Genomic DNA, 57,671 nt, shown 5'->3' on the forward strand with positions numbered 1-57,671 from the left:
GGAGCGGCCGCATCTGTCCTTGAAATACAAAACGCCCGATGCGGTGCATCGGGCGCTTTGAGACTGAAATAGGTGTAAACCTATTTCAGGACTAGACAGTGTCGATTTGTCGCGCCAATGCAGCCTCGGAACAGCGTCGCGCCGCACACCAGACCGTCTGACATCAGGAAGCCCTAAGCCGTTCAGCCGTGAACCTAGTGAGGGTCTCCAATGCTGTGCGCTTTCATGATGCCTTTTTGGGGAGGTTCAAAAAACAGTCGCCACGCACCGCGACCCTTGCTGCCTCCGATGCCCGGCAGATCCAGCGACCAAAGCCCAGCGAATGATTTATGAAGCGCTCCCTTGCCGTCCAGTACGTACCGCTCGACGGCCTTGTTGACAGCCACTCTCAAATCGCCATTCACGCTCCCCTCGGCTTTTTTGAACGCAGAACTCTGAAAAAACCCCTGCATATCCAACGTGGGGCGTTTACTGGCTGTACTGCGTGTTTCGCCAGAGCTGCCATCACCATTGGCCTTTGAAGCTTTTCCGGGCTTTGGACGTTTTCCTCCGCGCAAACCGACAGAGGCGTATTCCCAGACGCCCTGATCACTGAGATGAATGGGCATCTGGTAATAAGCGTCTGGCCTTCGAGCGTCTACAACTCGCCACGTTGCCATGTCCGTGTCGTATCGGATGGCGTAGGCCTTTTCAGCCTGCACTGCATAGAAGCGGGTCTCCGAGCCTTCATGAGCGCTTTCATGCACACCCCGGTAAACGCCATCATTACGCAGCTTTAGTTCAGCAGGCATCCTGCCCAGGGCTTTTTTTGGACTCAGGCCAGAGAGCCTTGCAGCTTTGACGGTTGCCGGTTTCACTCGCAGGCCATTGGCAGAAGTCAACCCGTCAGCCAATAGCAGCGACGCCTGTACAAAATAAAGCGGCGCATCGACGCCCTGCGCGATTGTCTCTTCGACGCCTTGCCACACGGCATACGCGCTACGAACCGCCGCGACGGGCATGTTCACTTTGAAGGGTGCGAATGTCAGAACGATTTCGCCAACCGCTTTGGTAATCTCCCAGGCGCTCTCCCAGTTGGCTTCCAACGTAGAAGTGGTCTGCTCATCGACAGCGTCCAGCAATCGATCTACCTCAGCTTCGTAAACGGCGTCGAAAAAGTTGCCTGTATAGGGCCTCAAGTCCATGTGCAGCGTGTTCTGAGCCACTGTCAGCACACGTCTGAGATCAGACTGTGCAGCGACCGGTGCCAGTTTCAGGAAGTAATCCAGCAAAGCAGGTTCAAGGAGAAAGCGCTGCCGCACGTCATCCAGCCCACTCAACTCACGGAAACACTGACCGTCCGGAGCCTGCGGTGTGAATATAACCAGCGAAGCAACACTTGAGAGGGATGTCCCGATGACCAGCAGGGTGTTCAAGGGAGTGTCATTGATAAACAGCTGGCTGATCCGAACGGAGTGGCCCTCAACCCTTGCTCGACTGTCACCATCGACAGGCTGATCAAGGACTGCACTGACCCACTTGTATCCTCGGTCCGCCAGGTGATCCGGCAACACTCCTGCCTCGACAAAATCCCCTGCCATCTTCGCTTCAATAGCGTCCAGTCGCATCTGCGACTGCATGACCCTTGCATAACGCTCCTGATGCCATTGGCCAGCAGAGGAGGTCAACAAAGTGGCTTTCAAGAAGGCCGAATAATGCTCGCCAACATTCAGTTCCCTGACCAGAGCGCGCATATAGCCTGCCGAGAGGAAACCAAGCAGCCGGCCCTGGCTATCGAAGGCCCGGCTGGTCAGCCAGAAGTTGATGTCGGTGAGGGCAACATTTGCCAGACTCAGCTCGGTAAGGCTGCGTCGTTCATCCGTGTAGTAATGCTCCGCCTCGGTCGGGCCCGCATAGACGTAGTCGATGTCGACGAAGCCCTCCACAACAATTTCGCTGTGGATGGTTTCGACGATCACTTCATCAGGGTTCACCAAAACCCCGAAGTCCGTTTCAATACGTTCTGCAAGCTTGTCACGCGCGTAACTGCGCAACTGCTCAGGCTCGTCAAACCCTGTGGGGCCGATCAAATCGGGGGCCTGGGCTTCCAGCAATGCCTGGCTGTAATCCAGAACGGCGGTTTTCCAATCGGCCTTGTCCGACAACGTCGCGTCCTTGAACCAGTCAGGTAAAAACGCACTGTCGACTTCGGTAGGGCTCTCAGGGTTGAACCAGCCGCCGTTATTGTGGATGGCCAAATGGGTCAGCGTCTCGCGGAAACCGCTGACATCGTCCTGCGCCTGCATACCCATGAGCGAGCGCTCGTGCGGCTGCAACAACCAACTGATCGCGAGGTAAAAACTGTCAGTACCCGAACCAACGTTTATCTCGCCGTTGCGCAGATCCAGTGCAGAGTAATTGCCGTCACCGTCATGTAGCAGAACCACATGGGTACCGTCATCTCCTGAGGGCTCGTAAGGGTCCATGCCAGGATCAATGATGACCAGTTCTCTGTTCAACGCAGACTCCAGCAGATCGCGAGCGCACTGCCCTGCCAAACGGTCCGTGCGCGGATTGTAAGCCCGGGTGCGCGCCAGGCCATCTATCGCAACATTGTCATTCCACTCATCCAGCGAGAGCATCAGAGCTTCATTGAATGACTCGGGAAAAGTGAGCGTTTCCAGCGCCTCGCTTTCCTGTTCCCCCGACAGTGGCATTCGTTCCAGCAGCTCTTCAAACCGGCCGACTGGCACTTCAGGGCACAGCGCCTGCAATACGCTCAATACCGGTGACGACGCTGAGTGGACGCGACGCCATAACGGCAGGAAAGGATTGGGCAAGCGATTTGGCGATTGCTGCTTGAACGTACAGTCATCAGCCATCAGTGCATCGAAGAGCATCGTGCGGTTGGATCGCGCAAGATCCGCTACTTGCTCGCGTAACGTCACGATTCGCCCGGCAATGCTGTTGCTCCCCGGGAAGTCACCCCCCAGGCCCAGCCTCGACCCAACGCCGAGCTGCTGGAAGAGGAGCACCATAAGCGCTTCTTCGTCAGCAACCGGAATGTTGCCTGGCGCGGTGTATTCCTTGTCACTGCTTTCGGTCAGCACAACGCTGTGCTGAATGACGCTTTCATCGCTGCCCTTGAGGTAGGTGGCGATGGCTTCGCCAGCGTCATCCAGAATCCTGATGGACAGGTCGGCAGGCCACTGCGCCAATTGAACGAGTAATGCAAACAAGGCGCTGTCGCTGTCGTCAGGAAAGAAGTCTTTCTCTGTGAAACGCTGAACGAGCTGATCGATGATTCGATCTGCCCGCTCACGCTTGCGGTGTTCGCGTATCGCCACTGAGCTGGGGGTGAAAAGGTTTCGCTGAAGTGATTTTTGTTGGTAGGTGCTGGCAAGCCTGCCAGCGGGTGCAGCTTTCAACATGGCTATTTCCTTATAGCGACATGAATGATGAGGGTATCTGCCGACGGAAGCCCTTCCGAAGGCGACGAGAAACCCTAGCGCGTTTCAGGCGCAAAAAGCGGGATCGGACACAGCCGGAAACCATCAACCAGAGGCTGACCGATATTGGCTAGTAGAGGCGACAACATGAGAGAGGATGAAACGTCGAGCTGCCGCCCCGGAACAGGGCGGCAGGACTCGAGTGAAAAGTCATGGCTGTTTCGAAACAAATCTATTTCAAGATTCGAAACGAGGACGAGTGATGAGACTCAGACGCCCAGATAATCCAGAATCCCTTCAGCCGCATTGCGGCCTTCAAAGATCGCGGTGACCACCAGATCAGAACCGCGCACCATATCGCCACCCGCGAAGATCTTCGGGTTGCTGGTCTGGTGCTTGTACTGCGCCTGTTCTGGAGCAACGACACGGCCCTGGCTATCGGTAGTGATCGTGGACGCTTCGAACCAGGCCGCCGGGCTTGGACGGAAACCGAACGCAATGACCACGGCATCTGCCGGGATGATTTCTTCGGAGCCCGGGATCGGCTCAGGGCTGCGGCGACCGCGTGCATCCGGCTCGCCCAGACGGGTTTCGACGACTTTTACGCCTTCGACCTTGTCTTCGCCAACGATGGCAATCGGCTGACGGTTGTAGAGGAACTTCACGCCCTCTTCCTTGGCGTTCTTCACTTCCTTGCGTGAGCCCGGCATGTTCTCTTCGTCACGACGGTACGCGCAGGTCACCGACTTGGCGCCTTGACGGATCGAGGTGCGGTTGCAGTCCATCGCGGTGTCGCCACCGCCGAGTACTACGACCCGCTTGCCTTTCATGTCGACAAAATCTTCAGGCGACTTTTCGAAGCCCAGATTGCGATTGACGTTGGCAATCAGGAAGTCGAGCGCATCATGCACGCCCGGCAGGTCCTCACCGGCAAAACCACCTTTCATGTAGGTGTAGGTGCCCATGCCCATGAACACCGCATCGTACTCTTCGAGCAGTTGATCGATGGTGATGTCCTTGCCGATTTCGGTATTGAGGCGGAACTCGATACCCATGCCGGTGAACACTTCACGGCGATGGCTCAGCACGGATTTTTCAAGTTTGAACTCCGGGATACCAAAGGTCAGCAGACCACCGATTTCCGGGTTCTTGTCGAATACCACTGGCGCCACACCACCACGTACCAGTACGTCGGCACAGCCAAGGCCTGCAGGGCCTGCGCCAATGATCGCGACACGCTTGCCGGTCGGCACGACCTTGGACATGTCCGGGCGCCAGCCCATAGCAAATGCGGTGTCGGTGATGTACTTCTCGACCGAACCGATGGTCACGGCACCAAAACCGTCGTTAAGGGTGCACGCACCCTCGCACAGACGGTCTTGCGGGCACACGCGGCCACAGACTTCCGGCAACGTATTGGTCTGGTGAGACAATTCGGCGGCCGCCAGAATGTTGCCCTCGGCGACCAGCTTGAGCCAGTTGGGAATGAAGTTGTGCACAGGGCACTTCCATTCGCAATACGGGTTGCCGCAACCCAGGCAGCGGTGCGCCTGATCGGCGGACTGCTGTGGCTTGAAAGGCTCGTAGATTTCCACGAACTCTTTCTTGCGCTGGCGCAGCAGCTTCTTCTTCGGGTCTTTACGCCCGACATCGATGAATTGAAAGTCGTTACTTAGACGCTCGGCCATTCTCTAGAACCTCTACACGACAGCTTCAGGCGATGTGCCTGAAGCTGCAGGAAATCATGTTCGCAGGCAAATCACGCGCTGCTGTTCACATGCGGCGCGCCAGCGCGCCGCTTAAAGCTGCAGTTACTGCGGATTTGCTCGGGTGCTGGAGAGCAGCGACTTCAGGTTGGCAGCCTTGGGCTTGACCAGCCAGAAGCGGCGCAGATAGTCGTCCAGGTTTTCAGCCAGGTTGCGACCCCATTCACTGTCGGTTTCCTCGACATACTCGTTCAGCACGGTTTGCAGATGGGTGCGATAGGCCTCCATCGACTCGCCGCTGATGCGCTGGATTTCAACCAGTTCGTGGTTGACCCGGTCAACGAAGGTGTTGTCCTGGTCGAGCACATAGGCGAAACCACCGGTCATGCCCGAGCCGAAGTTGTAGCCGGTCTTGCCGAGCACGCAGACAAAACCACCGGTCATGTATTCGCAGCAATGGTCGCCAGTGCCTTCTACAACGGTGTGGGCACCGGAGTTACGAACGGCGAAACGCTCACCTGCAGTGCCCGCCGCAAACAGCTTGCCGCCGGTTGCGCCGTACAGGCAGGTGTTACCGATGATGGCACTTTCGTTGGTCTTGAACGGGCTACCCTTGGGCGGCACGATGACCAGCTTGCCAGCCGTCATGCCTTTGCCGACATAGTCGTTGGCATCGCCTTCCAGGTACATGTTCAAACCACCTGCGTTCCACACCCCGAAGCTCTGACCTGCAGTGCCCTTGAAGCGGAACGTGACCGGTGCCTTGTTCATGCCCTGGTTGCCGTGCAGACGGGCAATCTCGCCAGAGATCCGCGCGCCGATGGATCGGTCGCAGTTGCAGATGTCCAGTTCGTAATCGCCGCCGCTGAGCGCTTCGATAGCCGGCTTGGCCAGTTCCACCATTTTTTCGGCCAGCAGCCCCTTGTCGAATGGCGGGTTGCGGTCCACCAGACTGAACTGAGGTTTGTCAGCCGGAATGTGGTCGCTGCCCAGCAAAGGCGTCAGGTCCAGGTGCTGTTGTTTCTCGGTTTCGCCCGGCAGGATTTCCAGCAGATCGGTACGACCGATCAACTCTTCGAGCGAGCGAACACCCAGCTTGGCCAGCCATTCACGGGTTTCTTCAGCCACGTAGGTGAAGAAGTTGATCACCATGTCGACGGTGCCGATGTAGTGGTCCTTGCGCAGCTTGTCGTTCTGGGTTGCAACGCCGGTCGCGCAGTTGTTCAGGTGACAGATACGCAGGTATTTGCAGCCCAGCGCGATCATTGGTGCGGTACCGAAGCCAAAGCTTTCGGCACCCAGAATCGCCGCCTTGATCACATCGAGGCCGGTTTTCAGGCCACCGTCGGTCTGCACACGAACCTTGCCGCGCAGATCGTTGCCACGCAGGGTCTGGTGAGTTTCAGCCAGGCCCAGTTCCCATGGCGCACCGGCGTACTTGATCGAGGTCAGCGGCGAAGCACCTGTGCCGCCGTCGTAACCGGAAATAGTGATCAGGTCAGCATAGGCCTTGGCCACACCAGCGGCGATCGTACCAACGCCCGCTTCTGCCACCAGCTTGACCGATACCAGCGCTGCCGGGTTGACCTGTTTAAGGTCGAAAATCAGCTGCGACAAGTCTTCGATCGAATAGATGTCATGGTGCGGAGGTGGCGAAATCAGGGTCACGCCAGGCACGGCATAACGCAGCTTGGCGATCAGGCCATTGACCTTGCCGCCTGGCAGTTGTCCGCCTTCGCCCGGTTTTGCACCTTGAGCCACCTTGATCTGCAACACGTCAGCGTTGACGAGGTACTCAGGCGTCACACCGAAACGGCCTGTTGCGATCTGCTTGATCTTCGAGCTGCGGATGGTGCCGTAGCGCGCCGGGTCTTCACCACCCTCACCGGAGTTGGAGCGTGCGCCCAGACGGTTCATCGCCTCGGCCAGCGCCTCATGTGCCTCGGGCGACAAGGCACCCAGAGAGATACCGGCTGAGTCGAAACGCTTGAGGATCTCGGTCAGAGGCTCGACTTCGTCGATGTTCAGCGGCTGGTCGAGGGTCTTGACCTGGAACAGGTCGCGAATCATCGACACAGGGCGCTTGTCCACCAGCGAGGTGTATTCCTTGAACTTGCTGTAGTCGCCCTGCTGCACGGCGGCTTGCAGGGTGCTGACCACGTCCGGGTTATAGGCGTGGTATTCGCCACCGAACACAAACTTGAGCAGACCGCCTTGCTGGATCGGCTTGCGCGGGCTCCAGGCTTCACCGGCCAGGGCTTTCTGTTCGGCTTCGATATCAACGAAGCGTGCGCCTTTCAGACGACTCGGCACACCACGGAAGCAGGTGTAGCAAACGTCTTCAGACAGGCCAATGGCTTCGAACAGCTGCGCGCCACGGTAGGACGCAACGGTCGAGATACCCATCTTGGACAGGATCTTGAGCAAGCCCTTGGTGATGCCTTTGCGGTAGTTCTTGAAGACCTCATAAAGGTCGCCCAGCACTTCACCGGTACGGATCAGGTCACCCAGCACTTCGTACGCCAGGAACGGATAGACCGCCGAAGCACCGAAGCCGATCAGCACAGCGAAATGGTGCGGGTCACGTGCGGTGGCGGTTTCTACCAGAATGTTGCTGTCGCAACGCAGACCTTGTTCGGTCAGACGGTGGTGAACCGCGCCAACTGCCAACGAGGCGTGCGCAGGCAGCTTGCCTGGTGCGATATGACGGTCGCTCAATACGATCAGGGTATGGCCGGAGCGCACGGCTTCTTCGGCCTGATCGGCAATGTTGCGTATAGCGGCGTCAAGACCAACGCTTTCATCGTAGTTCAGGTCGATGATGTAGCGTTCGAAGCCCGGACGGTCCAGGTTCATCAGCGAGCGCCACTTGGCCGGCGAGATGACCGGCGAGCTGAGGATCACGCGCGAAGCGTGCTCAGGTGACTCCTGGAAAATGTTGCGCTCGGCACCGAGGCAGATTTCCAGTGACATGACGATGGCTTCACGCAGCGGGTCGATCGGCGGGTTGGTCACCTGCGCGAACTGCTGACGGAAATAGTCATACGGCGAACGCACACGGCGCGACAACACTGCCATTGGCGTATCGTCACCCATGGAGCCTACGGCTTCCTGACCCTGCTCGCCCAGCGGACGCAGCACCTGATCGCGCTCTTCGAACGTGACCTGATACATTTTCATGTATTGCTTGAGCTGATCACTGTTATAGAAAGCCGAGCCGTGGTCGTTGTCTTCCATGGTGGCCTGAATGCGCAAGGCATTCTTGCGCAACCACTGTTTGTACGGATGACGGGACTTCAGACGGTTGTCGATGGCATCGGTGTCGAGGATCTGACCGGTTTCGGTGTCCACGGCAAAGATCTGGCCAGGACCTACACGGCCCTTGGCGATGACATCTTCCGGTTTGTAATCCCACACGCCGATTTCCGACGCGAGGGTGATATAGCCGTTCTTGGTGGTCACCCAGCGCGCCGGGCGCAGGCCGTTGCGGTCGAGCAGGCAGACCGCATGACGACCCTCGGTCATTACGATACCGGCCGGACCATCCCAAGGCTCCATGTGCATGGAGTTGTATTCATAGAACGCCCGGAGATCCGGGTCCATGGTTTCAACGTTCTGCCACGCAGGCGGAATGATCATGCGCACGCCGCGGAACAGGTCGATGCCACCAGTGACCATCAGTTCCAGCATGTTGTCCATGCTGGAGGAGTCGGAACCGACACGGTTGACCAGCGGGCCCAGTTCTTCCAGATCCATCAGATCGTTGGTGAACTTGGTGCGACGCGCCTGTGCCCAGTTACGGTTACCGGTAATGGTGTTGATCTCGCCGTTGTGGGCGAGAAAGCGGAACGGCTGTGCAAGCGGCCATTTCGGCAGGGTATTGGTCGAGAAACGCTGGTGGAACACGCAGATCGCGGTTTGCAGACGCTCGTCGCTCAGGTCCGGAAAGAAGGCCGTGAGGTCGGCCGGCATCATCAGACCTTTGTAAATGATGGTCTTGTGCGAAAAGCTGCAGATGTAGTGGTCCACGTCCGCAGCGTTGGCCACCGAGGAACGGCGACGCGCGCTGAACAGCTTGATCGCGAATTCCTGATCGCTCAGACCTTCACCGCCGATGTAAACCTGTTCGATCTTCGGCAGACGTTCCAGGGCCAGGCGGCCCAGCACGCTGGTATCGATCGGCACTTCACGCCAGCCCACCAGTTCCAGACCCTCGGCCAGGATCTCGCGGTTCATGTTTTCGCGGGCGGCATCGGCCTTGGCGTCGTCCTGATTGAGGAACACCATGCCCACTGCGTACTGGCGGGGCAGTTCGACGCCGAAATGTTGCTTGGCCATTGCGCGCAGGAAGCCATCAGGCTTCTGAATCAACAGACCACAACCGTCACCGGTCTTGCCGTCGGCGTTGATACCGCCACGGTGGGTCATGCAGGTCAGGGCTTGGATAGCCGTCTGCAACAGGTGATGACTGGGCTCGCCTTGCATATGAGCGATCAGGCCGAAACCACAGTTATCCTTGAATTCATCTGGTTGGTACAGACCTGCTTTCATAGACACTTTCTCACCAGGCTGCCTCTTTACGAGGCAAATTTCCTTTTAATTCAACCAATTACCTGACACGCCGAACGAACGCCAGCTTCGGTCAGGCAAAACAGAGGTCATTGTACACAGCGATACCGAGGCTCACAAATTTAACGACGATTGGTCGATAATCAATGTCGCAATTATGAAAGTTTTAGAGTGGGTCGCTGTGCTAGTCAAAGTATTTTTTCAAAAACCAGACTGACGCGATAAAGACTGGGTGTGCGTTTGTAACGCAGACGCCGCAAGGCGCGCCACTAAAAAGCGGCGCGCGAGCGGACTAAGTCAGGTGTGCCGGGTGAGCGGCCTGGATAAGGCCGCTGCGACTTCAGCGGGTGGCGCCGAGCTCTTGTTGGATGCTGGCGACAGTACGAGGCCAAGGTTTACCAGCCTGAACCTTGGCTGGCAAGACCTTGATGGCCGCAAGGGCGGCATTTCGGTCAGCAAAGTTACCGTAGGTCACGACGTACAGCGGCTTGCCTTGCAGAGTTTTCTTGAAGTAGCGGTACTCGCCACCCTGCTCTGCAATGTAAGCCTGCGCCGTGGCTTCGGAACTGGTACCCAGAATCTGCACCACATAGTGACCTGGCGCCTGACCGCTATACCAGCTGCCACCGGCAGCAGGTTTGGCTGCCGCAGCGGCCGGTTTCTCGGCAGGCTTGGCAGCAGGCGCGGCAGGCTTGGCCGTGGCTACCTGAGTCGGCGCTGGCGTTGGCCTGGCTGCCGGCGCAGGCGCAGGCGCAGCGGGCGTTGGTGCCGGGATCGACGAGCGAGGCACCTGGGCTGCGGCCTGACCGGCGGGCACACCTGCCGGAGGTGCGGTAGTGGTCACGGTCGGAGGCTGAGCAGGCGAGCCGGAAGGCACCGCATCCTCGTCGCCATCACCAGAACCCGCTGCCTCGGCCAGCGGACCACGCATGACCGGTTGCGAGTTGCCAACCAGCGGCAACGGCATCGGCTGCGAGTTGCCCGCGAACTCAATGGCCGGGCCACCATTGTTCGATTGCTGACCAGAAGGAGTGCCCTGCCCCAGGGGCAGTTGTGCCTGGGCCGTTGCAGGAGCATTGGCAGGCGCAGCGGTCTTGTCACCGCGACCAGGGATCAGCACAGCTGCTGCCACGGCCACTATGACAACGGCTCCCAAAGCCAATACGTGTTTTTTCGGCATGTTGAACCCCATACTTGGACGCTTGACCGCTGAACGACTGGCGATCATGGCCTCAATCATTGAATCACGGGCAACCTGGTTGATAGCCCCAGGCCAGCCATCGGACTGTTCGTGGATATCGGTGATCTGGTCGGCAGTAAACAATGCAATTCCCTGCCCTGCACCCTCCAGACGTTGAGCCAGATACTCCCGGGTTTCTTCTTCCGTATAGGGTTGCAGTTCGATGACATGAAAGCGTTCGCCTTCGACATCGCCCTGCAGTTCGGCACACAGCTGGTCGAGACGATCCAGCAGCGACGGCTCGCCGAACAGAAACACATGCGGACGCCCTTCAGGCGTACCCGCAGCAAGACCCAGCAACGCTTCGAGCGCCGAATCGCCAAGTTGTTCCGCATCGTCCACCAGCAAGTACACTTCCTGGCCGGTAAGGCCAAGCTGCACGACCTGCGACAGGATGGCCTGCATTTCGGCCTGAGCAACGCTCAGCGCCTGCGCGACCTGCTGCAAAACGCCTGCGGCGTCGTTGGCGCCACGCGCCGAAACCACGACACTCTGGACCGACTGCTTGTTGGTGCTCGCAACCAGCGCCTGACGCAACAGCGTCTTGCCGCTGCCCTGAGGCCCGGTGACTGCCAGCAGCAGCTGACTGTAGCGAGCCAGATGGTGGAGCTGCCCCAACACGGGCTTGCGCTGGGCAGGGAAGAATTTGAAGCCAGGTACCCGCGCTGCAAAGGGGTCATGACTCAACTGATAATGGCCGAGGAAGGCCTCGTCGGCGTGCAAACTAGTCATGGGGTTTCCGTTAACCTCTAAGCTGATCCACCAGGGCGCGATAATCCGCAACCAGAGTGGCCTGTAATACTTCTTTTGGATAATCGTCCGTGATAACCGCTTCACCCATCTGACGCAGCAGCACCAGACGCAGACGTCCATCGATGACTTTCTTGTCGATAGCCATGTGTTCGAGGAAGTTGTCTTCCGTCATGTCCTGTGGAGGCACGACCGGCAATCCCGCACGTTGAAACAGGCGGATGCCACGATCACGATCCTGTGTGCTGATCCAGCCCAGACGCGACGACATTTCAAGCGCCATCACCGTGCCAGCAGCCACTGCTTCGCCATGCAGCCAGACACCATAGCCCATATGCGTCTCGATGGCGTGCCCGAATGTATGCCCAAGGTTCAACGTGGCGCGGACACCCGACTCGCGCTCATCGGCACCGACCACCAGCGCCTTTGCCGCGCAGGAGCGCTCGATGGCCTTGGTCAGCGCCACCTGATCCAGCTCACGCAGCGCGTCGACATGCTCTTCGAGCCAGGTCAGAAAAGGCTCGTCGCAGATAAGACCGTATTTGATCACTTCGGCCAGCCCGGCGGACAATTCACGCGCAGGCAGGGTGTTGAGCGAGGTGGTATCGATCAGCACGACACTCGGCTGGTAGAACGCGCCCACCATGTTCTTGCCCAACGGATGGTTGATGCCGGTCTTGCCGCCGACCGAAGAGTCCACCTGGGACAGCAGCGTCGTAGGGATCTGAATGAAATTCACGCCACGCTGATAACAGGCCGCCGCGAAACCTGCCATGTCGCCAATCACACCCCCGCCCAACGCAATCACAGTGGTGCGGCGGTCATGACGGGCTGTCAGCAGGCCGTCAAAAATGGTTTGCAGGGTTTCCCAGTTCTTGAACGCTTCGCCATCGGGCAGCACGACGGGCAGAACGTTATAGCCAGCCAGGGTGCGGGTCAGACGCTCCAGATACAGCGGGGCCACTGTCGCATTGGACACGATAGCTACCTGACGCCCGACAATGTGCGGGGCCAGCAGCTCGAGACGGTCCAGAAGGCCTTCGCCAATATGGATCGGGTAGCTACGTTCACCAAGCTCGACCGTAAGTGTCTGCATGTGTCCCCACATTGATTACCGATTGGGCGATAGCACGTTCGCGTGCTTCAGGACTGCCATGACGCAGCGTCATGTACCGTCACTGTTTTTTATGGTCGCCGAGGATAGCGCATTTTCGTCTGCGCTTTAACGGGGAGGAAGCTCGGCCAGACGAGCCAGTATGTCGAGGACGACCATTCGCGGTGGCCGCTCATCGGTTTCAACCACCAGATCGGCGATCTCCCGATACAACGGGTCGCGTATGGCTAGCAGTTCGCTCAACACGCGGGCGGGATCTGCAGTGCGCAATAACGGCCTATTACGGTCACGCGCAGTCCTGCCGACTTGCTGCTCAACTGAAGCGTGAAGGTAGACCACACGCCCGCCAGCATGCAACGCCTGCCGATTTTCACTGCGCATGACCGCACCGCCGCCCGTCGCCAGGACAACGCCATCGGCTTCGCACAGCTCTGCAATCATGGCCTGCTCACGATCTCGAAAGCCGGGCTCGCCTTCCTTGTCGAAAATCCAGGGAATATTGGCGCCCGTGCGCAGTTCGATTTCCTTGTCGGAATCCTTGAACGGCAGTCGCAACTCTTTGGCAAGCAAGCGGCCGATGGTGCTCTTGCCAGCACCCATCGGCCCCACAAGTATTAAATTTCGCACAGAATCAACGACTCACAGCAATCGCCTGGTTGTTCATGATACGCGGTGTCAGAAATACCAACAGCTCGGATTTCGCCTCTGATACCACGTCGCGCCTGAAAAGGCGGCCAAGATACGGCACATCACCGAGAAATGGCACTTTCTCTACAACTTTACTTTGCGTATTTGAGAACACGCCACCGATCACGATGGTCTCGCCGTCAGAAATCAACACCTTGGCGTTGACCTCGTTTTTCTTGATGGGCGGCACACCCAGCACCGCATTGATGTAGTCCGGTTCGTCCTTGGTGACCTTGACCTCCATGATAATGCGATTGTCCGGAGTGATCTGCGGCGTGACTTCCAGCGACAGGGAAGCCTCCTTGAAACTCACCGTCGTTGCGCCACTGGAGCTGGATTCCTGGTACGGGATTTCCGTACCCTTGAGGATCTTGGCGGTTTCCTTGTCGGAGGTAACGACTTTGGGCTGCGAAACGATTTCACCGTTGCCGGTCTTTTCCATCGCGCTCAGCTCAAGGTCCAGCAGCGTATTGTTGGTGACAAAGCCCAGCCCGATCCCGGTCGTTGCATTGGCCGCACCCAGGTCGACGAACGGCGTGTTCGGGCCCACATCTGTGCCCGTGTTACCTGCCTCATCGCCTTTATTATCCAGACCGTAACCGGTCCATTTGCCATTTCCGCTGCGGTTGGTGGTTCCGCCCCAGCGCACGCCGATTTCCTTGTCGTAATCGACATTGGCTTCGACAATCCGCGCTTCGATCATGACCTGACGCACAGGAATATCCAGCTGCGAAACGATGCGCCGCAGCTCGTCGAGCCGGTCCTGGGTCTGGTAGGCAATGATGTTGTTGGTGCGCTCGTCGACCGTGATCGAGCCGCGCTCGTCGGTTTTTGACTCCGCGCTGGTTACCGACTGGAACAGCTTGGCAATATCAGCCGCCTTGGCGTAGTTGACCTGCAACAGCTCACGGCGCAACGGTGCCAGCTCGGCGATCTGTTTCAGCGACTCCAATTCCTGACGTTCACGCGCAGCGATTTCGTCGGCCGGGGCCACCAGCAGCACGCTGCCAACCTTGCGCTTGTCGAGGCCTTTGGTCTTGAGCACCAGATCCAGCGCCTGATCCCATGGCACGTTTTGCAGGCGCAGGGTGATACCGCCCTGAACCGTGTCACTGGCGACCAGGTTGAGGTTGGTGAAGTCGGCGATCAGTTGCAGGACCGAACGCACGTCGATGTCCTGGAAGTTCAGTGACAGCTTTTCACCGGTGTACACCGGTTTGTCAGCGGCGCGACGGTCCACGTCTTCGTTGGTCAGCGGACGCACACTGATCGTCAGTTTGTTCTCGGTCTGAAACGCCGAATAGTCGAACGCGCCAGAAGGTTCAATCGAGATGCTGGCCTTGTCACCGGTCGCGGTGGCACTGACGAACTGCACCGGGGTCGCGAAATCCTTGACGTCGAGGCGAACCCGCAATGGCTCCGGCAACTGAGTCTTGGCGAAATCCACACGGATCTTGCCACCCTGCTCCTGAATGTCCGGCGCGATACTGGCATTGCTCAGGTCGATGACCACATTACCTTCGCCCAACTCACCCCGCTGAAAATCGACATTGCGAATGGCCCGTACACCAGAGGGCACGAACGGCTTCGCGGACGCCGGGACAGGCGATGGAACTGCAACCCGTGGCGCGCCCATTGCTGTTGTTGGCTGGGAAGCCTGAGCGGCAGCAGCCCCCTGACCAATGACCACGTACAAATTATTGCCATCGACCCTTGAGCTATAAGGGGACAGCGACGTCAGATTGATGATGACACGCGTACGGTCCTGGGCCTGTACCACGACAACACTGCGTGCGTTGCCCGACCCCAGGTCGCGGCTTTTGGTCGCCAACTGGCTGGTCACACCCGGCAGGTCCAGCGCAATACGCGCAGGCTGCTCGGTGGTATAGCCACGCGGAGCCGGAACAGGCGAGTCGAACGAGAGCTTGATCTCGATTCGATCGCCCGGCAGTGCCGCGACGTCCAGCGTTTTAAGGTTGGCAGCCTGCAAAACCGGCGAAACCATCGTTATCCATAACGACACGCCGATAATCGAGAGTATCCGGGTCATGATCAATTTCCGTTGTGCGGTGCTATGCATGCTTGGCCTTGCCCACTTCATGAGCGTTCTTTGAGGGCAATACTGCGCGGCCTTTCCAGCCAGGCCCCCTCTCCATCAGGAACTATTTCGATGACATCGACCTGCGCATCGCTGACCGACACAATCCGACCGTTATTACGTCCCAGGTAATCGCCTACCTTGACGCGATGTACCCCTCCAGCCCCACGCAACAACGCGAACGTACCGGACTCGTTACCAATCGTGCCCACCATCTCGAACGACTCGATATTGAAGCCTTCGAGGAACTGCTTGACGCGGTTTTCATCCGGCGCAACAAGCCGTGTTCCCCGCTGACGGTTCAGCGGATCCATCCTGACGGCGGGCTGAAACGGGCTGCGCAGCGTGGCGGCGTTGTAGGTGAACGCTTCGTAGGCCCGAAACTTGGGCAGGGGCTCAATACTTCCGGTCGGACGCGCCTGGGCCTGATGCATGAACTCGGTCAGGTCAGAAAAATCCTTGTCGCCACCGCAACCGGCCAACCCGAGCAGAACCGTACTGACGCACAACACACGCGCCGCCCTCATTTCTTCAGCCCTTCATCGTTGTAGCGGTAAGTCTTGGCCAGGATGCTCATACGCAGCTTGTTGGGCGTTTTTGGATCGGCTGGCTTAATCTCGAAATCATGCAGCGTCACAATGCGCGGCAAGCTCGCCACGCCACTGACGAAGGTCGCTAGGTCGTGATAGCCACCGACCACTGTGATCTGTATCGGCAATTCGATGTAGAACTGCTGAACGGCTTCAGGCAACAGTTTGATTTCCTCGAACTCAAGGCCGCTGCCCAGACCTGTGCGAGTGATGTCTTCGAGCAGGCCAGGCACCTCGGTGTCGCTGGGCAACTGCCGCAACAACGTACCGAAGGTGTTTTCCATCTCGTCCATCTGCCTTTTGTAAGGCTCCAGATTCGCAGCCTGAAAAGCCTTGGTGGAAAATTGCTCTTTGAGCGTCATCTCTGTGGCCTGGTTACTTTGCAACTGGGTTTCCAGATCCTGAATAAAGAAAAAATAACCCAGCACGAAAATCAGCACGGCGGTCAAAACGCCAGCTATCGCCTTGACCGCAGCGGGCCATGAACCCATGTTGCTCAGGTCCAGATCGTTCAAGTCGACCTTGCGTAATCCTTCAAGCCATTCGGACATGTTCATGGCTTGGCTCCTTCGACAACGGCTGCCTGAGGCTGCGTCTGGCGTACCGTCAACTGAAAGACGTTAGCCTGATCCAGCGCACCAGCGGTTGTCGCCTTGACCTCAGTCAGACTCGGCGCCTCCAGCCAGTCGGAGGCTTCAAGGTTACGCATCAGGTCGGAGACGCGGTTGTTGGATTCGGCCGAACCACTGATAGCGATCACTTTGTCCGTCATCTTGACCTGAGAAAAATAAACGCCATCCGGCAAGGTGCGCGCCAACTGATCGAATACCCGCCCTGTGATCGGGCGGTTGCCTTGCAGGTCCTGGATGATTTTCATACGCTCCAGCAACTGCTTGCGACGCGCTCTGAGCTCGCTGATTTCCTTGATACGCGCATCAAGCTGGGTGACTTGCACCTGCAAAAACGCGTTGCGAGCCATTTGATGCTCGATGGCCATGCTGACATAGCGGTCGATCAGAAACAGTGCGCCTACCGACAGCACTACCACACCCACCAAAACCGTCAGGAAACGCTTTTTGCGCTCTTCACGCAGCTCTTCACGCCAGGGTAATAAGTTGATCCGCGCCATCAGTCGAAGCTCCTCAAAGCAAGACCGCACGCGATCATCAGGGCAGGTGCATCACTGGCCAACGCACCAGCGTTGACCTTGGCGCTCAACGCCATGTCGGCAAAAGGATTGGCGACCATGGTCGGCGTGCCGATGCGGCGCTGGATGAGATGCTCCAGACCTGCGATGGAAGCCGTACCGCCCGCCAGCATGATGTGGTCCACCGTGTTGTACTGGCCTGCCGCAAAAAAGAACTGCAAGGATCGGGACACCTGTTGCACAAGTGCATCCTTGAACGGATCCAGTACCTCGCTGACATAGTCGTCCGGCAGGCCGCCCTGCTTTTTCGCAAGGCCGGCTTCTTCCATCGACAGACCGTAACGGCGCTGGATTTCGTCAGTCAGTTGTCGACCACCGAACAGTTGCTCGCGGGTATAAATGATGCGTCCATGGTGAAGCACGCTGAGCGTGGTCATGGTTGCGCCGATGTCGACGACGGCAACCGTCAACTCGTCGTGGCCGTTGCCCAGTTGCGCAGCCAGCAGGCCGAAGGATCGCTCGAGCGCATAGGCTTCAACGTCCACGACCTTTGCGGTCAGCCCGGCCAGCGCCAACGCGGCTTCGCGCACTTCGACGTTTTCCTTGCGACAGGCGGCCAGCAGCACTTCGACTCGCTCAGGGTTGCGGACCGAATAGCCCTGCACCTCAAAATCGATGGCAACTTCTTCAAGCGGATAAGGGATGTACTGATCAGCTTCAAGCTTGAGCTGATTCTCCATGTCGTCGTCAGACAGGCCTGCATCCATCTCGATGGTCTTGGTGATGACCGCCGAACCTGCAACGGCAACCGCCACTGCCTTGACACTGGTTTTGGCCTTGACGAGCACGCGTGACAGCGCCTGACCAACCCCTTCGAGGTCAGCGATATTTTTTTCGACAACGGCGTTGGCCGGTAACGGCTCGACGGCGTAGGACTCGACCTTATAGCGGGTGCCGGAACGACTCAATTCAAGGAGTTTTACCGAGGTGGAGCTAATATCGATCCCTAGAAGGGTGTTGGCCTTCTTACGGAAGAGTTCGAACACAACCTTATTCCTATGAGTTTCCGTCACTTACGGAGTTATTTCGGGTCAACGTCTCTGTCGACAGCCTTGACAGTAGCGCAAATCACGCTCGGGGACGAAAAATGCTTATAATGCCCAGCGTTTTTTTCATTTGAGAAAGCTTCAAGGCGTGTTCATTTGTAAATGCCTGCGCTTAACCCATTCTTTTTTCTGGAAATCCAAAAGCCTTGATACGCCTGCTGAAGTTTTTCTGGTGGTCTCTCGTCGCGGTATTCTGCTCGCTGTTGCTCGGCTTGAGCGGCGCGTTCCTTTATCTGAGCCCTACCCTGCCATCCGTTGAGGCGCTGCGAAGCATCCAACTGCAAATTCCACTTCGTGTGTACAGCAGCGACGGCAAGCTGATCGCGGAGTTTGGCGAGATGCGCCGGACCCCTATTCGCTTCGCTGAGATCCCGCCCAACTTCATCAATGCACTGTTATCGGCAGAAGATGACAATTTCGCCAATCACTACGGTGTCGATCCCAGCAGCCTGATGCGTGCCGCCACACAACTGGTGAAAAGCGGTCACATTCAATCGGGCGGCAGTACCATCACGATGCAAGTCGCGAAAAACTTTTTTTTGACGAGTGAAAGAAGCTTTTCCCGCAAAACCACCGAAATCCTTCTTGCCCTGCAAATCGAGCGCCAACTCACCAAAGACGAGATTCTCGAGCTGTACGTCAACAAGATCTATCTGGGCAATCGGGCCTACGGAATCGAGGCGGCGGCGCAAGTCTACTACGGTAAATCGATCCGCGATGTAAGCTTGGCGCAAATGGCCATGATTGCCGGTTTGCCCAAGGCACCGTCACGTTTCAACCCACTGGCAAACCCGACCCGCGCCAAGGAACGACGCGACTGGATCCTTGGTCGCATGTATCGCCTCGGCAAAATCGACCAGACTGCTTACCAGACCGCCCTGGCCGAGCCACTCAACGCCAGTTACCACGTTCCAACGCCAGAAGTTAACGCCCCCTACATCGCCGAAATGGCGCGGGCGGACATGGTCGGGCGGTTCGGCAGCGAGGCTTATACAGAGGGCTTCCGCGTCACCACGACTGTGCCAAGCGACCTTCAGGAACACGCCAACGAAGCCATTCGGACAGGGCTGATCGACTACGACCAGCGTCACGGCTACCGTGGACCGGAGAGTCGCTTCCCGGGCATGACCCGCGCCAACTGGGCACAGGAACTGACTAAACAACGGACGATCAACGGCATCGAGCCTGCCATCGTCACGCAGATCGACAAGACCGGCTTGCGTGTCCTCACGCGCAACGGTGAAAAGGAAGAGACCGTCGAGTGGAGCTCCATGAAATGGGCTCGCCCGTACCTGAATACCAACAGCCTGGGCGCCAATCCCAAGCAACCCGGAGATGTTGCGCACGTCGGCGACCTGATTCGCGTGCTGCGCCAGGCCGACGGCTCGCTGAAATTCAGTCAAATTCCCGTCGCGCAAAGCGCGCTGGTGTCGCTGGATCCGCAGAACGGTGCGATCCGGGCGCTGGTTGGCGGCTTCGCGTTCGAGCAAAGTAACTATAACCGGGCGATGCAGGCCAAGCGCCAGCCGGGATCGAGCTTCAAACCGTTCATTTATAGTGCGGCGCTTGATAATGGCTACACCGCCTCCAGCCTCGTGAACGATGCGCCTATCGTCTTCGTTGACGAATATCTGGACAAGGTCTGGCGCCCGAAGAACGACACCAACACGTTCCTCGGTCCGATCCGTCTTCGCGAGGCGCTGTACAAGTCGCGTAACCTGGTGTCGATCCGCCTGTTACAGGCGCTGGGCGTCGACAGCACGATCGACTACATCACACGCTTCGGCTTCGCCAAGCAGGACCTGCCGCGCAACCTCTCGCTTGCACTGGGTACGGCAACGCTCACCCCGATGGAGATTGCCACTGGCTGGAGCGCCTTCGCCAACGGTGGCTACAAGGTCAGCCCTTACCTGATCCAGACCATCGAGAACCGCGACGGCCAGACGATCTTCATCGCCAATCCGCCTACCGTACCCGCCAATGACGCGAAGACTGCACCTGACACCTCAACATTTGCCGTGCATGACAGCCCGAGCGTGACGCCTGCGTCGTCGATGACACCCGTTGAGCCTCAGACGACAATTCCTGCCGAGCGTATCGTGGACGGCCGTACGACCTACATCCTCAACAGCATGCTGCAGGACGTGATCAAACGCGGCACCGGCCGTCGTGCCCTGTCCATGAACAGGCCGGACATTGCCGGCAAGACCGGTACGACCAATGACTCCAAGGATGCATGGTTCTCCGGCTACAACGCCGATTACATCACCACGGTCTGGTCAGGCTTCGATCAGCCTGAAAGCCTTGGACGGCATGAGTTCGGCGGCACGGTCTCGCTGCCGATCTGGATGGACTACATGAGCGCCGCGCTGAAGGACAAGCCACCGCATCAACAGGCCGAACCGGATGGCATCCTGAGCCTGCGGGTTGACCCACTCAGCGGCCGGGCAGCAACACCAAGCACGCCTAACGCGTTCTTCGAGCTGTTCAAAAGCGAAGACACGCCACCCAGCGTCAACGAACTGGGCGGCAGCGCGCCGGGCAGTCCTCTGCCGGCAGACGAGTCAGCACCGATCGATCTGTTCTAGCCAATACTCGTGGCGGGCTTGCTCAAAGCCCGCCACGAATGGCTCGTCATACCCTCCTTTACACGACCGGCCCCGCTACCGGCAGTCGCCTCGGTAATTTTTACTTTCAGCAAAACCCTTGGTGCCGGTATGATCGCGCGCCCGATACACCCGGAAGCCTGAATTCAAATGAAACCCACCTTGATCGCCGCCGCAGAACTCGATCGCATCGATACCTGGGCCAAATACTCCAGCTACATGTGCGGAGGCTGTGTTTCCAGCTGCTGCACGTTACCTGTGGAAGTGAAGATCAAGGATCTGATCCGCATCGGCATCGTCGATGAATTCGAGCGGGGTGATCCGCCCAAGAACATTGCCAAACGCCTGCAAAAGGAAGGGATTGTCGAGCGCTATAATCAGAAGTCAGAAATCTTCACCTTGCAGCGCATGAGCAACAACGACTGCCTGTACCTGGACCGTAAGAGCCGCCTGTGCACCATCTACGACAAGCGCCCGGACACCTGCCGCAACCATCCCAAGATCGGACCGCGCCCAGGCTATTGCGCGTACAAGCCCAAGGATGTGGTACGCCAGGAAAGCGGCTCACTGAAGAACGCCACCAGCGCGCCAGTGCCCAAGTTCTAAATCCTCGCGAGTTGCGGGCTGCCGCCCAAAAGCACAAAACCCGCACAAACAAAAACGCCCCCGGCCTTGCGACCGGGGGCGTTTTTTTCTAGCCGTTCAACTGATCAATCAGTTGCCCGACTTCTTGGCAGCGCGCGTACGCTCGCTTTCGCCAAGGATCTTCTTACGCAAACGAATCGACTTCGGCGTGACTTCGCAAAGCTCGTCTTCCTGAACGAATTCAAGAGCCTGTTCCAGCGTGAAACGGATAGGCGGAACCAGAGCGATGGTTTCGTCTTTACCGGAAGCACGCATGTTGTCGAGCTTCTTGCCCTTGGTAGGGTTTACGCCAAGGTCGTTGTCGCGGCTGTTGATGCCGACGATCTGACCTTCATAAACGTCTTCACCGTGACCCAGGAACAGCTTGCCACGCGCCTGCAGAGTTTCCAGGGAGTAGGTCAGCGCCTTGCCGGTAGCAACCGAAACAAGAACGCCGTTCTGACGGCCAGACATGTCGCCCGACTTCATCACGTCGTAACGGTCGAAGATCGAGGTCAGGATGCCTGCACCGGAAGTGAGGGTCAGGAACTCGTTACGGAAACCGATCAGGCCACGAGCAGGGATGTTGTACTCGAGACGAACACGGCCCTTGCCATCCGGAACCATGTTGGTCAGGTCGCCCTTACGAATACCGATCTGTTCCATGATCGAGCCCTGGGACTCTTCCGGCAGGTCGATGGTCACGTTCTCGTACGGTTCGTGCTTGACGCCGTCAACCATACGGATGATTACTTCCGGACGACCAACGCCCATTTCGAAGCCTTCGCGACGCATGGTTTCGATCAGTACCGAGAGGTGCAGCTCGCCACGACCCGAGACCTTGAACTTGTCAGCGGTGTCGCCTTCTTCAACGCGCAGAGCAACGTTGTACAGCAGCTCCTTGTCCAGACGTTCCTTGATGTTACGGCTGGTGACGAACTTGCCTTCTTTACCGCAGAAAGGCGAATCGTTGACCTGGAAGGTCATGGAAACGGTTGGCTCGTCGACAGTCAACGGCTTCATCGCTTCAACAGTCAGCGGGTCGCAGAGGGTGTCGGAGATGAACAGCTGGTCGAAGCCGCTGATGCAGACGATGTCGCCGGCAGCTGCTTCTTCAACGTCGATACGGTGCAGACCGTGGTGACCCATCAGCTTCAGGATACGACCGTTGCGGCGCTTGCCGTCAGCGTCGATCGCAACAACCTGAGTGTTTGGCTTGATCTTGCCACGTGCAATACGGCCAACACCGATAACACCCAGGAAGCTGTTGTAGTCCAGTGCCGAGATCTGCATCTGGAACGGACCATCACGGTCAACCTGTGGAGCAGGAACGTGATCGACAATCGCCTGGTACAACGGGGTCATGTCTTCGGCCATGTCGGTGTGTTCCAGACCGGCAATACCGTTCAGGGCCGAGGCGTAGACGACTTTGAAGTCCAGCTGTTCTTCGGTGGCACCCAGGTTGTCGAACAGGTCAAAGATCTGGTCTAGAACCCAGTCCGGACGTGCGCCAGGACGGTCAACCTTGTTGATGACCACGATTGGACGCAGGCCGGCTTCGAAAGCCTTCCTGGTCACGAAACGGGTTTGCGGCATAGGGCCGTCCTGGGCATCGACCAGCAGCAGCACGGAGTCAACCATCGACATCACGCGCTCTACTTCACCACCGAAGTCGGCGTGGCCCGGGGTGTCCACGATATTGATGTGGTAGCCATTCCAGTTGATCGCGGTGTTCTTCGCGAGAATGGTAATACCGCGCTCTTTTTCCTGGTCGTTGGAGTCCATCACGCGCTCGTCGTTGAGCTCGCCGCGCTCCAGAGTGCCGGACTGACGCAGGAGTTTGTCTACCAGGGTGGTCTTACCATGGTCAACGTGAGCAATGATGGCGATGTTACGTAGATTTTCGATCACTTGTGTATCTCGATCAGAGGATTCGGTCTGCTGCTTGAAAGGCAGCGATTAACTATTTCGAGTCGGCAAAAGCCGTTACGGCTTGGCGACTGGTGTCGGGGGGCCGGTGACGCAAGCCACAGGCAAACAGCCCCGGGCACTTAGCTCGGTCGATAAACGCGCACATTGGCATGCCCCTCACTGAGCAAATGGTGAGCATGCAGGCGACTCATGACGCCTTTGTCGCAATACAACAGGTACTGGCGTGTGTCATCCAGTCCCTTGAAACGGCTGTTCAATGCATAGAACGGCAGCGTCTGTATCTCCACGCCAGGCACATTCAGCGGCTGGTCTTCCTGGGCATCCGGGTGACGGATGTCGATGATGACCTGGCCGGCCAGCGCCTGACTGACTTCTTCTATGTCGACATTGCGGCTAAGATCGTCGATGACGCGATCGATCGAAACCAGCTTGGCGCGCTCGAGCGCTTGCTCGAGAATCGCCATGTCGAACTGCTTTTCTTCGTACTCAACGCGATTACGCTTGGCGTTGGTTTTCGGGTTGATCGAGATCACCCCGCAATACTCAGGCATGTGCCGGGCAAAATCAGCGGTGCCGATTTCAGTCGCCTGATCCACGATGTCCTGCTTGTGGCTGGCTACCAGAGGACGCAGGACCAGCTTGTCGGTGGCCGCGTCGATCAGCGACAGATTGGGCAGTGTCTGGCTGGCAACCTGTGAAATAGCCTCGCCGGTGACCAGTACGTCGATTTCCAGACGATCAGCCACGGCAGATGCAGCGCGTAACATCATACGCTTCAAAACTACACCCATATGACTGTTATCGACTTTCTGCAGAATTTCTCCGAGAACTTCCTCGAACGGCACGCTGACGAACAGCACGCGCTGCGAGCTGCCGTACTTCTTCCAGATGAAGTGCGCGACTTCCATCACACCCAATTCATGGGCGCGACCGCCCAGATTGAAGAAACAGAAGTGCGCCATAAGGCCACGGCGCATGATCTGGTAAGCGGCGACTGTCGAATCGAAGCCGCCAGACATCAGCACCAGCGTCTGCTCCAGTGCGCCGAGCGGATAGCCGCCCAGGCCCTTGTGCTGATCATGAACCACGAACAACCGTTGGTCGCGAATTTCCATGCGGACCACAAGATCAGGCCTTTTCAGCTCGATTCCGGCCGCGCCGCATTGTTGGCGCAGCTGGCTGCCGACGTATTTTTCGACATCCATGGAGCTGAAATCATGTCGCCCGGCACGCTTGCATCGCACTGAAAACATTTTGCCCGGCAGCAGGTCGGCGTAGTGCGCCTTGCACTTGGCAACGATGTCATCCATGTCGCCCAGCGGGTATTCGGCCACCTGCAGAAAGTTGGCGATGCCGGGCATGCAGCTCAGGCGCTCGGTGATGCCCTGCAGCACTTTCGGGTCTGTCAGCCGGGTCTCGACCTCAAGGTTGTCCCATACGCCACCCACAACAATGTCCGCGTCCAGTTCCCGGAGCACGGTACGAATGTTCTTGCCCAGCTGCCGGATGAACTTCTTGCGCACCGGAGGGCTTTTGATGGTGATTTCTGGGAAAACTTTAACGATTAGTTTCATGGAAACAGTACGTGAGGTGCCGACCAAAAAAGGGGGGCGCGGATTATAGCGGAAATTGCTCAAGGTTTAACCAGTTATCGTACACCCGATCATCGATGCACCAAAAAGATTCGCCGCACCAAATTGAAGCGCCATAACAGTGCGTGTTTTCCCAGAACAAGCGGCTTTTCTCCCTGCAAAGCCTTCATTTGAGGCAAAAAACCCAACACGGGGCACTGGCATGCAAATTGCTCCCTTGTGAGGCAGGTTGCCATGGCAGAGTATTCGCGCCGGCATCACCCAAATTTAAGGGGCCAAAACTATAAGGCGGCCCCTAGCCACCCGGAGGACACCATGTCGAAGTCGGTTCAACTCATCAAAGATCATGACATTAAGTGGATTGATCTGCGCTTCACTGACACCAAGGGCAAGCAGCAGCACGTCACCATGCCTGCACGCGATGCGCTGGAAGACGACTTCTTCGAAGTCGGCAAAATGTTCGACGGTTCCTCCATTGCCGGCTGGAAAGGCATCGAAGCTTCCGACATGATCCTGCTGCCGGATGACGAAACAGCTCTTCTCGATCCGTTCACCGAAGAGCCAACCCTGATCCTGGTTTGCGACGTCATCGAACCCTCGACCATGCAGGGCTATGACCGCGACCCACGCGCCATCGCTCACCGTGCCGAGGAATACCTGAAGTCCACCGGTATCGGTGACACTGTGTTCGTCGGTCCAGAGCCAGAGTTCTTCATCTTCGACGAAGTGAAGTTCAAGTCCGACATCTCCGGTTCCATGTTCAAGATCTTTTCTGAACAGGCTTCCTGGATGACCGACGGCGACGTCGACGGCGGCAACAAAGGCCACCGTCCTGGCGTCAAAGGTGGCTACTTCCCATTACCACCGGTCGACCATGACCACGAAATTCGTACCGCAATGTGCAACGCCCTGGAAGAAATGGGCCAGATCGTGGAAGTTCACCACCACGAAGTTGCCACTGCTGGCCAGAACGAAATCGGCGTGAAATTCAACACGCTGGTCAAGAAGGCTGACGAAGTTCAGACCCTCAAGTACTGCGTACATAACGTTGCCGATGCCTATGGCCGTACTGCTACCTTCATGCCCAAGCCACTGTACGGTGACAACGGTTCGGGTATGCACGTCCACATGTCGATCTCCAAAGATGGCAAGAACACCTTCGCAGGTGAAGGCTATGCCGGTCTGTCCGACACTGCCCTGTTCTTCATCGGCGGCATCATCAAGCACGGCAAGGCTCTGAACGGCTTCACCAACCCGTCGACCAACTCCTACAAGCGTCTGGTCCCAGGTTTCGAAGCTCCGGTCATGCTGGCCTACTCGGCACGTAACCGTTCGGCGTCCATCCGTATTCCTTACGTCTCCAGCCCACGTGGCCGTCGTATCGAAGCGCGCTTCCCGGATCCAGCAGCCAACCCGTACCTGGCGTTCGCTGCACTGTTGATGGCTGGCCTGGACGGCATCCAGAACAAGATCCACCCCGGCGACGCAGCTGACAAAAACCTGTATGACCTGCCGCCTGAAGAGGCGAAAGAGATCCCACAAGTTTGCGGCAGCCTGAAAGAAGCCCTGGAAGAGCTGGACAAAGGTCGTGCATTCCTGACCAAAGGCGGCGTTTTCAGCGACGACTTCATCGATGCTTACATCGAGCTGAAAAGCGAAGAAGAAATCAAGGTTCGCACCTTCGTACACCCACTGGAATACGAGCTGTACTACAGCTGCTGATCCAGTCGCGCCAGCGTTTATGGCGTAACAAGAGGCCTCCTTCGGGAGGTCTTTTTTTGCCTGCGATTCGACGCGTGAAGTTTTTTTCACCTCAAAAGGCTGGCTGCACAAAGGTACTTGGCGTTAACTAGTCTTCCCTTTTGCCAACAGGATGAAGTCCCATGCGCCTGCTACTGAGTGCTTCGCTGCTCACCCTGACCTGCCTGTCTTCAAACGCTGCCTTTGCTGGAGGACAGACCTCTGCGAGCGTTGAGCCGTTGTTGCAGGCCATCAGCGAGCGCCTGACCATTGCCGATCAGGTTGCCTTGAGCAAATGGGACAGCGGCAAGGCCGTCGAAGACCCACCGCGCGAGCAACAGGTCATCACTGCGGCTCAGGCACGCGCAGCCGAATTCAATTTGAATCCGGACGACATTCAGCGATTGTTTCGGGCCCAGATAGAAGCCAACAAATATGTGCAGAATGCTTTGCTGGCTCAGTGGCACGCTGCAGGCAAAGCGCCCGACACCACCAGAAAGAGCCTGACGGACGATATCCGCCCTGCCCTTGACCGATTGCAGACGCAACTGCTGAAAGCCTACGCCGACTTCCAGCCGATTCGCACAACGAATCAGTGCCGGATACTGCTTGATGCAGGGCTCAAGCAACACCTGAAAGATCCGATTCATGACCAGGCACTGGTACTGGCCACTGCAGATCTGTGCCCTGCAAAAATCTGATCCATCAGGCAGATAGCGCAGCATGGGACGATGTGTTCTATGCTGACGGCCTTTGTGCCTTTGGTTGTCGAGAGTCTCATGCGTCAAAGCCTGATGTGCCTGTTGCTGTTGATCAGCCTGCCTGCCGTGGCGCAGATCTATAAATACACCGACGCGAATGGCAATACGGCCTTCAGTAATCAGCCGCCCAATGGGACCAGGTCTGAAGTCGTCGAGTTGCCGCCCCTCAACAGTGTCGAAACACAGGCACCTGTAAGACCCGCGCCAAGCCCTGCCGCACCACCGCCAACCGGGCAAAGTCAGCCAGTGGCGGCTTACGACACGCTGGAACTGACCGATCTGCCAACCGACGAAGCGCTGCGTGCCAACAACGGTTCGTTCATCATCGGCGTCAAAATCCAGCCCCGGCTACAACAGAACCATCGGTTGCAACTGTTGCTGGACGGCAATCTGTATGGGCAGCCTTCCAATCTGCCACGTCTGCAGGCAATCAATATCGACCGTGGCGAGCACAGCTTCGCCGTGGTGGTGAAGGATGGCGAACGCGTGATCCAGCAAAGCCCTACCATCACGCTGACAGTGCAGCGCGTCCACCTCGGTACGCCATGAGGATGCACAGGATGCGAAAGCTGCTGTTGAGCTTGTTGATACTGGCAAGCCTGCCGGCCATGGCTGACGTCTACACCTACGTCGACGCGCAGGACAACCGGGTATTCACCGACCAGCCGCGCAAGAATGCCCAGCGCGTCGACATCCCGCCCAGCAACAACATGACCGGAACGCCGCCTACTCGTACCTTGAAGGCCAGCCCCGCGAAACCTGCGCCCAAGGCGATGTTTCATTACGAGCTGCTGAGGATTCTGGCACCAGAGCCGGATGGCACGGTGAACAGCCCGAGCGGTGACCTGATCGTCACCGTCACCAGCGAGCCGGCGTTACAGCAGGGGCACAGTTATCGGTTGCTGCTGGACGGCAATCCAGTGGGTGAGGCCGGGCGCAGCCCGGTGTTCGCCCTGACTGCCATTGACCGGGGTACGCACCAGCTTTCGGTCGAGATTTTTGACGAGCTGGGTCGGGTTCTGGAGAAAACGCCGAATCAGCCGTTCCATCTGCAACGTGTCACCCTTGCCCAGAAGCGCGCCACCAACCCCTGCAAGGTCGATGAATACGGGGTTCGCCCGGAATGTCCGCTCAAGGACAAACCGAAACCAGAAAGCAGCATCCTGCCTTTCTTCTAAGCTGAAAACGCCCCGCCTCAAGCCAGCCCTTTTTTGGTGCATGATAGGGGGCGTCACGCCACAAGACAGCCCAATTTGGTTCAGAAATGGTCGTCAGTGGGCGCCGTATGCGGGCACATGTGCGAAAAAAGGTCCGATTTTGCAGTTAAAGCGCTTCTTTTCGGAGCCTTGGTTTGTTTTTTGCAACTTCACTGACACAGCACCCTATCAAGCACCGCATCGGTGGTTTTGTTTTTGCTGGCCAAGACCGACCAGCACCAGCACCAGCATTGCGCGATTGCGATGTGCCAAAAGAGGTCAATACGCTTCATGACGATCAGCGACGCGCTGCACAGACTGTTACTGGATAACCTGACCACTGCCACCATTTTGCTCAATGCCGACCTGCGACTTGAGTACATGAACCCGGCGGCGGAGATGCTGCTGGCCATCAGTGGGCAGCGCAGCCATGGGCAGTTCATCAGCGAGCTGTTTACAGAGTCCGCCGAGGCGCTGAGCTCGCTTCGTCAGGCCGTTGAACAGGCTCACCCGTTTACCAAGCGTGAAGCGATGCTCACCGCACTGACCGGCCAGACCCTGACCGTTGACTATGCCGTGACGCCTATCCTGAGCAAGGGCGAAACCCTGCTGCTGCTGGAGGTCCACCCTCGCGACCGCCTGCTGCGCATTACCAAGGAAGAGGCCCAGCTGTCCAAGCAGGAAACCACCAAGATGCTGGTGCGTGGCCTGGCGCACGAAATAAAGAATCCGTTGGGCGGGATTCGCGGCGCGGCGCAACTGCTGGCGCGCGAGCTGCCTGAAGAAAGCCTCAAGGATTACACCAACGTCATCATTGAAGAGGCTGACCGCCTGCGCAATCTGGTCGACCGCATGTTGGGTTCAAACAAGTTGCCATCGCTGGCCATGACCAACGTGCACGAAGTGCTGGAGCGCGTCTGCAGTCTGGTCGAAGCCGAGAGCCAGGGATGCATCACGCTGGTGCGCGACTACGACCCGAGCATCCCGGACGTGTTGATTGACCGAGAGCAAATGATCCAGGCGGTGCTCAATATCGTGCGCAACGCGATGCAAGCGATCAGCGGCCAGAATGAACTGCGCCTGGGCCGCATCACGATGCGTACCCGCGCCATGCGCCAGTTCACCATCGGTCATGTACGTCATCGCCTGGTCAGCAAGATCGAAATCATCGACAACGGCCCCGGTATTCCGGCCGAACTTCAGGAAACCATCTTTTACCCAATGGTCAGTGGCCGCCCGGATGGCACAGGGCTCGGTCTTGCCATCACCCAGAACATCATCAGCCAGCATCAGGGCCTGATCGAGTGTGACAGCCATCCCGGCCACACCACCTTTTCGATCTTCCTGCCGCTGGAACAAGGAGCAGCTTCGACATGAGCCGTAGTGAAACTGTCTGGATCGTAGACGACGATCGTTCCATCCGCTGGGTACTGGAAAAAGCCTTGCAACAGGAAGGCATGACCACGCAAAGCTTCGACAGCGCCGACGGGGTGATGAGTCGCCTGGCGCGTCAGCAACCGGACGTGATCATTTCCGACATCCGTATGCCGGGTGCCAGCGGCCTGGACCTGCTGGCGCGGATTCGCGAACAGCATCCACGTCTGCCGGTCATCATCATGACCGCCCATTCTGACCTCGACAGCGCAGTGGCTTCGTATCAGGGCGGTGCTTTCGAATACCTGCCCAAGCCATTCGATGTCGATGAAGCCGTCTCGCTGGTCAAGCGTGCCAACCAGCATGCTCAGGAGCAGCAAGGCCTGGACGTTGCACCGACCCTGACTCGCACCCCTGAAATCATTGGCGAAGCGCCAGCGATGCAGGAAGTGTTTCGCGCCATCGGCCGTCTGAGCCATTCCAACATTACCGTGCTGATCAACGGCGAGTCCGGGACCGGCAAAGAACTGGTCGCGCACGCCCTGCACCGTCACAGCCCGCGTTCGGCCTCGCCGTTCATCGCGCTGAACATGGCGGCGATCCCCAAGGACCTGATGGAGTCCGAGCTGTTTGGCCACGAAAAAGGCGCCTTTACCGGCGCGGCCAACCTGCGTCGCGGGCGCTTTGAGCAGGCTGACGGCGGCACACTGTTCCTCGACGAAATCGGTGACATGCCTGCCGACACCCAGACACGCCTGTTGCGCGTACTGGCCGATGGCGAGTTCTACCGCGTGGGCGGCCATACGCCGGTCAAGGTGGATGTGCGCATCATCGCGGCGACACACCAGAATCTGGAAACCCTCGTGCAGGCCGGCAAGTTCCGTGAGGACTTGTTTCACCGCCTGAACGTGATCCGCATCCATATTCCGCGCATGTCCGACCGTCGCGAAGACATCCCGACGCTGGCCAAGCACTTCCTGAGCCGCGCTGCTCAGGAACTCGCCGTCGAGCCGAAATTGCTCAAGGCGGAAACCGAGGAATACCTCAAGCACCTGCCATGGCCAGGCAACGTTCGTCAGTTGGAAAACACCTGCCGCTGGATTACCGTGATGGCATCCGGTCGCGAAGTGCATATCAGCGACCTGCCGCCGGAACTGCTGAGCCTTCCACAGGATGCAGCACCGGTCACCAACTGGGAGCAGGCGCTGCGTCAGTGGGCCGATCAGGCTTTGTCGCGCGGTCAATCCAGCCTGCTGGACAGCGCCGTACCGACCTTCGAACGCATCATGATCGAAACCGCCCTCAAACACACCGCAGGCCGCCGTCGCGACGCTGCAGTGTTGCTGGGCTGGGGCCGCAACACTTTGACCCGCAAGATCAAGGAACTGGGCATGAAAGTCGATGGTGGAGACGACGACGAGGCAGACGAAAGCTGATGAATGGCCGGTACATCCCCAGCGGATGTACCGGCCTCTTCGTGAGCATGCTCAGTGACGCGCTGGCGTTACTGCGCCAGCGATGGTTTTTCCCAGAGGTTGATGCTGCCTTCAACCGCGAAACGGTCGATCTCGGCCAGTTCTTCGCTGCTGAACGCGAGGTTTTTCAATGCTCCGACGTTTTCGACGATCTGCTCGGGGCGGCTCGCGCCGATCAGGGCCGACGTCACACGCGGATCACGCAGCGTCCACGCCAGGGCCATTTGCGCCAGGCTCTGACCGCGACGTTGAGCGATCTCGTTGAGTGCGCGTACATGAGCAATGTTCTGCTCGGACAAGTGCGAAGCCTGCAGCGAACCGCCGCCTGGACGGTTGACCCGCGCATCCTGAGGCACGCCGTTGAGGTACTTGTCCGACAGCAGGCCCTGCGCCAGCGCCGTGAAGGCAATGACACCTGCGCCCAGTTCTTCGGTAGCGTCGAGCAGGTCTTTCTCAACCCAGCGGTTGAGCATGTTGTAGGCCGGTTGGTGAATCAGCAGCGGTACTTTCCATTCTTTGAGCAATGCAGCGATTTCCCGGGTCTTGGCGCCGGAATACGAAGAGATTCCGATGTACAAGGCCTTGCCCTGCTGCACGGCAGTTGCCAGCGCACTTGCGGTTTCTTCCAGCGGCGTGTCCGGGTCAAAGCGGTGTGAATAGAAAATATCAACGTAATCCAGGCCCATGCGTTGCAGGCTCTGATCGAGACTTGCGAGCACGTACTTGCGTGAACCGCCGCCCTGCCCATAAGGGCCAGGCCACATGTCCCAGCCCGCCTTGCTGGAAATGATCAGCTCGTCGCGGTACTGCTTGAAGTCTTCGCGCAGCAGGCGACCGAAGTTGATTTCGGCGCTGCCATAGGGCGGGCCATAGTTGTTGGCCAGATCAAAATGGTTGATGCCCAGATCAAACGCGGTGCGCAGCATGGCGCGCTGGGTCTCGATGGGAGTGCTGTCGCCAAAATTGTGCCATAAACCGAGCGACAAGGCCGGCAACACCAGGCCGCTGCGGCCGGTACGGCGATAAGGCATGTCGTTGTAACGATTTTCGGCAGCGATATAGGTCATTGAATCCTCTCTTGTCAGGGGAATGTGCGAGGCATGTCCAGATCATCTGCGGCCAGGCGGTACCTGGCCGGGAGTATCGGAATCATTGTGCGTGCCAAACAGCCTGCTGGATATCGACCCGCTTGGGCACCAGGTGGTTTTCGTAAAACAGATCGGCGGTTGCCTGTTGCGCGCGCACGATATCGGGTGTGATCGGCAGGCTGGGCGACGCAGGCCGGTGGTCAAGATACTGAGTGATGACGGCTTCGGACAAGCCCATGCTGCGCGCCAGGATCTGAATGCTTTCAGTTCGCTGCGAGCGAGTCAGCGCGTCGGCAGCGGTCAGTTCGTCGAGCACCTGCTGAATGAACAGCCCATTGCCCTCGGCAAACGCCCGGCGTGCGGTGTAGAAAGGGCCAGACAAACCAAGACCTTCGCCATTCGCCAGCAGTCGACTATGACCTTCGTTGAGCGCAATGGAATAGTACGGGTCCCAGATTGCCCAGGCGTCGACACTGCCGTTTTCAAACGCGGCACGGGCATCGGCCGGGGTCAGGTAAATCGGCTGAATGTCCTTGAGCGTCAGGCCAGCCTTGTTCAAGACCCGCAACACCACGTTATGAGCGCTGGAGCCTTTCTGGAACGCCACTTTACGCCCCTTCAACTCGGCCACGCTGTGCAGCGGACTTTCGTTGCGCACCAGAATGGTTTCGGCCTGCGGCTTGGACGGTTCCGCACCGATATAGACCAGGTCAGCGCCGGCCACCTGAGCGAAAATCGGTGGAATGTCACCGGTCGATGCAATGTCCAGACTGCCAATATTCAAGGCCTCCAGCATCTGCGGCCCTGCAGGGAACTCGATCCACTTGATGTTCGTGTTCGCAAAGCGTTTTTCGAGCAAGCCGTGCTCTTTAGCCAGCACCAATGTAATCGAGCCTTTCTGATAGCCGATGCGCAGGGTGTCAGGCTCGCTGGCTGCTGCGCTGTTGAACAGGCCGCTGAATGCAAGAATCGCGGCGATGAGTGCAAAGGGTTTCATGGGTGACTCCTTGTGAATCAATGATCGTTGTGTCTGTTGACCGGGCGCTGAAGACCGAGGTTTTCACGCAGCGTCGTGCCTTCGTATTCGGTCCGGAACACGCCTCGACGCTGCAGCTCCGGCACCAGCAGGCGCGCCACATCTTCCAGGCCACCAGGCAAATGAGGCACCAGCACATTGAAGCCGTCGGCAGCCCCTTGTTCGAACCAGGTCTGCAGCTCATCAGCGATCTGCTCTGGCGTGCCGATCAGGCTGTAGTGCCCTCGCCCACCGGCGATGCGCCGCCCCAGTTGCGCCAGCGTGAGGTTTTCCTGATCAGCCAGTTCGGTGAGCAGTTTCTGACGGCTGCGCTGGCCGCTGTCGGTCAGCGGCAAGTCAGGTAACGGACCGTCGAACGGATAACCCGACAGGTCGAAGTTACCCAGCATACGGCCCAACAGTGCGACGCCGACTTCGGGCTCGACCAGGTCTTGAAACGACTCGAATCTGGCTTTGGCCAATGCCTCGGTTTCGGCCACGACGATAAATACGCCGGGCATGATCTTCACCGAGTCAGCGCTACGCCCGTAGGCGCCCAACCGCCTCTTGATGTCCGCGTAGAACGCTTGCGCGCTGGCCAGTGAAGTTTGTGCGGTGAACACCACTTCTGCGGTCTGCGCCGCCAGGTCACGGCCGACCTCCGAAGAGCCGGCCTGCACCAGCACCGGCTGCCCCTGCGGCGAGCGCGCCACATTCAGTGGGCCCCTGACCTTGAAGTGTTCGCCCTGATGGTCGAGCACATGCAGGCCCTCGGGGTCGTAGTACTGACCACTGGCTTTGTCGCGCGTAAATGCATCGTCGGCCCAGCTGTCCCAGAGGCCGGTGACTACCTGATGAAACTCACGCGCACGGCTGTAGCGTTCGGCGTGGTTGACGTGCTCGGTGCGACCGAAGTTCTGCGCTTCGGCAGCCGCATCGGAGGTCACCAGATTCCAGCCCGCCCGTCCGCCGGACAAGTGATCCAGCGAGGCGAACTTGCGGGCCACGTGATACGGCTCATTGTAGGTCGTGGTGGCCGTGGCGATCAGCCCGATATGGTCAGTGACCGCACTCAGTGCCGAGAGCAGCGTCAGCGGCTCGAAATGGTCGGAACGCGCCATGCGACTGGCGATATCACCTGTCGCGGCTGCAACGCTGTCCGCCACGAACAGCGTGTCGAATCTGGCCGCCTCGGCCACTTGCGCCAGATGCTTGTAGTGTTTGAAATCCAGCCCAGCGTCGGCAGGCACTTCCGGGTGACGCCAGGCAGCAACGTGGTGCCCGGTGGCCATCAGAAAAGCGCCCAGTTTCATTTGCCGAACAGTCGTGCTCATACCCACTCCTTACGATTCATTGCCGGGTCGTCGCGCACAACGGCTCAAAAATCCTTGCGCACCTGCACGCCGAAATAACGCTCGTCATCGCGCGGTACAGATCGGTAAACGTAGTTTCCACCGGTCGCGAGCATCGGCGAGTAGGACTTGTCGGCGAGGTTCTTGCCGAGCAGCGCGACACGCCAGCCGCTGTTGTAGTCAGCCAACGCAACGCTCGCGTTCCAGATACCGTAAGCGCCCTGTCTGGTGTCGGGGTTCTGGCTGATGTCGTACTGCACTTCGCTCTGCCAGCTGTAGTCGGTGCCCAGTTCGATATCCAGCCCATTGTCGAGCGGGATGGTGTAATCGGCGCGCACATAGCTCTTCCAGTCGGGACTGTAAGGCAACGTCTTGCCATCGACATTGCACGACGCCGCTGCGCCTGCCGGGCAGGCGAAGGTGTCAATACGGGCGCGGGTGTAAGACAGAGCGCCGGAAAACTTGAGGTTATGCGTGGCTTGCAGCGCGTAATCCAGCTCCACACCTTCGGTGCTGACGCTGCCTGCGTTGATCAACCGCGTCACGATCTGCCCGGCGACGCTGTCGAAAAAGTTCGCCTGATAGTTGTCGTAATCGCTGTGGAATACCGCAAGGTTGGTGGTCAGACGATTGTTCCAACTGGTCGCCTTGATACCGACTTCCCATGTGTTGGAGGTCTCTGGCTTGAGGGCATCCGTGTCACGCGGCTGCATGTTGAAAAATACGTTGTAAGCCGGGCCTTTGTAGCCACGCGAATAGGTGATGTAGCTGGTCACGCTGTCACTGAGGTCGTATTGCAGGCCTAGCCGGCCGGACTTGCCGTCTTCGTCCACCGAACCAGAGCTGCTGGTTGCTGGCTGAATACCACTGACCGTAGTGGCGGACGTGGAGACGCGGCGATGGTCGTATTCCAGATCGTCATGGGTCCAGCGCAGCCCGGCAATCGCACGGAAATCCGGGGTGAAATTGAAAGTGCTTTCGCCAAATACTGAATAACTTTCGTTGGTGGTGCTGTAGTCCGCAATACCGCGGTCGCGGCTTGTCGGCGTGATCAGCGTGCGCTGATAGGTTTCGTCGCTTTTGCCGTGCAGGTAGAACAGGCCACCCACGTATTCCACAAACTGCCCCTTCGGAGACGCAAGGCGCAGCTCCTGCGAGTACTGGTTGTATTCCAGGTCGCCTTTGTCTTCGGTGCCGGGGAATGCGGCGGTAATGTTGCCGAGGCGGTCGCCGTCCTGATATTGGGTGTTGTCCCAGCCGCGCCATGCCGTAATCGACGTGAGGGTGTAATCACCCAGTTGCCAGTCCAGTTGGCCGGAAAGCCCCTTGTTGATGTCCTCGACATGGCTGCGGTAATCGCTGACCACATTGCGGTTGTCGCTGTCGGCCCGCACCGGCGACAGCGCGCTGGCAAACGCCGGAGTCAATGCCTTGCTGACCACGCCGTTGGGCGCGTCGTCGTGAGACTGCATGTAATCCGCTGCGAGCGTGAAGGTTATGTCGTCGTTGGGCGTGAACTCCAGTTTGCCGCGTGCGCCCTTGCGGTTGTAGCCGTTGACCTCCTGACCATTGAGCTTGTTGTCGACGTTACCGTCGTAGCTGCCGAACAAGGTAGTGACCGAGCCTTTGAGGGTCTGCGGGATCAGGCTGCCGCCAATGCCAAAACGGGTGCGACTTTCGTTGCCGCTGTAATACGACTGGTCGATGTAACCGTGGGTCTCTTCGGTGGGCGCCTTGGTGGTCACGTTCAGCACGCCTGCCGACGCATTTTTGCCGAACAACGTGCCTTGCGGCCCGCGCAGCACTTCGATGCGCTCAAGGTCCAGCAGGTCCAGCAGGTCCAGCAGGTCCAGCGTGGCCTGCCCCGGACGGCCGTAGACCACGCCATCAATCACGGTCGCCACGGTAGGCTCGACGCCTGGCGAAGTAGAAATGGTGCCGACGCCGCGAATGAACAGCGACGTGTCCTTGTTCGAAGCCCCGGTTCTGAAGTTCAGCGAAGGCACTTGCTGCACGATGCTGGCAACGCCGTTGCGGTTGTCACGCTCCAGTTGTTCGCCCTGAATCACCGAGACTGCCACCGGCACCTTCTGCAGCGACTCTTCGCGACGTGTGGCGGTTACCGTCACAGACTCAAGCGTTGGCGCTTCGGCGCTTGGTGCTGGCTGGATGTCAGCCATCGCAGAACCGAACGGCAATGCCGTCAGCCCCATCAATAACCAGCCATAACGGCGCCCCCGCACCGTGTGGACCTGATCGATGGCTTGCGCCAGTAGCGTGTGTTTGACGCGATCCCCAAGTGTTGTGTGCATCTGCGTGCCTGCCTGAAATATGCCCTGATCCGACAGTGCAGTGAGCACTGACGCCTTTTTGTGTACTGGCTAAACCGGGTCCAGGCATTCGCGGTGGCGAGTAGCAGACAAACCGTCTTTGTTAGCGCTAACATCCCAAGTATCAGGAAACGGCAGATAGATCGTCCAATACTGAAAAATTACTTTTATATTCTTTTTACTTTTATGCGAAGTGACGAGCATGGTTGAGCAGATACCTGCAACACGTAAACGCCGAGGTGCAGGCCGCGTGACGATTACCGCTGTGGCCACGCATGCCGGTGTGTCGGCCATCACCGTATCGCGCTACTTCAACCAGCCGGAGCAGGTTTCGCCGGAACGGCGCGAGCGCATCGCCCTGGCGGTGAATGAGTTGGGTTATGTGCCCAATCTGGTCGCCGGTGGTCTGGCGTCGGCACGTAGCCGCGTGGTGGGCATGGTGATCCCGAACATCTCCGGCCCGATCTTTGCCAACACGATTCAGGGTTTCAGCGACACCTTGAGCCAGCACGGTTTCCAGCTACTGCTGGCCTCCAGCTACTTCTCGGCCGAACAGGAAGAAAGCGCTGTGCGCGCGTTTCTGGGCTGGTCGCCAGCCGCACTGGTGCTGACCAGCCACTTCCACAGCGCCGCCACCGAAAAAATGATCGAGCAGGCCGACATCCCGGTGATCGAAACCTGGGACCATCAGCCGCAGCGCAGCCCTATCCAGATTGGTTTTTCACACTACGAAGTGGGCGTTACCGCTGCTCGTTACCTGCATGGCAAGGGCTATACACGCATGGCGTTCGTGCAGAACAGCATGGCGGGTGACTTCAGCGCACTGGAGCGCCGTGACGGCTTTATAAAAACGCTGGAGGCCTTGGGGCAGAAGCCGCTGGCGTTTGTCCCGGACCCAGGACGAACGCCGTTCGAGGCTGGCAAACAGGCCATGGACACCTTGATGAACGAATCGCATCGGCCTGATGCAATCTTCTTCGCCAACGACAACCTGGCGGCGGGTGGCCTGTTGGCCAGCCAGCGCGCAGGCTTGCGCATCCCGCAGGACTGCGCAGTGATGGGCTTTGGAGATTACGCGTTCGCAGAAATGATGCTGCCCAGCCTGACCACAATCAAGCCGCCAGCACTTGAAATAGGCGTGCTGGCCGCCAGACGCGTGCTTGAAAGCCTTGGCGTAATACCCGTGGAAGGCGAGATACAGCGGCTCAATTTGCTGGAGTGCAGCCTGATCGAGCGGGAAAGCAGTTGAGCACGTCGGTGCTCAACTGCCTGCGCAGATGTCAGCGCACCATATGCAGGAACTGCATATGGCGCTCGTACTGGTCGAGGACGTCGTTGATCACCTGCTCCTTGGTGTAACCCACCAGATCGTAATCCTGGCTGCCTTCACTCAAGTGCACTTCGGCGCGGTAGTAGCGACGGTTGTTGAGCTGCTTGGAGCCCATGCCGCCACGGGCGAAGGATGGCGTGAAGAAGCCTTTCATCTGTACCTGATAGATGAAAGGACGCTCCTCGCCATGGCCGATCTCCAGGGTGACCGAATCGTTTGACGGATCAGGCACGTTGACCACGTTCAGACCCTTCTCGACGAACACCGCAGTCACGTCGTCGATGGCCGGCCGCACGGTCTGATCGAGGAAGCGATACACCTCGTCGCGCGAGGGGTAATGCACGGCCTGACTCAAGCGCTGACGCCAGCCACCGCGTCGTGCACCGGAAGCCGGAGCCAGCGAGTACAGCTGCGCGATCTGGCGTTGGGACTCCATGAAGAACGCCTTGTGCAGCCCCCACATCATCAGCAACAGAATCAGCGAGAACGGCAACGATGTCAGCACCACCGCTGACTTCAGCGCATCAATGCTGCCCGAAAACAACAGACCGCTGGTGATCAGTGCCGTCGCGACACCCCAGAACACTCGCAGCCATTTCGGGCCATCTTCGTCCGGGTTGCCGCCTTTGGCCGACAGTGTCGAGAGCACCACTGTGCCCGAATCTGCGGACGTCACGAAGAACACGAAGCTGATGAACACCGTGACCGCGATGACCGTCTTGCTCCACGGATAAGTTTCCAGCAGCAGGTACAGCGTCATCGACGGATTGTCGATTGCTGACTGGCCCAGGGCTGTCATGCCGTGGTTAAGCACCTGGTCGATGGCGCTGTTGCCGAAGATCGACATCCACGCCAGAGTGAAGCCCAGTGGGATCAGCAACACGCCGAAAACGAACTCACGGATGGTACGGCCACGGGAGATCCGCGCGATGAACAGGCCTACAAACGGCGACCAGGCAATCCACCAGGCCCAGTAGAACACTGTCCAGCCGCCCAGCCAGTCACTGGGTTCGTCGTAGGCGTAGACGTCAAAGCTCTTGGTCGGCAACGCGCCCAGGTAATCGCCAATATTCTGCACCAGTGTATTGAGCAAGTGCTGGGTAGGACCGGCGAACAACACGAACAGCAGCAGCGCGCAGGCCAGTAGCATGTTGATGTCGGACATGACACGCACGCCTTTATCGACACCGGCAATGGCGACCAGAATCGCGGCGCCCATCATCAGGGTGATGAGCCCGACCTGAATCCAGTGGGTGTGCGCGACGCCGAACAGGTAATCCAGACCGGAATTGAGGTGCAACACCCCAAAGCCCATGTCCGCACCCAGACCGAAGATCGTCGCGATGATGCCAAAGCCGTCCACTGCATACCCGATAGGGCCATTGATGCGCTTGCCGATCAGCGGGTACAGCGCCGAACGCAGGGCCAGCGGCAGGTTATGCCGATAGGCGAAGTAAGCCAGCGCCATGCCGACGAAGGCAAACACGCCCCAGCCATGCAGGCCCCAGTGCAGAAACAACAACTGCATGCCCTGGCGCGCAGCGTCGGCAGTTCCAGCGTCACCCTGCGGCGGTTGCAGCAGGTGGGTCAGGGGTTCTGAAACGCAGAAGAAGAACAGCGTGATGCTGATCCCGGCGGCGAACAGCATCCCGGCCCATGACAGGTAACTGAATTCGGGTTCGTCGTGGTCGGCACCGAGCTTGATCTTGCCGTAGCCGGACAAGGCGGTGACCACCACGAAGACCAGATACAGCGTCATGACCAGCATGTAGTACCAGCCGACCGTATTGGCCGCCCAGTTCTGCGCAGCCAGCAACCATTCACCGCTGGCTTGCGGGAAGGCGATGACCGTGATGCCAAAGATCAGAATAAAACTCGCAGCGAAGTAAAACACTGGAGCGTTCATGCGGACCATACCGCTTGATGGTGTACTCGGAGTGCTCATCGACTGCGTGCCTCCGGACTGATTAAACCAACTGCTGGAAACGGATACGGCAAGGGTTAGCCTCCTGGTGTGAGCGGGCAGCGAACCACCGGTTTAACTTGAATGAACGTTCAATTAAAACATGAAAGTGCCCGCAAAATCGAATCGCGGGCCGGTGAATGCTGGCTCAGCCAAGGGTATGACGAGTGTCGGAGGGGTTCGTTCCCCTGTGCAGGCAACGTATTTCGGGTGCATTTACCGGCCTCTTCGTCAGCAAGCTGACTCCCACAGAGGCCCGTCAGGTGGGCATCTTGTGGAGGCGAGCTCGCTCGCGAAGGCCGGCTTATTTCTGCGTGCCGTCATCCTGTTGCAGCAGGTTGGCCTGGGTGAGGTTGCAACCGGCTGGCACGCTGCGGGTCAGCCAGACGTTGCCGCCAATGGTCGAACCCTTGCCGATGGTGATCCGGCCCAAAATCGTCGCACCGGCGTAAATCACCACATCATCCTCAACGATCGGGTGCCGTGCGTGGCCTTTCTGCAACTGACCGTCCTCGTCCGCCGGGAAGCGCTTGGCGCCCAGTGTGACGGCCTGATAGATCCGCACGCGCTCGCCGATGATGGCCGTTTCGCCAATCACCACACCCGTTCCGTGATCGATAAAAAAGCTCGGGCCGATCTGCGCGCCGGGGTGAATGTCGATGCCGGTCGCCGAGTGGGCAATTTCCGAACTGATGCGCGCCAGCAACGGCAGGCCAGCGCGATAAAGATGGTGGGCCAGACGGTGATGAATCACCGCCAGAATACCGGGATAGCACAGCAGCACTTCATCGACGCTGCGCGCTGCCGGGTCGCCGTGATAAGCGGCCAGTACATCGGTGTCGAGCAGCAGACGAATCGCCGGCAAGGCCGTGGCGAAATCCTGAATCAGTTCGAGCGCGTGCTTATCGATGCCGCCCAGATCCTCGCCCTGCTGATGCGCCACGTAGCGCAATTCCAGACGGGCCTGAGCGAGCAATGCGTTGAGCGCCACATCAAGCGTGTGCCCTACGTAGAAATCTTCGCTTTCTTCGCGCAAATCGACCGGGCCCAGGCGCATCGGGAACAGCGCCCCGCTCAGGGCCTCGAGAATCTCGCCCATGGCCGCGCGAGACGGCAGCTCGCGTCCGCCATGTTCACCGCTCACTCGCCGGTTACGAGCCCGCCAGTCCTCACGTGCTCCACGCAGCTGGCTGACGATACGCTGCAACTGCCAGTGGCTGGAACGGCCGTTGGCGGATGCTTTTGGAATATCGCTCACGCTGAACTCTCCTTGGTGTTGACGGTGGCGACCCGGTTGCTGGACGCTGCTGCTGCCACTCTACGGCAAACATTCAAGTGGAAAAAATAACAATTTTTGTAGGAAATCACTGAGCCAAGCATAAGCACAGACGGGTTGCCGTGCAGGAAACGTCTGCCTATAGTCCGATGACTCTTTACACGGCTTATTTATCACCATGATCAACCATCAGCTCGCCCGCTTTAATCGCCTGCCATTGATTGACGCTCCTACTGCTCTGGAAAAGCTCGAACGGCTGTCGTCCTGGGCGGGCCGAGACATCTACATCAAACGCGATGACACCACAACGCTGGCGCTGGGGGCAACAAGGTTCGCAAACTTGAATACCTTGCGGCTGATGCGTTGGCACAGGGTGCCGACACCCTGATTACCGCAGGTGCCATCCAGTCCAATCATGTGCGCCAGACCGCAGCGCTGGCAGCACGTCTGGGCCTGGGTTGTGTTGCGCTGCTGGAAAACCCGATCAACACCGAAGACCCGAGCTACCTGAACAATGGCAACCGTCTGCTGCTGGGGTTGTTCGATGCCAAGGTCGAACTGGTAGAAAACCTCGACAACGCCGACCAACAGCTTCAGGCATTGGCGACCCGTCTGCTGGCCAACGGCAAGAAGCCTTATGTGGTGCCGATCGGTGGTTCCAGCCCTGTCGGAGCGTTGGGTTATGTGCGTGCCGGGCTTGAACTGGCCGAACAGATCAAACAGACCGGCATCGAGTTTGCAGCCGTCGTGCTGGCGTCCGGCAGCGCTGGAACGCACAGTGGCCTGGCGCTGGCACTTGCTCACGAGCTGCCGGAGCTGCCCGTCATCGGCGTGACGGTATCGCGCAGCGAAGAGGCGCAGTTGCCGAAAGTGCAGGGCCTCGCCGAGCGCACCGCCGAGTTGCTGGATATCGCCTTGCCGGAACACTTCAAGGTCGAGCTTTGGGACGAATACTTCGCCCCGCGCTACGGCGAACCCAATGCCGGAACGCTGTCGGCGATCAAACTGGTAGCCAGCCATGAAGGGCTGCTGCTGGACCCGGTTTACACCGGCAAAGCAATGGCCGGCCTGCTGGATGGTATCGGTCGCCAGCGCTTCAATGACGGTCCGTTGATCTTCCTGCATACCGGCGGTGCGCCAGCGTTGTTCGCTTACCCTGACGTGTTCGCTGACTGAGGTTGACCGCGAAACGTGTCGTTATGCCCATAATGTAAAAAATAAGCTCTTTTAGTTATTTTTATTCATAAAGGCATGGCCTTATAGTGGCGCCCGCAGGTGCAGACAGTAAAAAGCCGCCTGAAAAAAGGCTGAATTTATTCAGCACCAAGACGCTCCAGTCGGGTCAGTAAAAGGCCAGACACTCAATACCAACAAGAGGCTCGCATGAACATTTCCGCTATTCGTCGCACGTTTCTTTTCTCGGCACTGGGCTTGATGCTCGGTTCCGGTATCGCTGGACAAGCCATGGCTGGCGAGCAACTGCAGAAAATCAAGGATAGCGGCACACTCAGCGTGGGCCTGGAAGGCACCTACCCACCGTTCAGCTTCGTGGACGCCAATGGCAAACTGACCGGCTTTGAAGTCGAGTTCTCCGAGGCACTGGCCAAGGAACTGGGCGTAAAAGCCAAGCTGCAGACCACCAAATGGGATGGCATCCTTGCCGCACTGGAGTCCAAGCGTCTGGACGTGGTCATTAACCAGGTCACCATTTCTGACGAACGCAAGAAAAAGTACGATTTCTCCCAGCCCTACACCATCTCCGGTATTCAGGCGCTGACCCAGAAGAAGAATGAAGGCGCGTTCAAGACCGCTCAGGACCTGACCGGCAAGAAAGTCGGCGTGGGTCTGGGCACCAACTACGAACAATGGTTGAAAGAGAACGTACCCGGCGCAGTGGTCAAGACCTACGACGATGACCCAACCAAATATCAGGACCTGCGTGTAGGCCGTATCGACGCGATTCTGGTCGACCGTCTGGCTGCTCTGGAACTGGTTGCCAAGACCAAAGACACTCTCGCGGTTGCCGGTGCACCGTTTTCCCGTCAGGAAGCAGGCGTCACCTTGCGCAAAGGCGAACCCGAATTGCTGGACGCGATCAACAAGGCCATCGACAAGCTGCGTGCCGACGGCACACTCGCCAAGCTGTCGCAGAAATATTTCAGTGCTGACGTAACCAAATGATCGAAGAGAGCCTGAAGCTCGCGCTGGATTCCGCGCCTTTTCTGCTCAAGGGCGCGTATTACACAGTCATCCTCAGCCTGGGTGGCATGTTCTTCGGGCTGGTGCTGGGCTTCGGCCTGGCACTGATGCGCCTGTCGCGTTTCAAGCCGCTGGGCTGGATTGCACGTATCTACGTGTCGTTCTTTCGCGGCACGCCGCTACTCGTGCAACTGTTCATGATCTATTACGGCCTGCCGGAACTGGGGATCGAACTCGAGCCTCTGACCGCAGCGCTGATCGGTTTTTCGTTGAACATGGGCGCGTATGCGTGCGAGATCCTGCGCTCGGCCATTGGAGCGGTGGAACGTGGTCAATGGGAAGCCGCGGCCAGCATCGGCATGACACGCTGGCAAACCATGCGCCGGGCGATCCTGCCCCAGGCCGCTCGCACCGCCTTGCCGCCGTTGGGCAACAGTTTCATCTCACTGGTCAAGGACACCGCTCTGGCGGCTACCATCCAGGTACCTGAGCTGTTCCGCCAGGCTCAACTGATTACCGCGCGCACCTTTGAAATTTTCACCATGTACCTTGCCGCCGCATTGATCTACTGGATCCTTGCCACTGCACTTTCACACCTGCAGAACAGGCTGGAAGCGAGGGTCAATCGGCATGACCTGGAGTCTTGAAGCATGATCGTGGTTGAAAAACTCACCAAGGAATTCAAAGGCAATCAGGTGCTCAAGGGCATTGATCTGCGCATCGAAGCCGGGGAGGTCGTTGCCATCATCGGCCCGAGCGGTTCGGGCAAGACCACCCTGTTGCGCTGCCTGAACCTGCTGGAAACGCCCGACAGCGGCAAGATCACGGTCGGCGATATCGAGATTGACGGCGCCCGCCCGATCAGTCAGCAGCAAGGTCTGATTCGTCGACTGCGTCAGCAGGTCGGGTTCGTGTTTCAGAACTTCAACCTGTTCCCGCATCGCACCGCGCTGGAAAACGTCGTCGAAGGCCCGATTGTGGTCAAGAAGGTCGAGCGAGAACAGGCACTGGCACTCGGGCGGCAATTGCTGGCCAAAGTCGGCCTGACCGGCAAGGAAGACGCTTATCCACGCAGGCTTTCTGGCGGGCAGCAACAACGGGTGGCGATTGCTCGCGCGCTGGCGATGGAGCCGCAAGTGATCCTGTTCGATGAGCCCACCTCTGCGCTGGACCCGGAACTGGTGGGCGAAGTGCTGACCACCATTCGCGCGCTCGCCGAAGAAAATCGCACCATGGTCATCGTCACGCACGAGATGAGCTTTGCGCGCGACGTAGCCAATCGGGTGATCTTCATCGATAAAGGCGTCATCGTGGAACAGGGCGAGGCGAAAGCGTTTTTTGCCCAGCCGAAGGAGGAGCGTACACGGCAATTTCTGGAGCGAACCAGGGCCTGATCCTACAAGCCTACCTCCAAAGGCAGCGCCCATTCGGCGCTGCTTTTTTTTGTCTCACATTTACAAAAAAATTGATCAATCGAGATAACTGCTGACTTTCCTACGCCTGCTTTTGACAACCCATCGAAACAGTAAAACTCTCCGGCGGGCTCCTTCGCCAAAAATAAAACGCGCCTTGCGTCTGTGACAACCCCAGCCCAGATCGAGCCTTTCCTTAAACCGAGCGCTGACAGGGCTTTTCTACAGCATTGATATCCAGTGGTAGGACATGAGATTCAGCCCAAGTAAACAGTTCTGATTATTATCTGTAGGAAGCATCTAATTTTTCGGAAAGCCTCCACTTGTCACCGACCGTATATTGACAGTTGCGCACAAAGCCCATTAGCTCCCAGCCGAAGCATTCAAAAGCGGAGAAGAATTTCAAGTGCTGAATTCCAACAGTTTGTAATGTTTGCCTAACCTTGGAACTTTAAGGTACTTATCACTCCGCTCATTTCGAGCGCTATTTAACTTGAACGTTACAACTTATGACCACTTTACAATTTAATTCACTTTTCCGGAGCCTTTGGCCATGAACTTTATCTCCTGTATATCCGGCACTCCAAAACTGCCAGCCCCTTCTGTACCGCAGGCCAGCCGCCACGGCATAGGCGTCAGGACTGCCCCGCACCTGGTCGTGCACATTGATCCTTATGAGGGAATGGACGAAGGCGATCTGATCGAATTGTTTTGGGATGGCTGTTACGTTGCGTCAAAAATTCTGACGCCGCCTGACATCAACAACACTGTCGTCCTACGCGTACAGGAAAGCTTTCTACAAAACGGCAAGGCGCGTACCTATTACAGAGTGATGAAAGTGGGAGGCATGCCGATCACATCGGCCTGTCGCAAGCTGTGGGTCAAGCTGGATGCTCCAGGCGGCACGCTGCTGAGCAGCAACATCGAAGAAAATCAGGGCTTGGCTCCGCTGTATGTTGCGCCCTCCGTCCTGCGCCATGGCCTTGGAGAGCGACACATCAGCAACGGGCTGCCGATGACCATCGAGCCTTACCTGAACATGGCCGCACATGACGAAATCACGATCCGCTGGGGCGATGTACGGATGGATCTGCCGCCACTCACAACGCAGGACATTGGTGAACCTATCGACCTGGTATTGCCGTCGTCATTGATTCTTGAAGCGGGCGATGAACATTCGGTGGACGCCACGTATTGCATCATTGATCGCGTCGGCAACAACTCGCTGTGGGCGCCGCCACGTGAAATAAGGATCCGGCCGTCAAGCGAATTGTCCCATTGAACCCTTCAGAATAACTTTCCAGCGCGGGCTAAACACTCAGGTCAATACCGAATACAGCGTTGGCACTCATTCAGCCGCTATCTCTATATAAGCTGACAATAAAATCGTCCTGAAAACAGGGCGTGGCTTTAGACCGTTCTGAACAACGATGATCGCTATACGAGCGTCCGCAGCCTGTTCGCCTTTGCGTGTGAACCGTTTCATGTTTGCCCTTTACAATCAGCAGGTAGCCGGCTTACGTCCGGGCACCGCTGATAACCATCTATGCTTATTCCAAAAATGATGTTTTAAAATATTTTATACACGCTTAGGGTATATGCACCGGACCACCGGACATCGTGATGTTTTTCAGCCGCAACGCTGCGGTCTACTGCTACGAGGTTTCGATGGTCACCTTCACAACCACCCCTGTGGATAACACCAGGGCGGTCTCCTCTGCCAGTGAGCGACGCGAGTCTGATCTGGCAGCGGTTTACCCCCACAACGTCAAGGCTTCACAAGAGCACGACGTTGCACCCCATTTGTTGCCTGCCAAGGTGTTGCAAAACGACGCCGAAGCGATTGCAGCGGCTCACGAACTGGCAGCACTCGCCAGGCTGCATGCAGCCAGACGAGATCAGGAACGCGCCCTGCCCTGGTCAGAAATCGAACACTTCACCCGCAGCGGATTAGGCAGCATTTCAATCCCACGCGCGTACGGTGGGCCAGAGGTCTCGTTTGTGACCGTGGCGGAAGTCTTCAGGATCATCTCTGTTGCTGATCCGGCACTCGGGCAAATCCCGCAGAACCAGTTCGGCATTCTCCATCTGCTTCAGGGCAGCGCCAACGAGCAGCAGAAACAGTCGCTGTTCCGAAGCGTGCTGGAAGGCTGGCGCATCGGCAATGCAGGCCCAGAGCGCGGTACCAAAAACACCTTGGAACTGAAGGCCCGGATTACCGCCGATGGTGATCGTTTTGTCATCAACGGCCAGAAGTTCTACTCCACAGGCGCGCTGTTCGCCCACTGGGTGGCGGTCAAGGCGCTGGATGACGAAGGTCGCCAAGTGATGGCGGTCGTCAAGCGCGGCACACCCGGCCTGCGCATCGTTGATGACTGGTCAGGCTTTGGCCAGCGCACCACTGCCAGCGGCACCGTGTTGCTCGACAACGTGCCGGTCGACGCCGAAAACGTGATTGATAACTGGCGGTTGTCGCTCACGCCGAACATTCAGGGCGCAGTCTCGCAGTTGATTCAGGCAGCCATTGACGCGGGCATTGCCCGTGGAGCCATTGATGACGCCATCGCATTTGTCCGTGACCGGTCGCGTCCGTGGATCGATGCCAAGGTCGAGCGCGCCAGTGACGATCTTTACGTGATCGCCGACATCGGCAAGCTGAAGCTCGAACTGCACGCTGCCGAGGCGCTGCTGCGCAAGGCAGGTCAGGAACTCGATGCAATCAATGCCTCGCCCATCGACGAACACGCCGCAGCCAGAGCGTCCATTGCCGTGGCACGCGCCAAAGTGCTGACCACCGAAATATCGTTGCTGGCCAGTGAAAAGCTGTTCGAGCTGGCGGGCAGCCGCGCAACCCTGGCCGAGTTCAACCTCGACCGCCACTGGCGCAACGCACGCGTTCACACCCTCCACGACCCGGTGCGCTGGAAATACCACGCCGTGGGTACCTGGCACCTGAACGGCACCCTGCCCGCTCGCCATTCCTGGATCTGAACCAGACCACTGGAGACACCTTCCATGAGCTTCAACCCACAAGCGCGCGACAACGCGGCGCTGATCACCAGTGACGCCCAGGCCCTGCAAGTGGCTGGCGAACTGGCTCAATATTTCAAGGCCGAAAGTGCCCTGCGCGATCGCGAGCGACGTTTGCCACATGCCGAACTCGACCTGTTCAGCCAGTCTGGCCTGTGGGGCATCAACGTGCCCAAAGCCTATGGCGGCGCAGGCGTTTCCAATGTCACGCTGGCCAAGGTGATCCAGTTGATCGCAGAAGCCGACGGCTCGCTGGGGCAGATTCCGCAAAACCATTTCTATGCACTCGAAGTGCTGCGCGTAAATGGCAGCCCGCAACAGCAGGCACGACTGTTCGCCGAAGCATTGGCGGGCAAGCGCTTTGGCAATGCGCTGGCTGAACTGGGTACAAAGACCGCCCACGACCGCACCACCCGCCTCAAGCGCGACGGTGACGGTTACCGCATCAACGGTCGCAAGTTTTACGCCACCGGCGCGTTGTATGCGCAACGTATCCCGACCTCGGTGATCGATGACGATGGCGTTCAGCAACTGGCATTCGTCCATCACGACAGCGAAGGCCTGACCGTCATTGATGACTGGAGCGGCTTTGGTCAACGGACCACCGGCAGCGGTTCGGTGGTGTTCAACAACGTGTACGTCAGCGCCGACGACGTACTGCCGTTTCAAAGCGCCTTCGAGCGTCCAACCACCGTCGGCCCGCTGGCGCAGATTCTTCACGCCGCCATCGACACCGGTATCGCCCGTGTCGCCTTCGAAGATGCCCTCGCGTTTGTACGCACCCGCACACGTCCGTGGATCGACTCCGGGATCGAAAAAGCCGTCGACGATCCGTTGACCCTGCACAGCTTTGGCAGACTGGGCATTCGCCTGCACGCTGCCGAAGCCCTGCTGGAACGGGCCGGGGAATATCTGGACATCGCCCAGGCGGACAGCAACGCCGAGACCGTGGCAGCGGCTTCCATCGCAGTGGCAGAGGCCCGGGCCATCAGCACCGATATTTCGCTGGCCGCCGGCAGCACTCTGTTTGAATTGGCCGGCAGCCAGTCCACCCTCGCCGAACATGGGCTGGACCGCCACTGGCGCAATGCTCGCGTGCACACCCTGCACGATCCGGTACGCTGGAAATTTCACGCCATCGGCAACTACTACCTCAATGACACGAATCCTCCTTTGCGGGGGACGATCTGATGGCGCGCAAGAAGATTCTGCTCAACGCGTTCAACATGAACTGCATCGGCCATATCAACCATGGCCTGTGGACGCACCCGCGTGACACCTCCACCCGCTTCAACCGTCTGGACTACTGGACCGATCTGGCAAAACTGCTGGAGCGCGGTCTGTTCGACGGGCTGTTCATTGCCGACATCGTGGGCGTGTACGACATCTACCAGAACTCGGTGGACGTTACGCTGAAGGAAGCCATTCAACTGCCGGTCAACGACCCGCTGCCGCTGGTGTCGGCCATGGCAGGCGTGACCCGGCATCTGGGTTTCGGCCTGACCGCCAACCTGACCTACGATGCGCCCTATCTGTTCGCACGTCGCATGTCGACGCTCGACCACCTGAGCGATGGCCGAGTGGGCTGGAACATCGTCACCGGCTACCTGGACAGCGCAGCTCGCGCCATGGGCCTGAGCGAACAGGTCGAACATGACCGTCGTTACGATCAGGCCGACGAATACCTGGAGGTGCTCTACAAGCTATGGGAAGGCAGCTGGGAAGACGATGCGGTCATCAACGACCCTGAGCAGCGGATCTACACCCAGCCGGAAAAAGTCCACAAGGTGCGTCACCAGGGCGAGTTTTATCAGGTCGAGGGCTATCACCTCTGCGAACCCTCGCCGCAGCGCACGCCTGTGCTGTTTCAGGCGGGCAGTTCTGAGCGTGGTCTGCAGTTTGCCGGGCAGAACGCCGAATGCGTGTTCATCAGTGGCCAGAACAAGACATCAACCCGCGAGCAGGTCGACAAGGTGCGCGCCAGCGCAGTGGCGGCCGGGCGTAACCCGGACGACATCAAGGTGTTCATGGGCCTGAACGTGATCGTTGCCGCGACCGAGGCGCTGGCCCGGGAGAAACACGCCGAGTACCGGCGTCATGCCAGCGCCGAAGCCGGTGTGGCGCACTTTGCAGCCTCTACCGGCATCGACTTTGCCGAATACGAACTGGACGAACCGATTCAGTACGTGAAGAGCAACGCCATCCAGTCCGCCACCAAAAACCTGAAAAACAACGACTGGACCCGCCAGAAGCTGCTGGATCAGCACGCGCTGGGGGGCCGTTACATCACCGTCGTCGGCTCGCCCGAGCAGGTCGCCGACGAGCTGGAATCGTGGATCGAGGAAACCGGCCTGGACGGCTTCAACCTGACTCGTATCGTCACGCCGGAAAGCTACGAGGACTTCATTGATCTGGTCATTCCCGAGCTGCAACGCCGCGGATCGTACAAGACCGCCTACGAGGAAGGCAGCCTGCGCAGAAAGCTGTTCCCCGACGGCTCGGATCGCTTGCCGGAACGCCACGCGGGCGCAGGCTACCGACAAACGAAAGCTTCTTGAGTCACTGCAAGACACAGCCACAAACAACAGCCGTTCAGGACATCCGTCTTGAAAACGATCAGGCCTTCAAACCAGACAACCCATGGATCACACGATGACAAAGACCCTCGTAGCACTGGCCCTTGGCCTGTTGACCCTGACCGCTCACGCTGCCGACGCGCCGCTGAAAGTCGGCACCACTGCAGCGTTCGCTATCCCGCTGGAAGCGGCCGTCGAAGAGGCCGGCAAGCAAGGCCTGAAAGTCGAGCTGGTGGAGTTCACCGACTGGATCGCACCGAATGTCACCCTCGCTGCGGGCGACATCGACGTGAACTACTTTCAGCACATCCCCTTTCTGACCAACGCCAATGAGGCCGCCGGGTTCGGACTGGTGCCGTACGCGCCTGGCATCATCAACAACGTCGGGCTGTACTCGAAAAAATACAAAAGCTTCGAGGAGCTGCCTGCAGGCGCCACCGTCGCGATCGCCAATGACCCGATCAACAGTGGGCGCGGGCTGCAACTGCTGGCCAAGGCCGGGCTGATCACGCTCAAGCAAGGCGTCGGCTTCAAGGCGACCGAAGATGACATCACCGCCAACCCCAGGAAACTCAAGATCATTCAGGTCGAGGCGGTTCAACTGGTCCGCGCCTACGACGATGCTGACCTGGTGCAGGGCTATCCCGCTTACATCCGTCTGGCCAAAACCTTCCCTGCCGATTCGGCCATTCTGTTTGATGGCATGGACCACCCTGAATACGTCATCCAGTTCGTGATCAAGCCTGATCACAAGGACGATCCGCGCCTGGCGAAATTCGTCGATATCTATCAGCACTCGCCCGTCGTGCGCGCTGCGCTGGACAAGGTCAACGGCAAACTCTACCAGGTAGGGTGGAAAGAATGACGGCCACCGCGCAACGGCAACTGCCACTCGACACCACGGGCGCAGCACCTCTGGCACACCAGACCGAACTGCGCCCGGACCTCAACCACGCCCATGTCCGCTTCATCAATCTGGGCAAAACCTATCACGGCAAACAAGGCCCGGTAGAAGCGCTGGGCAATATCGATCTGGCCATTCAGCGCGGCGAAATCTTCGGCATCATCGGTCGCAGCGGCGCGGGCAAGTCGTCGCTGATCCGCACCATCAACCGTCTGGAACAACCCAGCAGCGGCCGTGTGCTGATCGATCAGGTCGACATCGGCGAATTCAATGAGGACAGACTGGTAGAGCTGCGCCGACGCATCGGCATGATCTTCCAGCACTTCAATTTGATGTCGGCCAAGACCGTCTGGCAGAACGTTGAGTTGCCGCTCAAGGTCGCGGGCGTACCCAAGGAACAGCGTCAACGCAAGGTCGCGCAGTTGCTGGAGCTGGTCGGTTTGCAGGACAAGCACAAGGCCTATCCGGCGCAATTGTCAGGCGGCCAGAAGCAGCGTGTCGGCATTGCCCGCGCGCTGGTCCACGACCCTGCGATTCTGCTGTGTGACGAAGCAACGTCCGCGCTGGATCCAGAGACCACCCAATCGATCCTTGGACTGTTGCGCGAGATCAACCAGCGTCTGGGGCTGACCATCGTTTTGATCACCCATGAGATGGCCGTGATACGTGACATCTGTCACCGCGTGGTAGTGCTCGAAAAAGGCCAGATCGTTGAGCAGGGCAAGGTCTGGCAAGTGTTTGGCAACCCGCAGCACGACGTCAGTAAAACCTTGCTGGCACCCCTGCAACTGGGCTTGCCAAAAGAATGGGCAGAGCGCCTGACCGCGGAACCGCAGCAGCCCGATGCCACGCTGTTGCTGGATGTGCATTTCACAGGTGTCAGCGATCAGGGACCTGACCTGGCCGCGTTGTTTAGCGCGCTGGGCGGCAAGGTGCAGTTGCTGCAAGGCGGCGTCGAACGCATTCAGGATCGCGCCATCGGTCATTTGATCCTGTCGATCAGCGGCTCGCCGTTTGGTCGCGAGGAGCTACTGGCGCGGGCCCGCAAACAGGCGCCGCGCGTGGAGGTATTGGGTTATGTGGTTTGATCGCTTGCTGCAAGGGACGCTCGATACGTTTCTGATGGTCGGGGCGTCCTCGTTGATCGCGTTTTTGCTGGGGATTCCACTGGCCGTGATTCTGGTTACCAGCTCCAGGGGCGGTATTTACGAAGCACCGGCCGTCAACCGGGTGCTGGGTGGGTTCGTAAACCTGTTTCGCTCGATCCCTTTTTTGATTCTGATGGTGGCGCTGATCCCTTTCACCCGGATGATCGTCGGCACCACGTACGGCGTCTGGGCGGCGGTCGTGCCACTGACCATCGCCGCCACGCCGTTCTTCGCGCGCATCGCTGAAGTGAGTCTGCGGGAAGTCGACCACGGCCTGATCGAAGCGGCGCAAGCCATGGGTTGCCGTCGCTGGCACATCATTTGGCACGTGCTGCTGCCGGAAGCGCTGCCGGGCATCGTTGGCGGTTTCACCATCACGCTGGTGACCATGATCAACTCCTCGGCCATGGCCGGTGCCATCGGCGCAGGCGGGCTGGGGGACATCGCCTATCGCTACGGTTACCAGCGTTTTGACACGCAGATCATGCTGACCGTGATCGTGCTTCTGGTTGCAGTGGTCGCCATCGTGCAACTGGGCGGCGACAGACTGGCACGCAGTTTCAACAAGCGCTGACGACCTCACGTGCTTCATGATGCAGGTGAAATGGGAGTACAAGCTGAATCCCGCGTCGGCCGACTGGGAGCGACTGGAAACCATCAATGAGGTGGTCGATATGGTGCTCAATCAGCGCCGATGATTGTTCAAAAATAGGGCAAGGGTATATTGGCAGCTCCACCGGCCCAGAATCTGTCCCAATGAAACTCGATCCGCAAGACCTCGCTCAGATCACCGCCACCACCCTGGGCAACTACAACAACGTCGCTGAAGGTTTTCGTGAGGGCACACGGGATCACGACGTCAGTCAGAACATCGACGCCCTGCTACGCCACATTCAGGGCTCGGCACCGTTTCAGATTCTGGATTTTGGCTGTGGTCCAGGGCGGGATCTGCAGACCTTCACTGCCATGGGGCATGTCGCGACCGGGCTGGACGGCTCCGAGCGTTTTGCCGAGATGGCTCGCTCCGACAGCGGCTGCGACGTGTTGCATCAAAACTTCCTGGAGCTGGACCTGCCTGCGGCGCGATTCGACGGCATCTTTGCCAACGCAGTGTTGTTCCACGTCCCGAAACAGGAACTGCCACGGGTACTGCGCCAACTGTACGGCACCCTGAAACCGGGTGGCGTACTGTTCAGCTCCAACCCGCGCGGACACAACGACGAAGGCTGGAACGGCGAACGCTACGGCGCCTACCATGATCTTGAGTCTTGGCGTGCGCTGCTGACCGATGCAGGGTTTGCCGAGCTGGAACACTATTACCGCCCCGCCGGGCTGCCGAGGGAACAGCAGCCGTGGCTGGCGAGTGTGTGGCGTCGCCATTAAGCGTCGGTTTGATAAAAAGAGGCTCTGAATGCATGCGGGATCACCAATGGAGAGGTACTCCTGGTAGTTATGCCAGTTCTGCAGCAGAACGGCATGCACTAAGATAGAGCAACGGCCGCAGCTTAAAATTTTCAGCCACGGATTAATGATCAATGGAGTGATTTTAATGACGACGAATTATATAAAAAATGGCGACTTCAGCGATGGCCTTGCGAACTGGGATGTACCCACTGACTTCGCTCCTGACTTTCAAATTCATGGAGGCGCGGATAGCGCAACAGGTTATCAAGCGTTTATCACTAATCTGCAAGAGCCCTTTACACACCGACACCTGGAAAAACCTCAAACCTATTCAACAACGGAATATTATCCGAATACAATAATAAAAGAAGAAAAAATAGTGGAACAAAAAACATCATTCACAAGAGAGTTTATCGATACCGAGAACGAACTGATAGTGAATGACTCAATATTGACTGTCTCCCCAAAAAAATCTCGAAGCATAAAGCTGGGAGCCGCCAGCCAAATCAGTCAGAAAATTAACCCACCTACTGGCAAGATGCTTCAGTTGCAATTTGACGCCTCAAGTACAGATAGCGAATTAGGCGATGTATTCTTTGTCTTGCTTTTCAAGCACAGATCACCCAGTGAGCCAGCAGCTATAGACCAAGCCTGGAGTGTTGCAGCGCCTCATTGGGCACACTATACATTTAGCATTGTACTGCCTGACGGCATTAAGGACTGCACGTTTGACCTAATAGTACCTGACGCCAACAGCCAAGAATATCCCGAACTTATCTACGACATGGGCGACCAGAAAGCAGAAATAAGATTCAGCAATTTTGAACTGACCGAGAGTTAACGCAAAGCAAGCTGCCCCTCGCCGTTATATCTTACGGCGAGGGACTTCACAGCCTCACTGCGCGGGCTGCGGCTGCTCACCCTTGTCCTGGTCGGCCCGCTCATTCTTTTTCGATGCGTCACGGCGCTGCTCGTCGCTGGGCTCCTTGATTCTGTACCAGGCCACATAGAGCGCAGGCAGGAACAACAAGGTGAGCAAGGTCGCGATAATGATGCCGCCGATCATGGCGTAGGCCATGGGGCCCCAGAACACCTCGCGGGCGATCGGGATCATGCCCAGGCTCGCCGCCGCTGCGGTGAGCAGGATCGGTCGACGACGATGCTCGGTGGCTTCTACCACGGCGTCCCACGGCAGGTAGCCGCTGCGCTCGTACGCATCGATCTGGGTGACCAGAATCACCGAGTTACGGATGATGATCCCGATCAGCGCCAATACCCCGAGAATCGCCACGAAGCCCAGCGGTGTGCCGGTCGGAATGAGCGCCAGCACTACGCCGATCAGGCCCAGCGGCGCAACGCTGGCCACCAGAAACATCTTCTGCACGCTGTGCAACTGGATCATCAGGAACGTCGCCATCAAAAACAGCATCAACGGCACGACACTGGCGATAGGCCCTTGGGCCTTGCTGCTTTCTTCGACGGTACCGCCCGTAGCGACCTTGTAACCCACGGGCAGGCCTGAAGAGAATTTGTCGATTTCCGGCTGCAACTGTTTCACCAGATCTGTCGGCTGAATCTCGTCACGCACGGCACCTTTCACGGTGATGGTCGGCTTGCGATCACGGCGCCAGACCAGCGGCTGCTCAAGCTCGTAGCCCACCGTAGCGAAGGCCAACAGCGGAATGGACGCGCCGGACGGCGTGACGATCTGCAGGTTCTGCAAGGTTTCAGGCGTGCCGCGCTCAGCGTCTTCAGCGCGCCCCACCACGTTGATCAGGTAGATGTCGTCGCGTACCTGCGTTACCGCCGAGCCGCTGACCACGCTGTTCATGAGCTTGGCCACGTCCTCGGAAGACAGACCCAACTGACGCGCCTTGTCCTGATTGATGTCGATGCGCAGGACCTTGCCCGGCTCGTTCCAGTCGTAGATCACTTCGCCTACATGCGGGTTGTTGTCGAGCAGCGTGGCCAGTTCGATGGCGTGCTGGCGGACCTTGTCGATGTTTTCGCCACTGACGCGATACTGCAGTGGGCGGCCCACCGGCGGCCCCATTTCCAGCGGTTGTACGTACGAACCAATGCCGACGTAGTCATCACGCAGACGCTTTTGCAGCCGCGCGGTCAAAGCGCCCCGCTCCTCAAGACCTTTACTGACAATGACCAGTTGGGCGTAAAACGGGTTTTCCAGTTGCTGGTCGAGCGGCAGGTAGAAGCGCACGGCGCCTTGCCCGATATAAGTGCTCCAGCGCTCGATGTCCGGGTCATCCTTGAGGCTCGCTTCGAAGCGATCCACGACCTTGCGCGTCTCGTTGATCGAGGCGTTCTGCGGCAGGTTGAGGTCGACGAGAATTTCCGGCCGGTCCGACGACGGAAAGAATTGGCTCTGCACGAACTGCATTGAAAACAGCGACGCTGCGAACAGCGCCAGGGTGATACCAATCGCCATCCAGCGGTGGCGCATGGCCCACAGCATGCTGGCGTTGAACGCTCGGCCGATGCGCCCCGGTTCCTCGGACTTGGGTTTGATGTTACTGCTCAGAATATGCACGCCGATCACCGGCGCGAAGAGCACAGCGACCACCCAGGACACGAGCATCGCCACCGCGATCACGGCAAACAGCGTGAAGGTGTACTCCCCCGCCGAACTGGCGTTCAAGCCGATCGGCACAAATCCTGCCACGGTCACCAGCGTACCGGTAAGCATCGGGAATGCGGTCGAGGTGTAAGCATAGGTCGCGGCCTGTTCTTTGGTCTCGCCCATTTCCAGACGCGTCACCATCATTTCGACGGTAATCATGGCGTCATCCACCAGCAACCCCAGGGCAATGATCAACGCCCCGAGCGAAATCCGTTGCATGGTGATGCCGCTGTATTCCATGAACACGAACACCATGGCCAGCACCAGCGGG

41 protein-coding genes and 1 pseudogene (1 of these 42 running past the window's edge) are annotated in these 57,671 nt (G+C 58.3%); 22 read left to right on the top strand and 20 right to left on the bottom strand.

The window, feature by feature from the left end; all coding sequences use genetic code 11:
* Positions 1–194: 194 nt before the first annotated feature.
* From KDX37_RS20075 to KDX37_RS20125, 11 genes are all read right to left on the bottom strand, one after another.
* A complete protein-coding gene (locus KDX37_RS20075) occupies positions 195–3,410 on the bottom strand; it encodes a dermonecrotic toxin domain-containing protein (RefSeq protein WP_231654453.1) in 3,216 nt (1,071 codons plus the stop codon).
* Between the two features lie 287 nt (positions 3,411–3,697).
* On the bottom strand, positions 3,698–5,116 hold the full coding sequence (locus KDX37_RS20080; protein ID WP_231654454.1) for an FAD-dependent oxidoreductase: 1,419 nt from the start codon (positions 5,114–5,116) through the stop codon (positions 3,698–3,700).
* Positions 5,117–5,239: 123 nt separating this feature from the next.
* Positions 5,240–9,685, bottom strand: coding sequence for a glutamate synthase large subunit (gene gltB, locus KDX37_RS20085; protein WP_231654510.1), 4,446 nt, complete (start codon positions 9,683–9,685; stop codon positions 5,240–5,242).
* A gap of 358 nt (positions 9,686–10,043) precedes the next feature.
* Positions 10,044–11,675 carry an SPOR domain-containing protein gene (locus KDX37_RS20090; protein ID WP_231654455.1) on the bottom strand — a complete coding sequence of 544 codons (1,632 nt, stop codon included), beginning with the start codon at positions 11,673–11,675 and terminating at the stop codon, positions 10,044–10,046.
* A gap of 10 nt (positions 11,676–11,685) precedes the next feature.
* The gene (aroB, locus tag KDX37_RS20095; protein WP_231654456.1) at positions 11,686–12,789 is read right to left on the bottom strand and encodes a 3-dehydroquinate synthase; all 1,104 of its coding nucleotides are present in this window, start codon (positions 12,787–12,789) and stop codon (positions 11,686–11,688) included.
* A gap of 126 nt (positions 12,790–12,915) precedes the next feature.
* Complete coding sequence (gene aroK / locus KDX37_RS20100; RefSeq protein ID WP_231654457.1) at positions 12,916–13,434, bottom strand: shikimate kinase AroK; 519 nt, start codon at positions 13,432–13,434, stop codon at positions 12,916–12,918.
* Between the two features lie 4 nt (positions 13,435–13,438).
* Entirely contained in the window at positions 13,439–15,544 is a 2,106-nt protein-coding gene (gene pilQ / locus KDX37_RS20105) for a type IV pilus secretin PilQ (RefSeq protein WP_231654458.1), read from the bottom strand.
* 47 nt (positions 15,545–15,591) lie between these two features.
* Entirely contained in the window at positions 15,592–16,119 is a 528-nt protein-coding gene (locus KDX37_RS20110; protein WP_231654459.1) for a pilus assembly protein PilP, read from the bottom strand.
* Positions 16,116–16,739, bottom strand: a complete 624-nt coding sequence (gene pilO / locus KDX37_RS20115) for a type 4a pilus biogenesis protein PilO (RefSeq protein ID WP_231654460.1) — start codon at positions 16,737–16,739, stop codon at positions 16,116–16,118. The genes KDX37_RS20110 and pilO overlap by 4 nt, the downstream gene beginning before the upstream one ends.
* Positions 16,736–17,311 carry a PilN domain-containing protein gene (locus KDX37_RS20120; RefSeq protein WP_231654461.1) on the bottom strand — a complete coding sequence of 192 codons (576 nt, stop codon included), beginning with the start codon at positions 17,309–17,311 and terminating at the stop codon, positions 16,736–16,738. The genes pilO and KDX37_RS20120 overlap by 4 nt, the downstream gene beginning before the upstream one ends.
* A complete protein-coding gene (locus KDX37_RS20125) occupies positions 17,311–18,375 on the bottom strand; it encodes a pilus assembly protein PilM (protein WP_231654462.1) in 1,065 nt (354 codons plus the stop codon). The genes KDX37_RS20120 and KDX37_RS20125 overlap by 1 nt, the downstream gene beginning before the upstream one ends.
* A 209-nt stretch (positions 18,376–18,584) precedes the next feature.
* Here KDX37_RS20125 and KDX37_RS20130 point away from each other — a divergent pair, with 209 nt between their 5' ends.
* Together KDX37_RS20130 and KDX37_RS20135 are read left to right on the top strand one after the other, a co-directional pair.
* A complete protein-coding gene (locus KDX37_RS20130; RefSeq protein WP_406642911.1) occupies positions 18,585–21,023 on the top strand; it encodes a penicillin-binding protein 1A in 2,439 nt (812 codons plus the stop codon).
* 168 nt (positions 21,024–21,191) lie between these two features.
* Positions 21,192–21,647, top strand: coding sequence for a YkgJ family cysteine cluster protein (locus tag KDX37_RS20135; RefSeq protein WP_231654464.1), 456 nt, complete (start codon positions 21,192–21,194; stop codon positions 21,645–21,647).
* 108 nt (positions 21,648–21,755) lie between these two features.
* Here the strand turns inward: KDX37_RS20135 and typA are convergent, their stop codons facing one another.
* On the bottom strand, positions 21,756–23,576 hold the full coding sequence (gene typA / locus KDX37_RS20140) for a translational GTPase TypA (RefSeq protein WP_231654465.1): 1,821 nt from the start codon (positions 23,574–23,576) through the stop codon (positions 21,756–21,758).
* 140 nt (positions 23,577–23,716) lie between these two features.
* Entirely contained in the window at positions 23,717–25,171 is a 1,455-nt protein-coding gene (thiI, locus tag KDX37_RS20145; protein WP_231654466.1) for a tRNA uracil 4-sulfurtransferase ThiI, read from the bottom strand.
* Positions 25,172–25,504: 333 nt separating this feature from the next.
* On the opposite strand from thiI, the gene glnA reads away from it, so the two are divergent.
* The 6 genes from glnA to ntrC all read left to right on the top strand — a co-directional run bounded on the left by glnA (position 25,505) and on the right by ntrC (position 31,696).
* The gene (gene glnA, locus KDX37_RS20150) at positions 25,505–26,911 is read left to right on the top strand and encodes a glutamate--ammonia ligase (RefSeq protein ID WP_231654467.1); all 1,407 of its coding nucleotides are present in this window, start codon (positions 25,505–25,507) and stop codon (positions 26,909–26,911) included.
* A gap of 161 nt (positions 26,912–27,072) precedes the next feature.
* Entirely contained in the window at positions 27,073–27,630 is a 558-nt protein-coding gene (locus tag KDX37_RS20155; RefSeq protein ID WP_231654468.1) for a chorismate mutase, read from the top strand.
* A 78-nt stretch (positions 27,631–27,708) separates the two neighbouring features.
* Complete coding sequence (locus KDX37_RS20160) at positions 27,709–28,239, top strand: DUF4124 domain-containing protein (protein WP_319941708.1); 531 nt, start codon at positions 27,709–27,711, stop codon at positions 28,237–28,239.
* Positions 28,240–28,250: 11 nt separating this feature from the next.
* Positions 28,251–28,868, top strand: a complete 618-nt coding sequence (locus KDX37_RS20165) for a DUF4124 domain-containing protein (protein ID WP_231654470.1) — start codon at positions 28,251–28,253, stop codon at positions 28,866–28,868.
* 309 nt (positions 28,869–29,177) lie between these two features.
* A complete protein-coding gene (gene glnL / locus KDX37_RS20170; RefSeq protein ID WP_024686098.1) occupies positions 29,178–30,263 on the top strand; it encodes a nitrogen regulation protein NR(II) in 1,086 nt (361 codons plus the stop codon).
* Positions 30,260–31,696, top strand: coding sequence for a nitrogen regulation protein NR(I) (ntrC, locus tag KDX37_RS20175; protein ID WP_231654471.1), 1,437 nt, complete (start codon positions 30,260–30,262; stop codon positions 31,694–31,696). Before glnL ends, ntrC begins: the two co-directional genes overlap by 4 nt.
* Positions 31,697–31,764: 68 nt before the next feature.
* On the opposite strand, the gene mgrA is transcribed toward ntrC, so the two are convergent.
* The 4 genes from mgrA to KDX37_RS20195 all read right to left on the bottom strand — a co-directional run bounded on the left by mgrA (position 31,765) and on the right by KDX37_RS20195 (position 37,550).
* The gene (gene mgrA / locus KDX37_RS20180; RefSeq protein WP_231654472.1) at positions 31,765–32,802 is read right to left on the bottom strand and encodes an L-glyceraldehyde 3-phosphate reductase; all 1,038 of its coding nucleotides are present in this window, start codon (positions 32,800–32,802) and stop codon (positions 31,765–31,767) included.
* An 82-nt stretch (positions 32,803–32,884) separates the two neighbouring features.
* A complete protein-coding gene (locus KDX37_RS20185) occupies positions 32,885–33,820 on the bottom strand; it encodes a sulfonate ABC transporter substrate-binding protein (RefSeq protein ID WP_231654473.1) in 936 nt (311 codons plus the stop codon).
* 17 nt (positions 33,821–33,837) lie between these two features.
* Positions 33,838–35,172, bottom strand: a complete 1,335-nt coding sequence (locus KDX37_RS20190; RefSeq protein WP_231654474.1) for an LLM class flavin-dependent oxidoreductase — start codon at positions 35,170–35,172, stop codon at positions 33,838–33,840.
* Between the two features lie 44 nt (positions 35,173–35,216).
* Positions 35,217–37,550, bottom strand: coding sequence for a TonB-dependent receptor (locus tag KDX37_RS20195; RefSeq protein ID WP_406642897.1), 2,334 nt, complete (start codon positions 37,548–37,550; stop codon positions 35,217–35,219).
* 172 nt (positions 37,551–37,722) lie between these two features.
* Between KDX37_RS20195 and KDX37_RS20200 the strand changes: the two genes are divergently transcribed.
* Complete coding sequence (locus KDX37_RS20200) at positions 37,723–38,769, top strand: LacI family DNA-binding transcriptional regulator (RefSeq protein WP_231654476.1); 1,047 nt, start codon at positions 37,723–37,725, stop codon at positions 38,767–38,769.
* A 31-nt stretch (positions 38,770–38,800) separates the two neighbouring features.
* Here the strand turns inward: KDX37_RS20200 and betT are convergent, their stop codons facing one another.
* Both betT and epsC read right to left on the bottom strand, forming a co-directional pair.
* Positions 38,801–40,756 carry a choline transporter BetT gene (gene betT, locus KDX37_RS20205; protein WP_231654511.1) on the bottom strand — a complete coding sequence of 652 codons (1,956 nt, stop codon included), beginning with the start codon at positions 40,754–40,756 and terminating at the stop codon, positions 38,801–38,803.
* Between the two features lie 361 nt (positions 40,757–41,117).
* Positions 41,118–42,071, bottom strand: a complete 954-nt coding sequence (gene epsC / locus KDX37_RS20210; protein WP_231654477.1) for a serine O-acetyltransferase EpsC — start codon at positions 42,069–42,071, stop codon at positions 41,118–41,120.
* Between the two features lie 196 nt (positions 42,072–42,267).
* On the opposite strand from epsC, the pseudogene KDX37_RS20215 reads away from it, so the two are divergent.
* The 13 genes and pseudogenes from KDX37_RS20215 (at position 42,268) to KDX37_RS20275 (ending at position 55,603) form a co-directional block, all read left to right on the top strand.
* Positions 42,268–43,265 (top strand): annotated as a pseudogene (locus KDX37_RS20215) (D-cysteine desulfhydrase).
* A gap of 207 nt (positions 43,266–43,472) precedes the next feature.
* The gene (gene tcyJ / locus KDX37_RS20220; protein ID WP_231654478.1) at positions 43,473–44,270 is read left to right on the top strand and encodes a cystine ABC transporter substrate-binding protein; all 798 of its coding nucleotides are present in this window, start codon (positions 43,473–43,475) and stop codon (positions 44,268–44,270) included.
* Positions 44,267–44,935: a cystine ABC transporter permease gene (tcyL, locus tag KDX37_RS20225; protein ID WP_231654479.1), complete on the top strand. Its 669-nt coding sequence runs from the start codon at positions 44,267–44,269 to the stop codon at positions 44,933–44,935. The genes tcyJ and tcyL overlap by 4 nt, the downstream gene beginning before the upstream one ends.
* A gap of 3 nt (positions 44,936–44,938) precedes the next feature.
* Entirely contained in the window at positions 44,939–45,682 is a 744-nt protein-coding gene (gene tcyN, locus KDX37_RS20230; RefSeq protein WP_231654480.1) for an L-cystine ABC transporter ATP-binding protein TcyN, read from the top strand.
* A 571-nt stretch (positions 45,683–46,253) separates the two neighbouring features.
* The gene (locus KDX37_RS20235) at positions 46,254–46,982 is read left to right on the top strand and encodes a hypothetical protein (RefSeq protein WP_231654481.1); all 729 of its coding nucleotides are present in this window, start codon (positions 46,254–46,256) and stop codon (positions 46,980–46,982) included.
* Between the two features lie 536 nt (positions 46,983–47,518).
* Positions 47,519–48,691 carry an SfnB family sulfur acquisition oxidoreductase gene (locus tag KDX37_RS20240; RefSeq protein WP_231654512.1) on the top strand — a complete coding sequence of 391 codons (1,173 nt, stop codon included), beginning with the start codon at positions 47,519–47,521 and terminating at the stop codon, positions 48,689–48,691.
* 24 nt (positions 48,692–48,715) lie between these two features.
* Complete coding sequence (locus KDX37_RS20245; protein WP_231654482.1) at positions 48,716–49,921, top strand: SfnB family sulfur acquisition oxidoreductase; 1,206 nt, start codon at positions 48,716–48,718, stop codon at positions 49,919–49,921.
* On the top strand, positions 49,921–51,288 hold the full coding sequence (locus tag KDX37_RS20250; RefSeq protein WP_231654483.1) for an LLM class flavin-dependent oxidoreductase: 1,368 nt from the start codon (positions 49,921–49,923) through the stop codon (positions 51,286–51,288). The genes KDX37_RS20245 and KDX37_RS20250 overlap by 1 nt, the downstream gene beginning before the upstream one ends.
* A 94-nt stretch (positions 51,289–51,382) precedes the next feature.
* Entirely contained in the window at positions 51,383–52,171 is a 789-nt protein-coding gene (locus tag KDX37_RS20255; protein ID WP_231654484.1) for a MetQ/NlpA family ABC transporter substrate-binding protein, read from the top strand.
* Positions 52,168–53,298 carry a methionine ABC transporter ATP-binding protein gene (locus KDX37_RS20260; RefSeq protein ID WP_231654485.1) on the top strand — a complete coding sequence of 377 codons (1,131 nt, stop codon included), beginning with the start codon at positions 52,168–52,170 and terminating at the stop codon, positions 53,296–53,298. The genes KDX37_RS20255 and KDX37_RS20260 overlap by 4 nt, the downstream gene beginning before the upstream one ends.
* Positions 53,288–53,932, top strand: coding sequence for a methionine ABC transporter permease (locus KDX37_RS20265; protein WP_231654486.1), 645 nt, complete (start codon positions 53,288–53,290; stop codon positions 53,930–53,932). The genes KDX37_RS20260 and KDX37_RS20265 overlap by 11 nt, the downstream gene beginning before the upstream one ends.
* 182 nt (positions 53,933–54,114) lie before the next feature.
* Positions 54,115–54,741: a class I SAM-dependent methyltransferase gene (locus KDX37_RS20270; protein ID WP_231654487.1), complete on the top strand. Its 627-nt coding sequence runs from the start codon at positions 54,115–54,117 to the stop codon at positions 54,739–54,741.
* Positions 54,742–54,907: 166 nt separating this feature from the next.
* Positions 54,908–55,603, top strand: coding sequence for a hypothetical protein (locus tag KDX37_RS20275; RefSeq protein ID WP_231654488.1), 696 nt, complete (start codon positions 54,908–54,910; stop codon positions 55,601–55,603).
* 54 nt (positions 55,604–55,657) lie between these two features.
* Here the strand turns inward: KDX37_RS20275 and KDX37_RS20280 are convergent, their stop codons facing one another.
* Positions 55,658–57,671 carry the 3' portion of an efflux RND transporter permease subunit gene (locus tag KDX37_RS20280; RefSeq protein WP_231654489.1) on the bottom strand. The gene runs 1,106 nt beyond the window's last position, so 2,014 of the gene's 3,120 nt are visible here — the last part of the coding sequence; its start codon lies beyond the right edge, outside the window — the gene reads right to left on this strand; it ends in the stop codon at positions 55,658–55,660.

This window comes from Pseudomonas californiensis (assembly GCF_021147775.1).
In the GTDB taxonomy this organism is placed as follows: domain Bacteria; phylum Pseudomonadota; class Gammaproteobacteria; order Pseudomonadales; family Pseudomonadaceae; genus Aquipseudomonas; species Aquipseudomonas californiensis.

Coding starts and splice junctions, on each gene's coding strand:
- KDX37_RS20250 (WP_231654483.1), top strand. CDS start 49,921: ATGGCGCGCAAGAAGATTCTGCTCAACGCGTTCAACATGAACTGCATC.
- KDX37_RS20260 (WP_231654485.1), top strand. CDS start 52,168: ATGACGGCCACCGCGCAACGGCAACTGCCACTCGACACCACGGGCGCA.
- KDX37_RS20090 (WP_231654455.1), bottom strand. CDS start 11,675: ATGACTAGTTTGCACGCCGACGAGGCCTTCCTCGGCCATTATCAGTTG.
- glnA (WP_231654467.1), top strand. CDS start 25,505: ATGTCGAAGTCGGTTCAACTCATCAAAGATCATGACATTAAGTGGATT.
- KDX37_RS20235 (WP_231654481.1), top strand. CDS start 46,254: ATGAACTTTATCTCCTGTATATCCGGCACTCCAAAACTGCCAGCCCCT.
- KDX37_RS20165 (WP_231654470.1), top strand. CDS start 28,251: ATGCGAAAGCTGCTGTTGAGCTTGTTGATACTGGCAAGCCTGCCGGCC.
- tcyN (WP_231654480.1), top strand. CDS start 44,939: ATGATCGTGGTTGAAAAACTCACCAAGGAATTCAAAGGCAATCAGGTG.
- KDX37_RS20265 (WP_231654486.1), top strand. CDS start 53,288: ATGTGGTTTGATCGCTTGCTGCAAGGGACGCTCGATACGTTTCTGATG.
- KDX37_RS20190 (WP_231654474.1), bottom strand. CDS start 35,172: ATGAGCACGACTGTTCGGCAAATGAAACTGGGCGCTTTTCTGATGGCC.
- ntrC (WP_231654471.1), top strand. CDS start 30,260: ATGAGCCGTAGTGAAACTGTCTGGATCGTAGACGACGATCGTTCCATC.
- KDX37_RS20155 (WP_231654468.1), top strand. CDS start 27,073: ATGCGCCTGCTACTGAGTGCTTCGCTGCTCACCCTGACCTGCCTGTCT.
- KDX37_RS20080 (WP_231654454.1), bottom strand. CDS start 5,116: ATGGCCGAGCGTCTAAGTAACGACTTTCAATTCATCGATGTCGGGCGT.
- gltB (WP_231654510.1), bottom strand. CDS start 9,685: ATGAAAGCAGGTCTGTACCAACCAGATGAATTCAAGGATAACTGTGGT.
- KDX37_RS20270 (WP_231654487.1), top strand. CDS start 54,115: ATGAAACTCGATCCGCAAGACCTCGCTCAGATCACCGCCACCACCCTG.
- KDX37_RS20185 (WP_231654473.1), bottom strand. CDS start 33,820: ATGAAACCCTTTGCACTCATCGCCGCGATTCTTGCATTCAGCGGCCTG.
- pilQ (WP_231654458.1), bottom strand. CDS start 15,544: ATGACCCGGATACTCTCGATTATCGGCGTGTCGTTATGGATAACGATG.
- KDX37_RS20135 (WP_231654464.1), top strand. CDS start 21,192: ATGAAACCCACCTTGATCGCCGCCGCAGAACTCGATCGCATCGATACC.
- KDX37_RS20245 (WP_231654482.1), top strand. CDS start 48,716: ATGAGCTTCAACCCACAAGCGCGCGACAACGCGGCGCTGATCACCAGT.
- betT (WP_231654511.1), bottom strand. CDS start 40,756: ATGAACGCTCCAGTGTTTTACTTCGCTGCGAGTTTTATTCTGATCTTT.
- KDX37_RS20255 (WP_231654484.1), top strand. CDS start 51,383: ATGACAAAGACCCTCGTAGCACTGGCCCTTGGCCTGTTGACCCTGACC.
- KDX37_RS20120 (WP_231654461.1), bottom strand. CDS start 17,311: ATGGCGCGGATCAACTTATTACCCTGGCGTGAAGAGCTGCGTGAAGAG.
- pilO (WP_231654460.1), bottom strand. CDS start 16,739: ATGAACATGTCCGAATGGCTTGAAGGATTACGCAAGGTCGACTTGAAC.
- KDX37_RS20200 (WP_231654476.1), top strand. CDS start 37,723: ATGGTTGAGCAGATACCTGCAACACGTAAACGCCGAGGTGCAGGCCGC.
- thiI (WP_231654466.1), bottom strand. CDS start 25,171: ATGAAACTAATCGTTAAAGTTTTCCCAGAAATCACCATCAAAAGCCCT.
- tcyJ (WP_231654478.1), top strand. CDS start 43,473: ATGAACATTTCCGCTATTCGTCGCACGTTTCTTTTCTCGGCACTGGGC.
- KDX37_RS20110 (WP_231654459.1), bottom strand. CDS start 16,119: ATGAGGGCGGCGCGTGTGTTGTGCGTCAGTACGGTTCTGCTCGGGTTG.
- tcyL (WP_231654479.1), top strand. CDS start 44,267: ATGATCGAAGAGAGCCTGAAGCTCGCGCTGGATTCCGCGCCTTTTCTG.
- glnL (WP_024686098.1), top strand. CDS start 29,178: ATGACGATCAGCGACGCGCTGCACAGACTGTTACTGGATAACCTGACC.
- KDX37_RS20275 (WP_231654488.1), top strand. CDS start 54,908: ATGACGACGAATTATATAAAAAATGGCGACTTCAGCGATGGCCTTGCG.
- KDX37_RS20160 (WP_319941708.1), top strand. CDS start 27,709: ATGCGTCAAAGCCTGATGTGCCTGTTGCTGTTGATCAGCCTGCCTGCC.
- KDX37_RS20075 (WP_231654453.1), bottom strand. CDS start 3,410: ATGTTGAAAGCTGCACCCGCTGGCAGGCTTGCCAGCACCTACCAACAA.
- mgrA (WP_231654472.1), bottom strand. CDS start 32,802: ATGACCTATATCGCTGCCGAAAATCGTTACAACGACATGCCTTATCGC.
- aroB (WP_231654456.1), bottom strand. CDS start 12,789: ATGCAGACACTTACGGTCGAGCTTGGTGAACGTAGCTACCCGATCCAT.